Here is a 57,671-nt window from a genome sequence, read left to right on the forward strand (position 1 = left end):
CTTCATAAACTTCGGATTCTGGATGAGCACCTGCGAGTACTGCTCGAATGAAAGCCAATCCGGAAGGATTTTTAAATTCACGAAGAGATCCTTCCCTCCCGCCGCCGCATCGATCATCTTGCCGATTAAATCATAATTCCGGCCGATCTCCTGCTCCGTCATGAGCGAATTTGTAAAGGTAAGAAGGATCGGCGCCACCGTTGCCACGGCTATGATCCCAAGCAGGAGAGTCAGCGCCAAACGGGGCAGCCACCGTGGTTTTATCATAGGCCCTCCCTCATCTACTCCATAAATTCCCGGAATCGGCGCTCTACCGAGAGCAGCACCGTCACCAGCAGGACGATGCATCCCACCATGAGCGCGGCGGCTGCGGTCAGGCGCTGGATATCCAGTGTAAAAAACATATTGTTCATATAATGCTGCAGCATATAAATGCGGTCGTAGGGATAATCGCCTGCAAGCAGGTAGGTCTCCCGGAACACCTTGAAGGAATTGATAATCGAGATTAATAATACGAAGAACAGGGTCGGCGTCAAATAAACGAGCGTAATATGAAACAGCTGCCGCAGCTTGCCTGCCCCTTCAATGCGGGCGGTCTCGTAGTAATCCTGCGGGATCGACTGCAGCCCGGCCAGAAACAGGATCATATCGTAGCCGATATTTTTCCAGATATACATAATCACCAGCACCACCATGGACCCGTCCGATTTCAGCCAATCGATCCTTCCCCAGTGGAGACCGTTCATCCAGGCATTCAGGCTTCCGTTCCAGTCGAACAGGATCTGCCAGATCATAACGACGGAAGCAACCGGCACAACCAGCGGCAGAATAAAGGCGGTCTGGAGCCAGTTGCGCAGCCAGACGCGCTGATTGAGCAGCACAGCCAGAATCAGGGACAGCGCGAGTAGAAGCGGGACGCTCACGCCGGTGAATAGAAGCGTATTGCCGGCCGCTTTGCGGAACGAGCCGCTGGCGAGCAGCTCTTTGTAGTTGTCGAAACCGACAAAAGAACCGCCGATCGTCTGGTCTGTGAACGAATAATAGATGCCAATGGCGAACGGGATCACGAAGAATACGGCAAACCCGGCCAGGCTGGGAGCCAGAAACAGAAGCGCGGCCATCCCGTCCCTGCGCAGCAAACGGGGAAGCCGGAGCCTATTCATCGGGCTCCCCATCCGACACCGCAGCCGCGCTGGCAGCAGTGATGAACTTCTTGATGCTCGCTTTCTTCATAATGTCGCTTCCTCCTTATCGTTGATTTGGCCGCCTGCAGCTTATTCATTCAGATACAGCACAACCTTGTTCTGAATCAGCTTGGCGACATCCTCCGCCGACTTCTGACCGCTGAAGAAAGCTTGGCATTCTTCTGTGACAATCTCATCGATTCTGGATGGTTTGCCAAGGGAGTGCACCGCCTCCGTCACACTGGCTTTCAACTCATCAAGCCGATCAACCATCGTGCTGTCGGGCTTGATCGCAGAACTTTCCGCCGGGCCATTCTTGTAGGCTTGAACCCCCTCGTCCCGAAGCTGCTTGATTTGTTTGTCGTATGCGCTTTTGTTGATGGGAAAACCGCTGCTGCCCGAGGCATTGCCGGGAATCGAATTGGCCTCCTCGGACAAGAAGAAATGGATGAAATCCCAGGCTTCCTTCTTGACGGACGAGCTTGCGCTGATGCCAAGAGTCTGGCGGGCCATAAAATAGCCTCCATCTCCCATTTCCTGCGCATGCGGCTTGGTATAAAACTTCGCCTGTGAGGCATAGGCCTCCAATACGTACAGATAATCCGCCGGTGACTGAATCTGAGCTTCTTCGAAGTATGTTTTTTTAATATTTTTACGGCCGCCGGCAAGCGCATCATAGACCACGCCTTCGTCGAACATGGCCTTAACCTGCTTCATCAATCCGGTAAACGATGCCGAATCGAAGCTCGCCTGGCCATTCGCTTCATCCACGAACAGACCGTAGTTCTCGGAAACCATCTCGGTCAGCATATAATCCGGGGAACTGCCGAATGCATGCTCATACCCGCCTTTTTGGGATAATTGCTTCGCCATTTCGGCAAATTCGCTCCATGACCAGTTCTGGTCGTTCACCTGCTCGCCGGCCTTCACCAGCGCGCCCTCATCCCCGATCAATCCGCTGAGATAGAAAGATAACGGCATGGCGTAAAGCCCTCCATTAATCTGCGAGTTATCGAGGATATTGGCGAAATAATCTTCCTTCCTGAATGTTGGATCCTGCTGCATCAAGCCGCTCAGATTCACCAGCAGGTTCCGGTTCACATATTTCTCCGTGGGCAGCAAATCCATTTCAATCAGGTCAGGTCCTTTGCCGGCAAGCATGGCCGTGTTCGCAGCGGCAACGAATTTCTCTTGATCTGCCAGCTGCTTATCGGGATCATTGACATCGGTTTGTGCGACCTGCAGATCAATCTCGATATTGGGATGGAGCGCTTCATATTTCTTCACGGCTGTTAGGATCTGCTCATTCCGGCTGTAGGTTGAGATCACAAGCTTCGCCTTTCCACTGTGCTCCGCCATTGACGGATCGTCCGCTTCCCGCTTCGTCTGTTCGCTCACAACCGTCAGTATCCCCGTTCCCTGAGGCGGAGTTGGCCCCTCTATACCGGAATTTCCGCTGCTGCAGGCAGCTGGAATGAATAGAACAAGGCAGCTTACGATCCATAGTCCTTTTATGTTCATAACGCCCCTCTCCTCCTTGTCCAGATCAAGGCTTTCTCTTGCGACCTGCTAAATGTAAAACATAGATGTTAAAATAACTTCTCCGATTTATGTACAAATTGTATCCAAACTCAAATGCTCAGGAATAAGGGAAGCCCGAGGCGGATTCTCCCCGGGCAGCAAAAAATCCGAAAGACGCCGCTTCACGAGCAAAGCGGCATTCTTCCGGATTCATGACGGATTTCGTTTGTAAATGAGTTTTGGAACAGCCAGGCATCAGGATATGCGAACGAGCACCCTTCCCCTTGTTTGCGATTTCAGAATATCCGTCAGCGCTTGAGGCAGCTCGTTCAGCGTTATTTCCCGGTCCACGAGCTGCTCGAGCATGGCGGGCTTCAAATCCGTCCCCATCCGCTCCCAGAGCTTCTCACGAATGTCCGTGGGGCACAATACCGAATCTATTCCAAGCAAATTCACGCCCCGCAGAATAAATGGGAGCACAGTGGTCGGAACAGCCGTCCCTCCCGTCAGTCCGCTAGCGGCGACCGAACCGCCGTAAGCAATATGGCTCAAAACAGCGGCCAGCGAGCTTCCCCCCACCGGGTCTACGGCAGCCTGCCACAGCTGCTTGTCCATCGGCTTGATGCTGCCTCCGCTGTACACCGCATCCCTGTGAATAACCTCGCTTGCGCCAATGGATTTCAAATAATCCGTCTCGGCAGTCTTGCCGGAGCTTGCGGCAACCTGATATCCCAATCCGCTCAGCATGGCAATAGCCGAGCCGCCGACTCCGCCGGTCGCGCCGGTTACAAGCACCTTGCCCTTCTCCGGGGACATGCCATTCTCCTCCAGCCGCTGAATGGATAGCGCCGCTGTGAAGCCGGCGGTCCCAAAAATCATGGCCTCCCGCAAAGAAAGGCCCTCCGGCAGCGGAACGGCCCATTCTGCCGGGATACGCGCGTATTCGCTGAATCCGCCATAATGGGAAACGCCGATCCCGTAACCGGTTGCCAGCACAGGCTGTCCCTCATGAAACCTCTCATCCGCAGAGGACACAACATGCCCGGCCAAATCAATGCCGGGAATAAAAGGATACGATTTTACGACTTTTCCATCCGGGGTACCGGCAAGGCCGTCTTTATAATTCACACTGGAATAGGATACCCTGATCAGAACATCCCCTGGAGGCAAATCCTCTATTGATACCTGCTTTACCGCAACTGTGAAGGCTGCCTCATGCTCCACAAGCAGTGCCTGAAACCGTTCCGACATCCTAAAGCCCTCCTAGCTTGATCATGCGACCATGCAATCGCAATCATCCGTTATGGACCACAGGACCAGTATAGTCGATAAATGACATCTTTCACATGCTGTATGGCGCTTTCTTTTACCTTCTGCTCGAATACCCGTTCCACCTCATGAAGCTTTTGCCTGACCTAATTGAACAGGCCACCGATCTTGCCGGCAGCCTGGTTCGTTCTGCGTTAGTTGGTTGGGAAGTCCGTACTGCGAGATATACTTTCCCATGCGCTGTACTCGGCCTTCATTGCATCGAGCTTCTGCACGAGCTGTTCATAGGCTGCATTGCCCAGGATAAGCCGATGAGGCTTGTCCTCCTGCTCGACCAGCTTGATTATCACCTGCGCTATTCGCTCTGGATCGCCAGTCAAAAATGATTCCCCTTGTTTTTCCAACAAATCCTTCACGGCGCCGGATGTTTTGTCATACGCCGGATTTCGGACGCTTTGACGATTTTTTTGCATGATTCCGGTTTTCATTCCACCCGGTTCTAAGAGTAAAACCTTAATACCAAGCGGCTCTACTTCTTGCCAGAGCGCTTCCGTCAATCCTACAAGAGCGTGCTTACTTGCGCTGTAATAGCCAAGCGACGGCATAGCGACTACTCCGTTGAGAGAAGAGACGTTCACGATCGTTCCTTGTTTTCTTTCGCGCATCCCCGGGAGGACGGCACGTATGATCGAAGCAACTCCGAAAAAGTTCGTTTCAAATACGGATCGAATAGCATCGTCTTCTCCCTCTTCGATAGCGGAGCTGTACCCGATCCCTGCATTGTTTACGAGAACATCGATCTTACCGTATTTTTTCTCTGCTTCCTCAACGACTTCCAGGATCTGTTTAGAGTTGGTAACATCAAGTGCAGCGACATGGGCTGTATTCGGAAAACGATCCGCAAGCTCCTTAAGAAATTCGGGATTCCGGGCCGTCATCACGACGCGATGGCCATGATTCAGAACGGCCTCCGCCAAAACCCTTCCAACGCCGCTCGAAGTACCCGTAATAAGCCAAACGGGATTGTTAGACTGTACCTGCATATTTGAACAACCTCTTTTCAATACGTTTTATTGAGGTTCGAATGGCCTCGGTGTCCACTATAGCAGGTATGATTCCCTCCCAGAAGAAGGATATTTTTTTAAATATGCTGTAGAAAAGTAAAGTCACGCCTATTAAGCCGACTCCGTATGATTATTATTCCCTACCAATGAAGGAACTACATGATCATGGGCACCTAATCATCAGTACGAAAAGAAAAACGCCATCCCTTTCGTGGAATAGGCGTTTTTTTGACGGCCGTTCTTCTGTTCCGGTTCAAGAACTTTATACGGTTTGAGGCCAGGAGCATGACTTTATTTTTATAAAGCAAATATAAAAAAATCGCGTCCTTATGAAAAAGTTTGATCCCTGATATAGTGGACTCCAAGGCAATCGAAGCTTCGGTCGCCATCATAAACGAGAAGAGGTCATTCAGATATGTAGGAACAGATTGCAAGCCGCTTCCCTATTATTGAACAGGAGAATCCCATTCCTTTTTCCAGCGATTTATTTCTAGAAAAACTTCTGAAAAAGCTTTTCCCTTTTCGGTAATCGAATATTCGACAGTCACTGGAACGGTGGGAAATACTTGACGATTAATAATTTGATGTTCTTCCAGATTTCGTAAAGTATCGGTTAAACCTTTTGTATTCAAGTTGCCTAAATTTCTTCGTAATTGATTAAAACGCTGAGGCTCCTTTAAAAGCTCTGTTATGACTAAAAAAGTCCATTTTCCCGAAAAAAATTGTAAGACTTCGGAAATCGATTCAACGCAATCAATATCGAATTTCGACATTTCCGATTTAATCGACTCGCATTCGTTTTTTTCCAATTTTATCAACTCGCATTCATTTTTATAATAATTGGACTGAAAAATAAAGTCAGTGATCGGAATTGCAGTATAGTAAATAATGTTCGAAATGTCACTGGGAGCACCAGGAAAATTTGGTCATTTCCGCAATCGAAGAACGAGGGAACTTGTCGTGTACTCATTTTATATTACAGATAGAGAAAGGAGAGGAAGTCAAGTGAGCGATCGCATCTCCAAAGCGAATATGTTCTTGCTTATTATTGTCTGTTTTGCCCAATTTATCGAGGTCATGAACAGTACGACGGTCGTAGTCGCGCTGCCATCCATTCAAACGGCGTTTCACATGCAGACTAACGATTTGCAATGGATTGTGACTTCTTATGTCCTCACGTTTGCTTGCTTCCTGATGATCGGGGGACGAGCAAGCGATTTGCTCGGAAGAAAACGCGTATTAATGCTCGGTTTAACCGTCTTCGCGCTCGCTTCGTTGGCAGGCGCCTTGGCGATGAATCCGGTCTGGCTGATATCCAGCAGAGCCGTGCAAGGGATCGGGGCGGCTCTCTCCATCCCGGCGGCGATGTCGCTCATCAGCAATAATTTCGCGGCCGGACCGCAGCGCAACAAAGCATTGGGAATATTCGGCGCCTTAGGGTCCGGCGGGGCGGCTGCCGGATCGATCGTCGGCGGTCTGCTGACGGATTCCGCGGGCTGGAGATCGTTGTTCTATCTGAACGTTCCGCTGGGATTATTGCTCATCATCGGATTGTTGTTCATTAAAGTTAGCCCGTCGGCCAAAGCGGTGAAACAATCCGTCGATTGGCTCGGATTGATTTTCGTATTGACGGGTATTTTCGTTTTGGTCTACGGCATTTCCATGCCGGATGTCGACGGTAGCTGGCCGGCTGCGAAAATCACCCTGTTGATAATCGGGATATTGGTATTAGCCGTGTTTATTTTAATTGAAAGCTATACTAAAAATCCGTTGCTGCCGCTTCGTCTGTTCAAGTTTCGTTCACTCGTTACTTCCAATATTATCGGGTTCTTGATGTTTTCCTATACGACCGGATTCATGTATTTCTCGACCTTATACTTCCACGAGCTTGGCTATTCGTCTTTAGCTGTCGGTTTGGCATTCCTGCCGCTGGGACTGACATCGATCGTCGTAACGCAAATCACGCCATTCTTCATGCGCAAATTCGGGGCAAAAAAGGTTCTGATCATGACGCAGGCCATCAACGCGCTTGGAATGTTCTGGTTAAGCAATATGGATATGGATAAAAGTTACGCATCGTTTATTCTCCCGGCTTTTATCATTCTCGGTTTGTCGATCGGCACATCGTTTACGGCTGTTATCGTCGGTTCCGTTCAGGATGTTAAACCCGAGGAACACGGAATCGCCGGCGGCATCGTGAATACGTTCCTGCAATTGGGAGGGAGCTTGGGCTTATCTATTCTGGCGACGATCGCGACTACGGTTACCGTCTCGGCGCACAATGAACAGGCAAGCGCGGCTTTATTATCGGGTTTCCACACGGCGCTGATCGTTAGCGGCTGTTTCGCGATCATTGCCTTGATCCTTGCTTTCATGAGCGGGGGAAAGAGTCAGAATGCCGGTTCCGTTCCTCTAGAAGTGCATGTATAAAGTCGGAGAAGCGGACTTCATCCCGATAAATGGCCTCCTGCTCGTTGTATCATCTTTTCAAGAAGCCTGACAACCAAAATCGACTCACGGGAGATGAACTTAACAGATGGATATCGAGGCGAAAAAAACGGAGTTATTGTCCACATATTATTTCAGGCATGCAACCAAAGAATTCGATCAGACGAAGAAAATATCCGATGTGGATTTCCGCTTCATTCTCGAGGCAGGACGTCTTTCTCCGAGCTCGGGAGGCAATGAACCTTGGAAATTCGTCGTCGTGCAAAGTCCGGAATTCAGACGGGAACTCGCACCGCTCGTATCCGGGGCAATGCGGTCGCTGCCTACGTCGAGCCACTTCGTTATCATTTTGGCCAGAAAAGGGCTTACTCATGATTCATCTTACGTCTTGGAACAGCAAACCCAAGTAAAGGGTATGCCTATAGAAGTTTATAAAAGCATGCAGCAAGCCTACGCGCAATTCTACGAAGACCTTCATCTGGATTCCGAGCGGGCACTGCTGGACTGGTCTTCGAAGCAAACATACTTGGCGATGGGCAATATGATGACGGCGGCGGCGCATATCGGCGTCGATTCATGTCCGATCGAGGGCTTCGATATGGATGCCGTCAACGAGCTGCTCGACAAAAAAGAGCTGCTCGGAAACGACGAATTCGGCCTGAGCGTGATGACGGCGTTCGGCTACCGGTCCAGAGAGCCGGGGCGTGCCAAATCGAGACGGCCGATGGAAGACCTCGTTCAGTTCGTGTAATACCGCGTACCCTTAGCGGGTTAAATAATAAATCAGAAAACCAAGAAACACCAACGCAGCGATGACCAGATTGGACCACCCCATCACGCGGGATATCAACTGTTCTCTGGTCATCCCATCCGATTGATAAATCTTCCGGTCCACACCAAGCATGAATATTCCCGAAATCAAAAACAAACTGACGAAATAGGCAGCATGATGGATGTTCAGCATGGCGCAGCCCCTATTCTGATTTATTTTGTGCAACTAATCCAAATCTCCGCAGATCGACGTGGACATGGACATCAGCCGTAAGCTTGGCATACAGGTTCTCCCAGTCCTTCTCGCTTTTGATATTCCGGTTCCAGAAAGAGCGTTCATGGGCGCGGATCTTCTCGCCGAAACCAAACACATCCGATTTTTTCAACTGGGTCTCCTTGATCAGCTGTATGGCGCTTTTTTTAACCTCCTGCTCAAAAACACGTTCCACCTCATGAAGTTTTGCCTGGCTGTCGAAGGAACCCGCTTCTCCGATTTTCTCCTTCATGGTTGCTTCAAGCTGTATATCGATTTCCGCATGAGGTATGCCGTCGATAATTTTCACTTTAACCCGAGAAGAGCGTTTCAGTGTGTTCACCATAACGACGCCGACACCAGGCACATCAAACAGCGCAGAGTAGCCTCCCGGATTTAAGCCCATGATGCCCATATAGACACCAATCTGGATCGGTGTTGTGTAACCGACCATCTTGTCCTCATTAAAATAAGCCATGCCTTTGAGCAAAATATTTTCCTTTTGCCGTATGGACACATAGGGAAGATAGCCGTCCTGCCCCAGCTTCGATTCGGCGCTCCAGAACTTTCCAATATAATCAGTCGGGAACTTGCCCATTTGATGCGATTTCTCGATCATGGCCAGCAAATATAAGGCCGGGACCCGCTCCAGAGGCGGCGCTACATCCATTAGACGGGCTGCCTCCACGTCCGATACGAGCAGCCAGGTCGTGCGGCGCACCTGTGTTTCCCGCCGGAAATAATCGTTTAGATCCCGGAGGCCTCTCCTGGCAATGGCCTCGCTTATCACGACGATGCGAAGATGAATCAAGGTTCGGGGATCGGCAATCTGCTGCTGCAGGTTGTCCAGCGCATCATCTATGGTATAGCCGACCACTTTGACGACCCAAACAGGAAGACTGAATGAACCTTCTCCTCCGCCGGAGTCTCCGCCAGGGCCGAGCGGCACTCTGCCGGGCACGGCAATCTGCGCCGTTATGCGGATCATTTTGTCTTTGAGCGACGGGGGAACTTTGGAGTGGGTTACCATCTCATCCTTCATGTCCTCCGGGGAAGCCTCGTCGATGGCCATGGCGAGAATCAAGGCCCGGTTCTCGATCTCGATCCTGTCCCAGCATCCGGATAAAAGCACGGACAGGGCAGGCAGCACAAGGCACAGGACCAGCCAGCCTTTAACCGCTTTACTCATTGGCTGCTCTCCTTTACCCCGCGGATTAATGACAGCAGCAGCAGCAGCAAGGGATATCCTGTGGTTAATATCATGCCGTATACAAATACCAGATTTCCATAAACAAAAAATTGTCTCGTATCATGCGGAATCATAGCGATCACAAACACAATAGGGATTAGATAAGAAACAAACAGCCGGTGATCGCGGATCCGGAACAAGTCTTTGGCTGCGATGACAGAGAAATAGTAATTGGAGTATATCGTGGTGTACACGGAAACAACCCAGCCGATAATGAATATATCATCCAATCTCTCGAATGCCCCGCCAGGAATAACGGCAGATCTTGCAGCATCCAATGACGGATATGCCAGAAGTTTAGTCTCCTCAGAACCGAATAGAGCGATTGTGGTAATAATGATCATCAGATACACGATTCCGGATATAATCACTCCCCATATCGTAGATGCAAGGATTTTCCGGGGTCTGATCATATAGGGAACAAGCAGGGTCAATACGAATGCGGACTGAAACAAGGAAGCGATCGACAAGGCAGCGTACAGAACGCCAGACGGATGATTGCCAATCACCGGCAGCAGATTGACCATATCGTAATCTCTCAGCGATGTCAGGAATATCACCAAAGCAACAATAATGATGAATGGCAAATAAAAGGAATGAATAAACGAGAATTTCACGATGCTCCGCCTTGAAGAAGCGACCACCACAATCAACATGATGATGATGGACAATTCGATCGGCGTTTTGGGCAGCAGAACGGCAATGACCACTTCTCCAAAGTCCCTCGCAGACAGACCGGAACAGATAACGAAAAAAATAATAAGCAGCAAATTGAAAAACCGTGCCGGCCATTTGCCAATCAGACGTTCGCTGAACTGAATAATATTTTCCCGGGGAAACTTCCGGACAAGCAGTGCGAGGATAACCAGACTGCACATTGCCACTCCTATTGCTTCCAGCGTTAACAGGGGAGCACCGCTATCCACGGCTTTGGCTGCAAAATTCGGAAATGTTAATACGCCTACTCCGAGAATGGTGCTTGTAATGACGGTGCAGGCCCGGATCACCGTGACCGGGTAGGCATTATTCATGCTCAGACTCCTCCTTGTCGATATAATGAAGGGCATGGCTGCCAGCTACCTTGGCATGATCGCTTGGCAGCCGGTCCCGATCACCTGGTTGAAGGTAGCTCGGACGTTTGTTCATCCACCACAAAGGACCCCTGATGAGCGTATCCTTCATTGCCTGCCAATTTCCGGGAACGATCGGATACATATAAGGCACGCCGAACGATTCCAGGAAAAGAAGATGGTTCATGATTAAGATCAGCCCTGCCATGACGCCGTACAATCCGAACGTTCCTGCCAGAATGAGTATAGGAAATCTCAGCATGCGCAGGGCAATCGCGGCATTGTAGGCAGGCGTGGCAAATGACCCTATCGTCGTCAGCGCAACGATAACAATCGTGATCGGACTTGAAAATCCAGCAGATACGGCTGCTTGTCCCACGACCAGCACGCCCACGATGGACAAGGCGCCGCCGATCAACTGGGGAAGACGTATGGTGGCTTCCCGCAGCACTTCCATGGAAAGCTCGATCAGCAGCACTTCAATGACCGCTGGAAAAGGCACTCCCGCCCGGCCGCCGGCGACAGCGACGGCAAAGTCGGTAGGCAGCAGCTCCGGATTATAAGAAATAACGGCGACATAGAGAGACGGAAAAACGAGCGAAAATATAAGGGCTATAAGCCGGATCATCCTGACCAGGGTGCCCATTAGAAAACGCTCTGTATAATCATCCAAAGTCTGATAAAATTGGCTGAATATGGCTGGTACGATAAGCGCAAAAGGAGATCCGTCAACGAGTATGGCTACACGCCCTTCCAGCAGAGCCGCGGCCGTTTTATCGGGCCGTTCCGTATTTTGAATTTGCGGAAACGGCGACAGCGGATAATCCTCGATAAACTGCTCGATATATCCGGCATCCAAAATAGCGTCCGTGCTGATCTTCGAGAGCCGGCTCATGGCTTCTTCGACCAATTTGGGATCTGCTACGCCTTCCAGATAACAGACAGCGACCTGGGATTTCGCCCTGTTGCCCGTAGCGGCAAGCTTGACCCGCATATCGACGGTCAGCAGCCGTCCTCTGAGCAGATTCAGGTTCGTATCCAGCACTTCAATATAGCCTTCCCGCGCCCCTCTGATCATCATCTCCGTTTGCGGCTGCTCGATGGCTCTCTTCTCAACCTTCCTGCTTTCCAGCAGAAGCGCGTCACTGCACCCGTCGATGCAAAGCAGCGTATTTCCCAGATTGACCCCTTCCAGCATGATGCCTATCGTGTCTTCCATGGAGCACTCTGCGACATACACATAATTTTTCCAGACGAACTTGATCAGATCACGGCCCTGCAAATCGATGTTTTGCCGGTCTGCTGCCGGATTCATCAACGGTTTCATAATGTCATCGTTGATGAGAGCGGTATCTACCATCGTTGAGAAAAAAACGATAGCTGCATCGATCTGACCGGAAATTCTGAATTCACGGATGACCAAATCGTCGCTCTCGCCGAAAACTTCCCGAAACATTTCCAGCTTTTTTTCCAGCTGCTTTGCGGGTTCCTGATCCTTATATTTTTCCTTGATGCGGTCAGGAGCTGCGGAAGATGAATCATTGTTTAACTTTTTCTTATAAGATCGGTAGTGCTGCTTCCAATTTCGCAAGCTCCTGCCTCCTTCCAGTAATCAGAAATTAACCTATATTTCTTCCTGCTTTGTTATTTTGTCCAACATTATGACGGTTATGTGCAAAATCTGTATGGCCGGACACTGCCTATGCCCAAATGGTCCGGTCCCGCAAAAAAACACCCCTCATTCCTTATGGAATGAAAGGTGCAGGCTGATGAGCGGTTTGAGGATTCCTTAATTCTCCTTTATAGTTAATGAAGCGATTTTTTCATCCATCAGGGTAAAATAAAATGTAAACTGAAACGGTCCGCCGGGGAAATTCCCTTCAACCTTGGAGGTTAATACGACTTCATGGCTGGTTTGCCTGACGTCAAGGATATCAAGTCGAACCCGCGCACCGATATAATGGGTATCGCTCCATCCTTTGATTTGCTCAGGCCCGCGGAATTCACGCCCCTCGTCGGCAATAACCGCGCTTTCCGTGAAGCAGTCAAGCAAAGCGTCGATATTTTCATCATGGGTTGCCTGGATGAATGCGTCAATAGGCTTCGGCTGCATAATACCTCGTCTCCTTTTCATTATAGAGTCAGAGCATTCTGAACGGTTAGACCGTGGGAATCGTTCCGCCGTCTATGACATGCTCGCTGCCGACAATGGACGCGGCCCGGTCGGAAACGAGAAAAGCGACCAGTTCAGCCACTTCCTCGGGTCTGCCCGGGCGCCCCAGCGGAATGCCTCCAAGCGAGTCCATCAGCGTTTGCCTGGCGCCGGCAATGTCAGTACCGGCTTCCTCGGCAATCCGTTCGATCAGCCTCTCAGCGGAAGTCGTCTCAATAAATCCGGGAGCGACGGTATTGACTCGTATCCCATGAGGCGCTACCTGGTTGGACAAGCCTTTGCTGTATGTGGTCAAGGCTGCCTTGGCCGCAGCATAAGCCAGAGTCGCATTATAGAGCGGCAGTCGGCGCTGGATGGACGTAATATGAACAATAGCGCCGTACCCCTGCTCCAGCATGGAGGGGAGCAGCCCTCTGTCCAGACGGACAGCAGCGAAGAGATTATTGTTGATAGCCCGCTGCCATTCCTCGTCGCTCAGGGCAAGCGCACCTCCTGCAGGCGCCGACGAACCTCCGATATTGTTGACCAGGATATCCACGCCGCCAAGACGGTTCATGACCTCCGCAACCACTTTCTCCACGCCTTCCGCCGTACTGAGATCGGCCTGAATGAACCTGTCCTTCAATCGCGGATCATCGGGGATGGACCGGGCAGTGGTGAGAACCGTCCCTCCAGCCCGTGAAAGGCGGTTCACAATCGCTTCGCCCATGCCTTTGGTGCCGCCTGTGACCAATATGCGTTTGCCCTTGAATTCGTTATTTTCCACGGTATATTCTGTTGATGCTGTCATCATGATAGAGTCTCCTTTTCGGTTTAATACGTATTTGCCGCACTTATATCCTCCGTTAAGTATGGGGTATTGTGCGGTTATTTATATCTTAGCTTTGAATATTAAACGCGTCTAATTTATAATAATAATAAAACGCATGAATAATAATAATGAATGAGGTGACAAGGTGGAACTCACCCAGCTGGACTATTTTCTGACCGTGGCGAAACTTCAGCATATGACCAAGGCATCAGAAGCATTGTCCATTACCCAGCCTGCGCTCAGCCATGCCATATCCAAGCTCGAAACAGAATTGGGCGTTCCCTTGTTTGAGCGGAAAGGCCGGAATGTTCAGGTCAACCGGTACGGGAGCATGTTCGCCAAACGGGTGGAGCGGGCGATACAGGAAATAACAAAGGGGAAGCAGGAAATCGACGAGTGGTCCAACCCGGAGACAGGTGTGATCGGGATTGCTTATTTGAACATTCTCGGAGCAGATCTGCTGCCCAAGCTTGTCAGGGACTACCAGCTTAAACACCCGCTGGTTCGGTTTGAGTTGACGCAGGGCAACTACGAATTAATATACAATCAGCTGGACAACGGTTATTCCGATTTGATGATCACGTCCGAGCGTCCAGCCACTGATATTTATGAATGGCGGCTCATTAAGAGTCTCCCGCTCTATGCGGTTGTCTCCAACTCCCACCGGTTCGCTGACCGCGCTTCACTCAGTCTGACTGAACTGACCGGTGAGCCTTTCGTCGGGCTCGATAAAAACTGTGGACTTAAAAGCTCATTATTAACCCGGTTTCAGCATATGGGTTTCACTCTGACTGCGACCTATGACGCGGAAGATTTGACCACCGTCGCCGGGTTTGTCGCCGCAGGACTTGGAGTATCCGTTCTGCCGCGGTCTGAAGGGCTTGCGGTTAAGGGCATGGCATGGCTGCCTATCGAGGAGGAGGGGTGGATTTGGGAGGTTGGCTTATACTGGAGGAAAGACCGTTATCAATCCCCTGCGTCCAAACGTTTTATCGACTATATAGAAAGTTCTTCTTTTCAAGCTTGATCCGCGCTTGTGTGCAGCAGGATAAAACCAACAGCCCGCAACTACAGAGCAGTCGCGGGCTGTTTTTTCGTTTTCCAGGCATAGATGGCAAAAGAGAGAAATCCCATCCAGCCAAATACTGAGGCGCCATAGAGCAGGTCGGCCACAGGCAGAGAATCGGACAGATAGGTGCTCAGAAGAGGACCGATGGTGCCCCGTATGCCAAACAGCATCAGGTGAAGGCCGAACACAACGGCTTCCCTGCCCGGTGCCAGCCGGAAGACATAGGCCAGAAAGCCGATATCCCAGATTGCATCCCCCACACCTTGAATACCGCTGCCGACAAGAACGGCCGGATAATTCCCGAACAGACCATATAACAGCGGCACTATTGAAAAAGCGGCAAACCCGAACGCCACCGTATGCTTCGCCGATAACCGGTCAATAACGACGCCGACCACGAAGTAAGTAATGAGCAGGCAGCTGAAATAGGATACGCGGGCAAGTCCGATTTCCGTATTGGTCAGTTCAAGCTGCTTGACTTGAATGATCTGATAGAGCGGCATGGCCAGTATATTGCCAAACCCTGTGAAGGTGCAGGCCAGAAAGAACATGGCAAGCTCGCGGTTATGCCTGATCAGCTGCAGCTGATCCCTGAGCGAGGAGCGTTTGACGGACAACGCCTTGACAGGCGCCGTTTTCTTGGCCCGGACGCGGGTGAATACCAGAATGGAGACTACTCCGGCTGCGGCGGCAAATAACAAAGGCCCGCGCGGCCCGGATGCATCTGTCCAGCTCCCGACCACGAAAGCAAGCGGAATCATCAGAACCCCCATCGCTACCCGGACATTGCCCATCAGCTTCCCGCGATGCCGGGGAGGATACATCCGGACAATCAGCGAAGCGTAAGCCGGGGACTGTATGCCCATCATCAGCTGAAACAGCAGTGCTACCGCCACATACACGACCGGAACCCCAAAAAAAGCAGGCAGTACGATCAGTGCTCTTCCGATTAAATTGGGAATGACCATAAAAGGCTTGGGATTTGACCGTTCAATCCATCCTGCCCATATCGGCGAGAACAGCAGACCGATCGCAGGCGAGGCTGACAGAAGCCCGACCTGAATATTGCTTGCGCCTTCCTGAATCGCCATAGGCACATAAAATTGGTTAAACACCACATTAAAAAAGCTGAACAGAACGGAAGCGCCGGCATCGTAACAGAAATTATGCCATGCACGGGGTCCTAATTGAAGCCTGAGGTTGTTGAAGTATGATTTGAAACCCATGCCCATTGGTGGTCAACTTACCTTTCGTCTATCATAATCAATAGTCAGCATAGCGGCGGTCATAAAGCAGCCAATACGGCTATTATACCACCTTGCAGATACGGGGATAGCGAACATTTTATACACTTGCAGCCCGGCAAAAAAATAAATCCTACCCTTGCAAGGGATAGGATTTATGTTCCTCCGGCAGATTGCGGACATCATACTGCGTCTGCCGCTTGGCTGCTCCGGCTTAACTGCGTCTCAAACGGGATTTCGCGCGTCATGGCGGTCGTGCCGGTACGCGATATTTCCATAACTCCATAGGGCTCAAGGAGCTTCAGGATCGCATTGATTTTGTCGGTTTCGCCTACGGCCTGAATGATCATGCTGTGATGACCAATATCCACGAGAGATGCCCGAAAAGCCGAGACAACACCCATAATCTCCGGACGCAGCGGCGGTTCCGCCCTGATCTGGATCAAGGCAAGCTCCCTGGCAACCATAGGACTTGCACTCAGAGGAACAACCCGAATGACATCAATCAGCTTGTTCAGTTGTTTTTCCACCTGCTCGACCGTTCTTTCGTCGCCTGTTGTCCTAATAATCATCCGCGATAAGCCGCTCTCTTCGCTGCTCCCCACAGTGATGCTGTCGATGTTGAAGCCGCGTCGGCCGAACAACCCACAAACGCGCTGCAGTACACCCGGCTGGTCATGAACCAGTATGGAAATTGTGTGCTGTTCATTCATTGGAATTCCCCCATTACCATTTGATCTAACGCCGTTCCGCTGAAAACCATGGGATAAACCTTCTCTTCCTTCGGAACCACAAATTCGACAAGTACCGGACCGGGCGTTTCCAGCGCCTCCTGCCAGACGCGGGCGGAATCAGCCTTGGTCTCTGCCCTCAGCCCCTTGATTCCATAGGCTTCTGCCAGCTTGACAAAGTCCGGACTTCCCGCAAGCTCGATGTGGCTGAAGCGCTGTTCGTAAATCAGTTCCTGCCACTGCTTGACCATCCCGAGTACCTGGTTGTTGATAACCACGATTTTCACAGGGATCTGGTGGATTGCGCATACGGCCATCTCCTGCGCGCACATCTGCATTCCGCCATCCCCGTTAATGGAAATGACCAGTCTGTCCGGATTGCCGATCTGCGCGCCCATTGCAGACGGAAAACCGAATCCCATGGTGCCGAGTCCCCCTGAAGTAAGCAGTGAACGCGGCTGCTCGAATTTGTAGAACTGTGCAGTCCACATCTGGTGCTGCCCGACATCCGTCGTAATGATGGCTTCGCCGTCCGTTGTGCCGCTGATCATTTCAATGACATATTGCGGCTTCAATTCCGTTCCGGAATCGTCGTAGCGCAGCGGATAAGCCGCTTTGTTATGCAGCATTTCCCTGATCCAGCTGTCTGACCGGGCAGGCTTGGCTTCCGGTATGGCATAAGCCAATACAGCTTTAATATCGCCTACACATGAAAGCTCCGTGTGTACGTTCTTGCCAATTTCGGCGGGATCGATATCGATATGGGCAATTTTTTTGGCCTGCGGAGCGAAGCCTTCTATCTTCATCGTGATCCGGTCGTCGAACCGTGAACCGATAGAGATAATCAGGTCGGCCTGCTGGATCGCCATATTCGCCGTGTAGGTGCCATGCATGCCCGGCATGCCCATACACAGCTCATGGGAGCTTGGAAATCCGCCCAATCCAAGCAGCGTGGTGGCTACCGGAATCCGCGTTTTCTCCACGAATTCCAGCAGTTCCCTGGATGCATCGGAATAAATAACCCCGCCGCCTGCGATAATGACCGGCTTCTCGGATTCGGCAATAGCCTGGATAATCGAATGGATTTCCGCCGGATTAAGGGCTGGTTCCGGATGGTAACCGCGCAGATGTATGCGCTCAACCGGCTGTGCGGTTATTTGCTGATTGGATACGTCCTTCGGAATATCGATCAGCACCGGTCCCTTTCTTCCGGTGCCCGCCAGATAAAAGGCTTCCTTGATGATGCGCGGCAGGTCGTTGGCGTCCCGGACCAGGTAACTGTGCTTGGTAACCGGCATTGTGATGCTTACGATATCCGCTTCCTGAAAAGCATCCGTACCCATCACGGTTGTGGGAACATTGCCTGTAAGGATAACGAGAGGAACCGAATCCATATAGGCGGTGGCGATTCCCGTCACCAGATTTGTCGCTCCCGGACCCGATGTGGCGATGCACACCCCTACCTTCCCGGTTGACCGGGCATAACCGTCCGCAGCATGGATCGCCCCCTGCTCATGGCGGGTCAGCAGATGCTTAAAGTCCGGATTGCCAACCATCGCGTCATAGATGTAGAGGACGTTGCCACCCGGATAGCCGAATACGCATTCGACACCTTCGCTCAGCAGGCCGCGCAAGAGAGCCTCCGATCCGGTTATCGGGTTCTCTGTCTGCTTCTCCGTGTGACTCGCGGACATTGTCGCCGCTAACAATTTTCCCATAGTGATCTCCTCCTCCGAATATAAAAACCCCTTTCATCCCAAGCCAGGCAGATCTGCTGCCGGTTTGAAGGGACGAAAGGGGTTGATTTTCGCGGTACCACCCTGATTTGCCGAAGATCTTGCGATTCTTCAGCCTCATGAGGCAAGGAGTGCTTGCCTCCAGCACGGTAACGTGTGCCATTCCGTTCGAGCCTACTCACCGGTCCTATTGTGCGGGCCTTCGGTTTTCGGTCAAAAGCTCCAAGAGGACATCATACCAAGGATTATGGCAAAGGTCTCAGCTTTCCCTCTGCTCTCTGGACATAAGCGCCTTCGTACTTTTTTCTCTTCATCGCCTGCCTGAATATATAAAAACCCCTCTCATCCCACCCTGGCAGACCTGCTGCCGGGTTAAAGGGACGAAAGGGGTTGATTTTCGCGGTACCACCCTGATTTGCCGAAGATCTTGCGATTCTTCAGCCTCATGAGGCAAGGAATCCTTGCCTTCAGCACGATATCGTGTGCCATTCCGTTCGAGTCTACACGCCTGAACCAACAAGGCTCCGGTTTTCGGTCAAAAGCTCCGAGAGGACATCGTACCAAGGATTATGGCAAAGGTTTCAGCTTTCCCTCTGCTCTCTGGACATAAGCGCCTTCGTACTTTTTTCTCTTCAACGCCTGAAATATTTGATGTTTTTTATAATAACACAGAGACAAGAAGAATTTCAAACCAAATTTTTTCATGTTATAGTGATCCTATATGAGCATAATCGGAGGAATGCGACGGTGAGAATCACCATGGGAAGACTAACGCTTACTGCTGCCGTCTTTTTGTTTTCCTTTACCCTGTTTACGGTCAAGGATATGTTCTGGTTCACCGGGGGCCATGCCTTTGCATCCGGCCCGCTGGCCGATGAATTTACCATTCCGGTTCTGACTTATCATTCCATTGCGGATCATCCCCATAATGCCTATGTCACCACGCCTGCGAAATTTCAGGAGGAAATGAAATATCTGCATGATCATCATTACCAAACCATCAATCTGGCCCAGTTCTCCGTGTTGATGGAACAGAAGAAAGCCGTGAAGGCGAACCTTGTGCTGATCACATTTGACGACGGATATGCCAATGCGTACCAGACAGCCTTTCCGATTTTGCAGAAATACGGCTTCACGGCTGTGGCATTCGTCATAACCGATTGGCTCGGCGGCCATGATTTCATGAGCTGGCAGCAGGCCGGGGATCTTCAGTTGGCGGGTTGGGACATCATGCCCCATTCCCGTACTCACCCGCAGCTGCCTCTGCTGTCACCGCAGCGGCAGCTCGATGAGATCTCAGGCTCCCGGGCGACCATCGAAGAAAAGCTCGGGAGCACGGCGAGCGCTTTCGCATACCCTTACGGGCACCGCAGCAAAACTACGATGGAGCTGCTGCAAAAAGCGGGATATTCCTATGCTTTTTCGTTCGATAACGGCCTGACGACATCGAATCAGAACCCGTTGTCCCTGAAACGGCTGGTCATCTCCAGAAGCGAAAGCATGCGGCAGTTCATCGATCAGCTTCATACCCGCCAAGCAGATTGAATGGATCAAAAGTCTGGTGAAAAATGGGCTGCACATGTGAAACCGTCTTCACAAAAACAAGGGAAGCTCCCGCAATGCTGGCAGCTTCCCTTGTTTTCGCTGCTATGCCACGGCGACTCACTGATGGGTCAGGTTCCCGATGGCAGCAGCATATTTCTCATACCATGTCTTCCAGTAGTCGTGTCTGTTCTCTACAGTGCGGCCTTCCAGAAGCGCTTCGATCACATCCAGACAGACATGCCAGCCGGCAAGATCCCTTGGCGTATGATCGGTCAGCTTGTTAATCTTCTCAATCATGACGAGCCGGCAGCCATCCGCTTCGGGATACAGCTCGAAGCGGACTCGGTCCTCTCCCCAGGTATACTCCAGCACGGAATGCATTTTCAGTTCAAGAATGCTCATTTCCTCGAACGTGCCGTCCTGCATGTCGAATTTAATGATCCCGCCCTCCCGCAAATCTTCAACACTCAGCTCGGAAAACCATTTGGCCAGCTTCTCATTCTCCGTTAAATAGGACCATACCTTCTGTGCGGAATGCTTGAGCCGGCGCTCATATCGGGCTGTATAGCCATATTCGGTTTGCTGTATGACAGCTAACATTTACAACTCCTCCTCCTCGTCCAAATGCCTTACCAGGTCGTCCAGTTTAGTGGACCAAAACTGACGGTACGGCTCCAGCCAATTGTCGATTTCCGCAAGAGGCTGCGCGCTCAGGATGTACAGATGCTTCCGCGCGTCTTTGCGTACGGACACGAGACCGGCGTCCCGCAAAATCCGCAAATGCTTGGATACGCCGGGTTGACTAAGGGATGACAAAGCGACCAGCTCTCCGACCGAACGCTCCTTGACCCGCAGGTAGTCGAGAATCGTTCTCCGGTTCGGTTCGGCCAATATTTCAAACAGATTATCCGTTTTCATGTCTATATATTACTATACGGTTATATTTCCGTAAAGTTATATTTCTTACGGGTTATATTTCGACGCAGATATACCAGGTTTATTTGTCGCAGATATCAGGACTCGTTCGTAGTAAATAACTTTACATAACGGCCGTACCCCTCCTGCTCCAACATCTCTTTGGGAACGAAACGCAGAGAAGCGGAACTCAGCCGGTAATGCAATCTCGTGGGCCCCGGGCCGTCGTTGAACAGGTGGCCCAGATGGGAATTGGACAAGCGGCTTCGTACTGCCGTTCGTACCTGCCCGCTGCTTAAATCCCCCTCCCTGCGGATAAAGCCTTCTTCAATTGGCTTGAAGAAGCTGGGATATCCGGTAGCAGAATCGAATTTATCCAGTGAGCTGAACAGCGGGTCGCCGTTAATGATATCCACATACAGCCCTTCCCGGTCATTGTCCCAGTATTCATTCCGGTAGGCGGGCTCGGCTGCCCCGTTCTGGGTGACATCGTATTGCAGCGCAGTCAGCTGCTTGCGCAGCTGCTTCTTATCCTTCGCGGTATTCCAGTTATGCAGGGCAAAATCATCCCGGCCCGAATATTTCCGGTACATATTATAATCCACATGATGGTATTTGTAATAATCCTGATGGTACTCCTCAGCTGGGTAAAACGGTCCTGCGGTCACAATTTCCGTCACGATTGGACCTTTGAACCGGCCGCTTGCCTTCAGTGCCCGCTTGGAGGCTTCCGCCTTCTCCCGCTGCTCCTCGTCATGGACAAATATCGCCGTCCGGTATGAATAACCGCGGTCATGAAATTGTCCGCCCTTGTCAGTAGGATCGATTTGCTGCCAGAACAGCTCCAATAGCCGTTCGTAGGGGAAAATATCCGGCTGAAACGTAATTTGCACCGCTTCGGCATGTCCTGTCGTTTCGGTGCATACCTCTTCGTAGGTCGGATTCACGGTATGACCGCCCGTATAGCCGGAAATAATCGAGACAATGCCCGGCAGCTCATCAAACGGCTTCACCATGTACCAGAAGCAGCCGCCTGCGAATGTGGCGAGCCGCTCCTTCTTGTCTGTTACTTTCAATAGATTCACACCTTCAATCTTACCGGGTTGTTTTGCGGCAATAGCCCACAGTTTACTTTAGTATACCTTAAGAACAGATAACGAATCATCACAAGCACAGAGAAGAATCGTTGACGTGCCCCGCCGCCGCCGTTTTTCGCACTCCTGTGGGACAGTCCATTGCGCGGCACGATGCATCCGATGATATCGAAAACAATAAAAAGGCCTCCGATAAACGGAAGCCTCTTTGTTGTTTGTTGCTGTTTGCATCTTTAGTCCTTCAGCCGGTAGCTTACAAATGCAAGCTGCTGGCTGTCGGGCGACCAGGAGTTGACATTGAGCGTGCCTTGTCCACCGAACAGGCTGACCAGCGTGCTGAATTCGCCGCCATCGCTTGACATCAGCCGGATCTCGACGTCCTTGTTCGCGGGGTGATCGCCTGGAGCGACGTCGCCCTTGCGGTAGGCTATAAAAGCAACCGATTTGCCATCGGGCGATACATGCGGGAACCAGTTGTTGCTTTCATCAAAGGTCATTTGCGTCTGCTCGCTGCCATCGGCCTTCATGCGCCATACCTGCATAAGTCCGGAACGCACCGAGTTGAACCAGATATGCTGGCCGTCCGGTGAATATTCCGGTCCGTCATCAAGTCCGGGAAGATCGGTCAGCTGCGTCTCAACGCCGCCAATCCGCGGAATGGTGAAGATGTCGTATTGACCGTTGCGTTCCGCGCAATAGGCCAATGTTTCGCCATCCGGCGACCAGCCGTGCAGGTAACTCGGTGCCATTGGAGTAATCAGCTCCGGAGCGCCGCCCGCAAGCGGGAACACATAAATGCGGGATTGACCATCCTCGCGCGTATGGTGGCTGACCGCGATTTGGGAATCATCGGGAGAAAGCACATGATCATTATTGCAGTGCGAGGCGTAGCCCGATTCGATCTCCGTGCTTTCGCCAGAGGCGATGTCGTAAGAATGGATGCGTCCAAAACTGTTGTAAATAAGCCGCTTGTTGTCGCGTGTCCAGTTGGGGGCTTCGATGAGATAATCAAACTGAGCCAGGACCGTACGCTCGCCTGTCTGCACATCTATTGTCTCCAGGAGGCTGATGACATCACGGGAATAAAATTCGTTGGGCTTCTTTAATGTGTTAATGATAGTTCTCCCCTTCCGGTATTAGAAACAATACCAGTATAATACGAAATGCTGCGGAATTGAAATAGCAGCCAGGGGATGTGAACACTTATCAAGTCTGACGCCCTGCAAATAAGGCCCCATTCAGTTTACCGCAGGCTTTCTTGAAGTTTTGGTAAAAAAGCAAGCGAAGGAAAGTGTAAAACGGAAAGCAAGCGTGTCGATGGGGTTCGCGAATGGCAAAGCCAATTTCGTAAACAAGAAGGAAAATCCGATGATGAACGCGTATAAGAATGCGAGCAGATAGGGTGTTTTTGTTCCGTGCATGTTATAATCTCTTCCTTCCCGATTGTCTGATTGCGTCTCATCAAGGCCGGCCGGCTTATGATTTCTTTCAAGCAAAAGGCTTACTCATATGGCTCATCAATCCAAACAAGGTCAAGCTGTACCGGTACAGCTATCGCTCAGGAAGGAGTTCCTATGAAAAAATATATTCAAATCATGAACGACATCGAGCGGCGGATTGAAGAAGGAGCAATTCGCGGAGGCGGGAAAATCCCCTCGATCCGCGAGCTGTCCGAACATTATTCATGCAGCAAAAGCACGGTGATTCGGGCCTACACGGAGCTTGAGAAACGCCATATCGTGTATTCCATACCGCAGAGCGGCTATTATGCGGTTCAGAAGAAAACCGGACTGGAGCAGGCGCCGGGGCAGCCAGTCATCGATTTCTCCTCGGCGGCGCCCGATCCCGAGCTGTTCCCCTATCTGGATTTTCAGCATTGCCTCAACACGGCAATCGACAGATACCGGACCGATTTGTTCACCTACGGAACCGCTCAAGGCCTCCCTTCGCTGCTTCATGTGCTGATCCGGCATCTGGCGGACTATCAGGTCTTTACCCGGCCGGAGCATCTCATGATCACATCGGGCGTTCAGCAGGCGCTGGCCATTCTGACCACGATGCCCTTCCCGAGCGGTCGGGATACCGTGCTGCTGGAGCAGCCCAGCTACCATCTGTTCGTCCGGCTGCTGAATTGCTACGGCATCCCAGCCCGGGGGATTACAAGAACGGAGAAGGGCATTGATCTGAATGAACTGGAGCAATTGTTCCAAACCGGCAGCATCAAGCTGTTTTATACGATTCCCCGGTTTCATAACCCGCTGGGCACCTCGTATACGGAGGATACCAAAAAAGCGATTGCCGGGCTGGCCAAACGCTATGATGTCTATATTGTCGAAGACGATTATTTGGCGGATCTGGAGACGAACAGCAAATCCGATCCTATCTTTGCTTATGGCCCGTCCCATGTCATCTATTTGAAAAGCTATTCGAAAATACTGTTTCCCGGGCTCAGGGTTGGCGTGGCTGTCCTTCCTCCCTCGCTTCAGCCCATCTTCAGCTCGTATAAGCAGCTGTCCGATATCGACAGCGCGATGCTCTCGCAGGCCGCTCTGGAAATCTATATCCAAAGCGGCATGTTCGAGCGGCGCAAGCAGCGGATCGTCGCTACCTACCACAACCGGATGCTGCAGTTGAACCGCGCGCTTGCCCTTTACAATGATATGGACGATATCCGCCCTGTCCCGGTTCAAACTGGCGTTCATACTCATATTCTCCTGCCGGATGAGCTGCAGATTCCAACTCTGCTGAACCGGCTTGGCAAGCAGCAAATAATACTGAAGGCATTGGATGAGTCTTATTTGGACAACTATGCGATACGGCCAATGCTGAAGCTGAGTATAACGCAGGTCCGGGAGGAGCAGATCGAGGAAGGCGTGAGCCTGATTTTCGACGAAATCAAAAGAATGAGAGGCATGCGGACGTGGCGCTGATCCGCTCTCTGCCTGCTTGCCTCTCCAGTTGTGAAAGCTGGTCCATCTTGAATCAGGACAATATCGCCAGAGCCTGGCGGACCGTCTCAGCCACGATGTCCGCCGCTTTCTGTCCCGAGGTCAGCATTCTGGTGCCCTGACCGGCCCACAAGGACATATACTGCGCATTGCTCCCCCGCTGAGCGGCATTTCTGATATCCCGCGTCGCCGTATTTTGCGTTGGGAATGGAAGAGGCTCCAACCCGCCCGTATCCCATTGTGCGATAAAGTCATTGCGAATGCCCCTTGCCGGACGCCCTGAGAACACCTTCGTGATGACGGTGCTCTCCTCCGTGCTTGCCAGCAGAGCCTGTTGGTAGGAGGCATGTGCTCCCGATTCAACCGCCGTCAGAAACCGCGTACCCATCTGCACGCCCTGCGCGCCAAGCACAAGGGCGGCGGCCACTCCCCGGCCATCCATGATGCCGCCGGCGGCAATGACCGGAACCCCCACGCGATCCACAATCTGCGGAACCAGAGCGAATGTTCCAATATTCGCTCCTGAAGGGTGCTGCGAGACGTCAAATGTCCCCCGATGCCCGCCCGCTTCGCTCCCTTGGGCAACAACGGCATCGCAGCCTGACTGTTCTGCCAGGACAGCTTCTTCTACAGTCGTCACCATTGTGATCACCCGGAGACCAGCCGACTTGGCCTGCCGCATGTATTCAGGAGGAAGAACGCCAAACGCCGTGCTGATGACAGGCACTTTCTCCTCCAGCAGTACCGCCAGCTGTTCCCGGAACAAATTCGGTGTGAGCACCGGCCCATCCTCTGCAAGGGGAATGCCAAGCTTGTCCCGCAGCAAATTGAGCTGCTGCTGGGCTTCTCGAATTCTCGTATTATCATCACGGGCCTCAATGGCAAACAAATTGACAGCAAACGGCAAATCCGTCAGCTCACGAATTTCCTGAATCGCCTTGCGGATTGCTGCAGGCTCCATATAAGCGGCTCCAAGCGTACCCAGTCCCCCTGCGGCAGAAACGGCGGCCGTTAATTTCACAGTTGACGGTCCCCCTGCCATGCCCGCCAGAAAAATCGGGTAACGGATTTGAAACAGCCCGCAAACAGATGTCTCCAGTTGAATGCCCATCCTCTTTCACCTCATGCTCTCTTGGCTCGTTGCAGAACCTGATATTGACAGAATTATTATAGCATCAGACATGTCCTGCGATCCAAAAGCCGGCCGGCGAAGTCAGCCTGCCGCTTGAGAATTCCGGTGATTAGCAGGCGGAGCATGGGAACCGGTTATTCACAGGCCTGCCGTGAAAAAGAAAACAGCCGCCTTCCGTAGCGGCTGTTCCTCTGTTTCCGTTATTCCGGCACTTCGCTGCTGCCGGTCTCCTTCAGAGCCGCATCGCCGCCCTTTGAACGGCGATATACGATTTTTCCGTCAATAATGGTCCACAGGACCTCGAATTGTTCATTCAGCAGGACGAGGTCCGCATCCATGCCTGGCGCAATCCTCCCTTTCCGGGACAAGCCAAGCACGTTCGCCGGCGTCTCTGTCGCCATGAGAACAGCGTCGTTCAAAGGAATCCCGGCACGCACGGTTTTGGCCAAAGCCATATTCATCGTCACTGTACTGGATGCAAGCGTCCCGTCCTCCAGCTTGGCGACGCCCTGCGTGACTGTCACCTTATGGCCGCCGAATAGGTATGTTCCGTCTCCCATTCCCATCGCCTGCAGGGCATCGGTAATCAGAACCATCTTATCCGCCCCCTTCTCACGGTAAAGCATGCGTACAATAGCCGGATGAAGATGCACATCATCGACTATGGCCTGGACGCTGACATGATTTTCTTCAAAAGCCGCGACGATCATCCCGGGATCCCGGTGATGAATCGGGCGCATGCCGTTGAAGCAATGCGTCACATGGCTGGCTCCGCTTTGAAACGCCTGTTTGGCCTCCTCATAGGTTGCGTCCGAATGCGCCACAGATACGATAATGCCGCGAGCTTTGAGAAAAGCGACCATTTCAAGTCCTCCTGGAAGCTCTGGAGCCAGGGTCACCATACGTATTAAGGATCCCGCGTTCTGCAGAATCGCCTTCATTTCATCCAGATCCGGATGGCGCAAAAACTGTTCATTTTGCATGCCTTTGCGCTTCACGTTCAGAAAGGGCCCTTCAATATGCATGCCTGCGATTCTCGCTCCGCTCTCGCGTCCCTTGACCCTGGAAACACTGGAGATCATGCCAAAGAGGCTCTCCAGAGACGAGGATACGGAGGTAGCAAGGAAGGAGGTGCAGCCCGTTCTGGCGCAAGCCTCGGACACCGCCTCGACGCTTCGGATTGTGCCGTCCATCATATCGAAGCCATCGGCTCCGTGGATATGCACATCAATCATTCCCGGGATAAGCAGCTGGCCATTACCGTCAATTTCCACATCCGCTTTGTAACCGCCAGGTACCATATCTCTATCAACAGCTGTTATTTGCCCATCGCGAATAAGAACATTTCCGGGCGTCGGCTCATCACTGCCTGCCAAACGCACGTTCCGAATCAAAGTAACCGTCATCATCTCTTGGCTCCTTAGAACATTATTTTATAATCGCATCACGGCGCATCTTATCCCGGGATACTTTCCATCTTATCAAATAATGCCAATGGGCACACTTCACCTTCCATGCATAATTTCTACCGTGACTTTCCCCGTAGCCTCTCCGGCAATGACTTCATACAAGAAATCGCCGACCTTCGCGAATGGCTGCGGGCTTCCTTGAACGTAAACCTCCACCGGAGGCTTCCCGGCGGCAAAAACAAAGACACCGCCCTCCCGCAGCGCAATTCCCGTTGACTTCCCGTCCGAGAATACATCCGTAACGGCATGAGACGATATATACTTCCCGGCTAACCCGATCGGGATGATTCCGCCGCCCGTTTCTGCATCGTCATCACCATGCCGGACTGAAATAATCGTATAAAGGGCGTACTCTTCTGACTTCAGCACGAAAGAATGCCGTTCACCGCGCGTAAGGAACAAGCATTCACGGGAAAAATGCTCATACAGGGCAAAACGCTCCCCTTCAAGCCCCGGAACATCCTGCGGTCCGACCGTTCCTTCGACCGGGCTGCCGTATTTGCCGATATGAAAGGCTGCGACTATCCCTGCCCCGCCTGCTGTGTTCCACAGCTTGAGCGGTACGTGTTGAACGGTCGGATCAAGAAACAAACAATCCCCCGTCGGGCTGGGCGTCCGGTCGCAGCGAATGATTTGACCATCCTGGTAGATCAGCGGCCACAGTCTGGAAGGATCGGTATTGCCCGGGGCATCGCTGAAATACACGGGACCCCCGCTGATGGAACGAAGAACCGCATTCTGGATATCATCATGATTTTTCGTCCAGTACATGTCCCAGTCGCCCCAGTAGAACTCCCCGTGATAATATGAGTTATAAGCGTTTTGCAGCGCATGCTCGGCGTAGCCGTAACGCTCCTGGGGAACAAAATCATCGCTGTTCCGCGATACGGCGGATTTGGTTCTATGCCATACATTCTCGGCCGCCATACCCATGCAGTTAATCATCGTATGGTCAAAATGCAGCGCAACGGATGCCTCAAGCGCCGTATGGGCAGCTGATGCCGCTTCGCCGATAGAATGCTGGCCTCTCCAAAAATTCGTAACTGCGCTCTGGCTGTCCACTTTCACGAAATCAACGCCTTGACGCTCCAGAAAAGAATGCCAGCCATGCCAGAAACCAAAGCCTTGTCCGCCGTCCGGCGACGGCAGAAGATCACCCCGGACATTCGCCCGCAAATATTCGGCATATTGTCCGGCCAGTTCGCTTGCAGGATCGATTCCTCCCCAATAGCCGGCAATCGTGTGCCAGACGCCTACCCATCGGATGCCGAAACGATCCTTTAAGTCATCTACCGCAGCGCCCAGACCCCGGGGAAATTTCACGGGATCAGCTTCAAAAGCTGATAATTTGCCATCGTGAACGGAGGACCAGCCATCATCAATCATCACCCAATTGACCGGCAGCCCGAACCTGCGGAACTCCTCCGCTTTGGTCAATAATCCTTCTACATTCACTTGATGGTAAAAGGCGTCCCAGCTGCACCACCCGAGATAATCGAGAATTTCGGGGTATTTTTTTTGCTCCCGCGGCAGAACCTGGCCGTCCAATTGCTTGGCTGCTGCCTTGACATGGTCCTCGATGATCCGGTAAGGGTCCGTTCCGCTCCCCATGACAAAACAGAGCGTATCATTTCTCGTCCTGCCGGATTGATGAGAGGAGAGGCGAAAAAGCAGGCTGTCTCCCTCACCGCCGCACAGCTCTGTTCGGATGACCGGTCCGCAAACCGGGAGAATATGAATATAATCCGGGAGTGACGAACGCCAGAGCAGAGATTGCGTCCGGGCGGGAAGAGTGGACATGCGGGTATCGAAGTGGGGCCTTGTCCACCAATCCTTATGCTGATAATTGGCCATCAACCCGTCAGCCTGCCGGATCGGCCCTGTCTGAATGACGATCCCGTAATCGGCGGCAAAACAGCTCTGCTTGCCGAAGGCATTCGCGTTTCTGATCTCCCCGTTTACCCAGCATAGCGCAAAGCGCCCGTAACTGCGGAATTTAAGCTCCACTCCGATTGTTTGCTCCTCATCCTGAAACAGATGGAGAAATTCCTGGTAAGCACCATGCTGGTCTTTCCCTTCGCTTCTTGTCACTCCGGCTTTCGCAAGCTCCTGCGGCTGTGGGTCTGAATCCAGTCTAACCTGTATACGAAAATCTCCAATAACCACTCTCTCTTCGCTGACTTCAACCAGACCTGCTTCTTTGAAATGGAACATGCCGAGCCCTCCTTCAAAAATGGCTTAATCTTTTTTGGGAACGTTCCCAAATTGTAAGAAATAAAAAATCGCCACCCCTTCCCAAATGCCCGCCCCTATTGCTTTTCGGATTTCCGATCATTTCGTAATCGCCGAGCCGACAACCCGCGCTGTCCCTGCCTTCCGCGAATCGCATTCGTGGAGAATTGGGCTTAAGCGTTCGCTCCATTGTGGTCTTATTCCAGCGGGCAACCCTGGTGTGCGGCCAGGATCAGGACTTTCTTCAGTGGTCTTGTCCCACCGGAACAGCGATAACCTTGACGCCATGGGATTCAATCGCTTTAAGTATGGCCGGTTCCACCAGGTCGCTGGTTATGAGAATATCGACTTGGCTGAAGCTGCTGAAGGAAAGAAGGGCCTGACGGTTGAATTTGCTGTGATCGGCAACAATTACGACTTTCTGGGCGGTTTCGATCATTGCCCGCTTGATTTCCGCTTCATACAGGTCGGAGCTTGTAAATCCCTTCTTGAGTGAGATGCCGGATGTGCCAAGGAAGACATAATGGGCATTATATTTTTGCATTTCCGCTTCCGCCTGGGGACCGACAAGGCTCATCGATTTCTTAATGAGTTTGCCGCCAAGCAGGAAAATATCCGCTTCTTCCGAATTAGCGCATTCCTCCGCAATATTCACCCCATTGGTCACGATCGTCAATTGTTTCAGTTGCTTCATGTGGCGGGCAACGCACCATGTTGTGGAGCCGGAATCGAGAATAACGATCTGCTCATCCTCAACAAACGATGCGGCGGCGGCGCCAATCGCGTCCTTCTCCTCGAACAGTTCGAATTTCCGCTGCTGCACCGGAGGAATTTGATTGAAGGCCACCTGCAAATCGTCCGAGAGTATCGCGCCGCCGTAATTCTTGACGATGAGGCCTTCCTGCTCCAGTTGATTCAAATCACGCCGGATCGTTTCCTCGGATACATTGAATTCACGCACAAGATCGGCCACCTTGACGCTTCTTTCTTTTATGAGCAGCTCTTTGATTCGGTTGCGCCTCTCGACGACGATCATTGTCATTCCCCCTTGCGATTGAATCGGACCTGCCGGTTTAGTGACAGACAGTATCCTTGTCCGGCTGGTAATTTACCCCATTATAACCGATCCTGTCGGCTCTTCATATGTTCAATTGCCTTTTCAAAAAAATCAGGTCCGCCGAAGCTGCCGGATTTGAGCACGAGCATGAGCGGGCGTTTCCGTGACAATGACAGGCTTGATGGGAGGCCCGGCTCGATTTCCCGGTATATCCGCATTCCGCTTATACCCAGGCGCGAGCATATGGCTGCCGATGTATCACCTCCGGCAGCAATGATGCGGTTCTGCCCCGTGCCTCGCAGCACCCGGTCGGCGATTTCGGCTATCGTCCCGGATACAAGCCTGGATACCTGCGTATTGGACATTCCGAAGTCCGCGGCAAGCCGCTTGGCTTGTGCTACCTTGCCCGGCCGGTTCTCCGAATACAGCAGGACATCTTCTCCGGAAAGAATCGTCCGCTCAATTGCATCCGACAAGCGTCCGGTTTCTTCCGGGCGTCCGCCTTCCTCAAGCAGCTGCTCCGGGTCCAGGCGGAATGCCGGCCTTCCTGAGCTCAGGTAGGCTTCAACCTGTGCCGCTGTTTGCGGTGTCAGGCTGCCTGCAGCAATCAGAATGCCAAGGTCCGGCCGGTAAGGAACCTGCAGCGAATCCGCTCCGCCGCTCTCGCGTTCTTTCATCAACAAGGCCAGTTCCTCCGCTATTGCGGAAGCGCCGCAAATAATGCGTTCATCCCTGATAGCTTCCGCAATTACAGCAAGCATGGATTGACTTGCAACATCGAGAATAACATAGCCTCCTGCAGCCCGGCGCCTGCCGATTTCTTCCCGAAGCGCTTCTGCTCCTTGCCCGATTACCTCAAAATCAATCAGGCTCACCCTTCGCTTCGTCTGACTCTGCAGGATGCTGACCAGATCCGATTCCAGCATTGGGTGAACGGGATCATGCCGAAAATGGGATTCTTCCAGCTTCATACCGTTGACATAATGGATGCCTCCCAATGTGGTGCGTCCATTCTTGGGGAAGCCAAGCACGACCACCGCAAAATCCGCTTCCAGCTCATCGAGCATCGCATCGAATTCCGCGCCGATATTGCCCCGGAACACGGAGCATGTTTTATTGAAATAGGCGGTGCAGCCAAGTTCCCGAAGCTGAGCTGTGGCAAGCTTCACTTTAGCATAAGCGGCATCAAGGTCATCAAAACGGGAATCCGTATCGAGAATGTACACGTCCGCTTCGGCTTCGGGCTGCAGCCCGGCTGCGTCATAGGCGTAGACATCTGCCCGGAAACCTGACTTGGCGAACATGATGCCGACGTCGCCGGCACCTGTTATATCGTCTGCCACAATACCGATCATCAGGGCCACTCCCTTACCGGCTTGTAACCGGAGTTTGCAATAAAATCCTGTACCGTTTCCGCGGCAAGCGGTTGTAACTGGATTCCCGCACTGCGGGCCGTGATAGCCATACGGCATGCCATCTCCAAAGTATGAAGCGACATCCTCGCTTCCCTGACACTTGTATCGTATACAAGAACGCCGTGGTTTTCCAGCAGCAGAACATTCGCTTTGGAGGCCTGCTCCCGCACCGCCTCACCAAGCTCTCTGGAGCCGGGATGACAATAGCGCACACGTGCGGTCCGCTCCAAATAATACATCGTCTCGACGAACAGATCACCGGGAGGATCAACATACGCGCATGCTATCAATGTGCTGTTGAAGGGCGATGCATGCAGGACGGCATTGATCTCCGGCCTCGTCTGGTAGACAGCCTCATGCATCGGCATTTCTTTGGACGGTTTTTTGCCCATGGGATCGACGGGCTTGCCTCCCAGATCGACCTCTACCAGATCGTCATCCGCAAGCTCGCCCAGGTACGTTCCGCTGGCGGAGATCAGGTAACGGTCGGGAGCGGTTCTGACGCTGATATTGCCGGCATTGCCCCAGGCCAGCTCATAATTCATCAGATAGCGTCCGACTTCCTGCAGCTCCTTTACTCCGTCTGCTTTCGCAATCATATACATTCCTCCCAATCAATCGCATCTAAGTCCGGACAGCTGCTCCTGTTATGTCTTCGACCCTTACCATTCGATCAGGTTGGTCTCCGTGACCGGCTGGCCCGCATCCTTCGGAATACGGAATGTCTTGATTTCGCATGGGCCGAAATCCGCTTCAATGGTCCGATTCCATTTCGGCAGCGAAATGACAGCCCTTGTGCCCGTTCTGGTCGTTTCATACGCGCGGACAATGAGATCGTCGTTATCCTCGGACTTCTTCACAACGCTGACCAGCACATTATCCTTGTCGACCGACAGGAACGAATCCTTTTGCGGCAGATCGCCTTGATGATACGTTTCGATCACCGTGACCGGACGCTGGTTCAGCTCCGCGGCGCGCTTGACGGTTCCTGCCGTTTCCCAATTGCCTTCATGCGGGAGAATCGAATAATGCACGGTCTGAATGCCCTGGTCGATAAACGAATAATGTCCCGTCGCCGATGGAACAAGCGGATCGTGATGGGCATATATCGGGCTGCGCAGCATCGTAATCGCCATCTCTTTGTTATGAATGCTGTAGCTGTATTTGGAATCATTCATGAGGCTGACGCCGTACAGCTTGTTGTTCTCTCTCGCAATGCCCGAGTAGTCAATCCACGTTTGACCCGGCTCCTCCTCGCCATTGTGCTCCCGCTCGATAAAGCTGTACGGCTGCTCATACGTCTGGCGGGTAAAGATGAGGTTGACCGGGAATACAAGCTTGAGCATCTTGAACTGCTCGCGCCAATCAATCGTCGCCTTCACGTCAATCTGGTCAAGCTCCCTGTACATCGTGAAGTCCTGCACCAGATGGGAGCTGCCGTACCTGCTCTTGACGCGGATCACGGATTTGACCGGTCCATGCTCTACGAGCTGAACGCTGGCGGCGCCAAACGCACCGACTGCATTGTTGAAATGGAACACGTTATGACTCCATGTATCCGTCTTGTCCTCGATGACGACGGGCCTGGCCGCTGCTCCCCGGAACACTTCAACCCCGCTGCGCTTGTCGCGGAGAGAGACGATGTACCCGGTTGCCGGGTCGAATTCGAGCCGGAAACGGTCATTCTCCATCGAATAATCATTCGCCTTAATCGGCGCTGCCGCTGCCCTCGAAGCTGACGGATTTGTTGTGAATTTATAGACCCGGTAACCAAGCGGCGGAAGCTGCGCGATAAAGCTCAGGCGGAAGCGCCCGTTGCTGGTGGCTGCCGGTTGAACCTTCTGGAACGCAACCGGATGTCCCTCGTCATCCACGAGCACATGCTCGTCCTTGAAGCTGCCGACTTCAACTTCAACATTAACGCGGCTCTCCCAGGCATGAGGATTAAAGACGACGACCGGCTTCATGTTCTCCTCGTCCTCGATATTGATATTCCAGGACAGCGATTGAACGGCATAATTCAAGCCTCGTGCAGCAATAGCAAGAGATTCGCCATATTCGTTGCGCGCATCGTCGTATGCCGATTCGATGCTCGTCCCTGCCAGAATATCGTGGAACTGGTTGAACAGGATGTTTTTCCAGGCGCGGTCAAAATTTTTCGGATAAGGCTGGCCAGTCGTCCAGGCGGCGATCGAGGACAGCTTCTCCGCTGTCACCATCAGATTCTCCGCTCTCCGGTTCCATTGCTTCACCCCGGAATGGGCGGCATAACAGCCGCTTGCATGATGCTGCAGGTCGTCGTGGACGACAGGAAAGGGCAGATTCAGCTTCTCCATATCTTCGAAGAAATCATTAGGCGAGCTGAATACAAGCTCCAGACCGTCGTCTTCCTTCTGCAGCCGCTTGATGCTGTCGATGTTTTCCCTTGTCGGGCCGCCGCCGTGGTTGCCGACTCCGTAGAAGCTCATCAGCTGGTCGAACGGGGCCTTGAGCTCGCTCTCGCAGCGCCGGAGGTGGTTCTCCAGATCCTTCCCCCAGGAGCAGTATTCGAACAGGATGCGGAAGGCCAGCACAGACGAACCGTCATCCGCTTCCCATTTGAACAACCGGCCGGGCAGCCCCTTCTCATTGGGCATAGGGCGCATCATCACATAATAATCCATGCCGCTCTTCTTGAGGATTTGCGGCATCATGCCGAAATGGCCGAAGCTGTCCACATTGTATCCGACTTTGGCGGTAACGCCGAACTTCTCCTTGAAATACCGCTGGCCGTACAAGCCCTGCCGGACGAATGATTCGCCGCCGGGAATATTGCAATCCGGCTGAACCCACCAGCCGCCGACAATAACCCAGCGCCCTTCGGCGACACGGCCTTGAATCTCCCGGAACATGGCCGGATCGTTCTCTTCCACCCATTCGTAATTTTGTGCGGAGCTGGATGTGAAGATGAAATCGTCATACTCCTTCATCCGGTCAAGCGCCGAACGGAACGTCGCTTTCGTTTCCTGGAACCCCTCCTGCCATGGCCAGAGCCAGACAGGGTCCAAGTGGGCGTTGCCGATCATATACAGCTTCTTCTCATTCTGTTTCATGCGGTTCATTCACACTCCTGGAAGGAAATATAGGGATAAAGCCTGCACATAACTGCCGGATCATTTATTGCTGGTTTGTCTGATAGTCGAACGATTCCGCTTTTCCGGCGCAGCCAAGAAAATTCATCATTTTATCCGTAACGGCTGCTTCGACCGCTGCGCGACCTTTTTCCAGATCCTCAGGCGAGAGGCTCCTGCACGCCTCATTCGTCATGCGCTCTTCGCGCCCCAGCGCGCCTAGGAACGCAAGCTCCAGGTCCGTCGCAATATTCACCTTGCTGACGCCGCCGCCGGGAAGGGTAATCGCCTTATTCATCATCTCTGCCGGCACTCCCGATCCGCCGTGCAGCACAAGATGAACCGGGGTCAGCTTGCGGATCGCCTGCAGCCGATTGTAGTCGATGCTCGGCTGCTTCACCATATAGACGCCATGAGCAGTGCCGCATGAGACCGCAAGAGCGTCAACCTTGGTCTCATTGACGAACCGCAGCGCTTCCTGGGGGTCCGTGTACAGTTCCTCGTCATGATCCGTCTCGACAAAATCGGTCGTTCCGATCATCCCGAGCTCCGCCTCGACGGAAACTCCGTTTCGGTGAGCGTACTCTGCCGCTTCCCTGGAGTCGGAGATATTGCCCTCCAGCGATTTCTCCGATGCATCGATCATGACCGATGTGAAGCCTGCGGCAATCGCGTCTTGTATGACTGCCATATCCTTCGTATGATCAAGATGAAGCACAACGGGAACGGTAATCTGCTCGGATTCGATACAGGCATAAAATTCATCTGCGAACTCTTTGGGCGTGATGCTGTAGCGCACCAGCTCCTTGCTCGAAATTTGAACAATAAGCGGCGACTGTGTTTTTTGGCCTGCCCGCAGGACGGCTGCAATCATCGGGGTATACCGGGGCGAGAATGAACCCAGTGCGTAGCCCCCCTTCTCTGCCTGTTCCATCCCTTGTTTCAGCACAATAACATTAATTGGTTTCTCTCTCTTCATCTTTCTCCAGCTCCTTCGTCAATTGTCTATATATATCCCTCAGCGGCTGCTGAATGGCTAGATATCCATGTTCAAAAATCCGGCAGTACGCCTCGCGGCGCCTATTGTCCGGCTTATATACCCGTGCCGGCCGGCCGTTCACTGCGCAGCAGACGGCATCCGCAGCGTCCCGGTAGATACCGGCGCCGATGGCGGCCGTCAAAGCCGCGCCCAGCAGCGTCGCTTCATCCAGATCGGGCACATCGATGCGGCACCCGGATATATCCGCTTTAATGCGCATCCATGCCTCGTTGCGGGTGCCCCCGCCAACAGCGACAATACGTCCGCCGGCTGTGCCCGAAGCACCCGCCGCCGCTCTGCGGATCGCTTCCATCTGGAATGCCGCGCCTTCCAGCACAGCCTTCAGCAGATGAGGCTGACCGTGGTCTGCGGTTAATCCGATGAAAGCGCCGCGGGCATTCGCGTCCGGCATCGGCGCACCGCAGCCGGACAAGTATGGGAAATACATAATATTCGTCGGTCCATCCGGCGCCTTATCCACCAGACGGATAACGTCCTTATAAGAAAGCGGGGCTTGTTCTCCCAGAATGCCTCTCATCCATTCAATGGACCCGCCCGAAGCGGAAATGCCGCCCATCCAAAAGGACAAGCCGGGCACGATGTGAAGTCCGTAGGAAAGACCCGAAGCAAAATCCTCCTTCGTCAGAGGCCGGTCCGTCACCATGCCGACAAGCGTCTCCGCTGTCCCGATGGAATCGTAGGTATCGCCTTCGTTCACAGCGCCGACAGCGATCGACGCCGCAGCATGATCATGGCCGGCGACCGCCACCGGTACGCCGCCCGGAAGGCCAGCTTGTGTAGCGCCCGGCCCGTTTGTGCGCCCTATCGCGGTTCCAGCCGGAAGCGGCTGCGGAAAAAGCGACGGGCTCATGCCAAAGTGTCTGATCCAGTCCTCATCCCAGCATTTGCTCCGAATATCGAAGGCAAATGTGCGTCCGGCAAGCGAATAATCCGTCGCCATTACGCCTGTCAGCCGGTACGCGATATAATCTGCGGCTGACAGCCATACCGAATGTTGAAGAACTGCCGATTGGTTCCGGCGCAGCCACAGCAGCTTGGCCAGACCATACTTGAAGCTGGACGTCAGACCGGTTGACTGGAACCGGGCGAAGGCATCGTCCTCTGAGGCGATATCCTCCGCTTCCTTCGCAGAGCGGCGGTCGAACCAGGGGATGAACATGGTTTTCGGCTCACCCGTGCCGGCTTCCACCAGTATGCCGCTTTCCGCCATGCTGGCGATGCCGATCGCTGCAATCGACAGTTCGTTATTGAGCCCTCGCCCCCCGTTGCCGCTTCGCCCTCCATCAAAAGCTCCGGCGACCTCGCGTATGCAAGCGGCAATCGTCTGCCACAGCTCCTGTGGATCAAAGAACGGCATGCCATTCCGGTCGCGGCCGGTAATCGTTGGCCTGCCTGCGATCCGAATAACGGATCCGTCCTCGCGGAACAGGCCCGCCTTGCAGTTGGTGGTGCCTATATCGATGCCGAGCAGGCTCATTTCCCGTCTCCGGCCAGCAGCTTCTTCACGCTCTCCATGCCGGACCGGGGGCTTGACAGAAACTTGCTCCGCGCAGCATCCGGCAGCTTAGCCACAACCCGCGCCATTGAAGCCTGGGCCAGCACAACGACATCGGTCCGGCCAGCGAGATCCATGAGCGTCTTCGCCAGCTCTTCGTCATGCCCCTCGTGGTCTCCCTGCATGAGCTTCCCGTATGCCCGATCGGCGAGCCCCGGAACCAGCTCCACCTCTTTGCCAGCCTGCGCCGCTTTCTCTCTGATCAGCTGCATCGTCGGACCGAGCGTGGTCTGCAGCGTGGCCGCCACTCCGATCCGGTCTCGCCGTACAGCCTCACTGGCCATCGCCTCATCGATCCGGAGGACCGGCACACTCATTCGGGAGTCAGCCCGATCGGCCAGCTGACCTACAGACGAGCAGGCACTCAGAATGACGTCGGCCCCGGCCTGCTCAGCGAACTGCGCGTAATGCATCCAGCGGTATTCAACCGCCGAGAGATCCCCGCCATTGCCGGCAAGCTGCGGCAGAATCGAATCATCCACGAAATTGAAGATTTCAATTTCACCGATCACCTGACGGGCCAGCTCCTTGAGCGGCTCCACTGTCACGGGCGTCGTATGAATAATGGCAAGCTTTTTCACATCAACAGCTCCTATCCTGTATCCCGCCAGATTGCTATGCGATGTCCGGCAGAAATTTCTTTTTTGCAAGAAGCTTTGCTAGCCCTTGGTACCGGACGATATATTCATCCCTTCAATGAAATAACGCTGGAAGAAAAAGAATAACGCGATCACCGGCAGCATGACCATGAGCGAGCCCGCCATCAGATAATGCCACTGCGTCGTTTCTTGCCCTTTGAACGATTGCAGGCCGATTTGCAGATTGAACATCGATTCCTGGTTAATGTAAATGAGCGGTCCGAGGAAATCGTTCCACGCGCCCTGGAAAGTCATAATTGCAATAACGACAACCGCCGGTTTGGCGAGCGGTATCATAATTTTCCACCAGATATAATAATGGTTTGCACCGTCGATCTTGGCAGCCTCGATCAATTCATTCGGTATCGACATAAAGAATTGGCGGATCAGGAATATCTGATAAGCCGCCCCGAAAAAACCGGGAACCGTCAGCGGCAGATAGGTCCCGACCCAATGAAACTTGGAAAACATGATATATTGCGGAATCAGGGTTACGAAGCTTGGAATCATCATGGTTCCCAGCATGACCGAGAACAACCAGCCCCGCCCGGGGAACTTGATCTTCGCAAAGCCATAGGCGATAAACGTGTTGGACAAAACATGCGATATAACGCCGACAGCGGCCAAAAACAGGGTATTGAGCGTATAACGGGCAAAATTGCCTTTGCTCCAAGCGAGCTCGTAATTCTCCCAATGAATCACCTTCGGAAGCCAGGTCGGCGGGAACGACATAATCTCGGTCAGCGATTTAAGCGAGGTCGAGATCATCCACCATAGAGGCAGGAGAATGATGATGGAGAAACCGATCAGTACGAGCAGCAGAATGGTCCTCCCTATTCTTTGCTTAGTCCTACGGCTTTGAAAGTAACGGGTATCGGGAGCAGCGGTTCTGACGCTCATCGGTTATCCCCCCCTTCGTAATGAACCCAATATTTCGACAGCAGCATATTGATAATCGTCATTACGATCACCACCACAAACAGGAACCAGGCCATTGCCATCGCATAGCCCATGTCATACACCTTGAAGGCCTTCAGGAACATATGCAGGTTGAAGAATAACAGCGAGTTCACGGGAGATCCCGGAGCGTTCATATCATTGGACATCACATAACCTTCCTGGAAAATCTGAAAAGCTCCGATCAGGTGGGTGATGAGCTCAAATAAAAGCACGGGCGTAATCATGGGAACTGTAATATGCCAGAAGCGCCGGATCGTACCCGCACCGTCGATCTCGGATGCTTCGTACAGCTGCTCGGGCACATTTTGGAGACTGGCCAGATAGAGCAGCATCCCGCCGCCGACGCTCCACAGCTTCATGAGAATAATCGCCGGCTTCGTCCAGACCGGATCCACCAGCCAGGCAGGGCCGTCCACGCCGAACCAGCCGATCATGACGTTAATCAGACCTGTCCCCGGGGTCAGAAGCATTTGCCACAGGATATATAAAGCGACGCCAGAGAGGATGGAAGGCAAATAAAAGACCGTCCGGAATACCTTCATGCCGGGAATCTTCTGATTCAGCATAACGGCCAGCAAAAGCGAGCCAAGCGTGGTAAGCGGCACACTGATGACGACATAATATAAGGTGTTGTACAGCGACTTCCAGAACAAGGGATCATGGAAGAACATATTGGTGTAATTTTGAGTTCCGATCCATTCCTGCCGCGAGGTGATATCATAATTGGTAAAGCTCGCATAAAGCGAGAAAATCAGCGGACCGGCCGTGAACACCAGAAAACCGATGATCCACGGAGATACAAATATAAAGCCCTGTCTTGCTTCCTTGCGCTGCTGCAAGCCCATTCTATTCTTATTGGCGGCTGAGGCCATGGTCATTCCCCTTTCTGCCTGAGTCGGGAGGCAATGAATGAGGAGAGCGATTGTTTGGCAACCACTCCCCTCAAGAGTATGGCTATTGATTTTGTTCCAACAGATTTTCAACGTCCTTCTGAGCTTTGTCCAGCGCTTCCTGCGGAGGCACCTGGCCCAGAATGGCCGCATCCCGATTCGGATTGATAAGGTTCAGGAAGTCTGGCGCATTGACCGGCGTCGGAAATATTTTGGTGACTTCCATATTGTCGACAGCCGCTTTATAGACCGGATTCTTCATCAGCTCCGGATCGTTAGCCGCTTCCTTGTTCGCTACACTGTCAAAGTTCTTTTCCGCCCAATAGGTTTGAGCCGATTTATCAGTGAGATACTTCATGAACTCCCATGCTTCGTCCGGGTGCTTCGCGCCCTTCGGAATTTCCACGACGAAGCCCCCGCCGACGCTGTAATGCCCGGAGCCGTCCTCCACCTCAGGGATCGGAGCAACCCCATAGTTCAGGTTCTGGCCGTAATCGCGGATCTGCGTATAGAACGTCGTGGCCTCTGGCCAAATCGATACCTGACCGGCGATAAAAGGATTCGCCTGCTTGCTGCCGAATGACGCTTTGAAATTATCCAGGTTCTTCTGTCCGATCCGCTTGGCGTTATCCAGCACATAATTCATCGCATCCAGATGCGCCTTGTCATTGATGACCGGCTTGCCGTCCTGATCAAACCAGTTGATGCCTTTGTCAAAATTCATCGCGATACTGCCCCAATCGAAGCCTCCATACTGCGGCGAGAAACCTATCCGGGTGTATTTGTCGCCATCCTTCTTATCGAGCTTCTTCGCTGCTTCTTCAAGCTCGGCCCATGTATTCGGGAACTTCTCCGGATCAAGGCCCGCTTCCTTGAATTGGTCCTTATTGTAGAACATCATTCTCGTGTCAGTCGTAAAAGGAAGTGCGTAAGCTTCGTCTTTATAAATAACGGTATCCCATAATTGCGGGAAGAAGCGGTCTTTAATATCGTCTTTCTTCAAATATTCGCTCAAATTCGTATTCTGGTTCTTATCCGCGCGCTGGCTTGTGGCGTTGATGTCATTCACAATCACATCCGGCGGATTCCCCGCGGCCACGGCTGCCAGCTCTTTGGTCCAAATGTCGCCAAACGGATAATAAGTATGTTTGACTGTGATGCGGTCCTGCGATTTGTTGAAATCGTCAATAATTTTCTCGATGATTGGCTTGCGCGTCTCTGATCCCCAAAATGTCCAGAAGTCGATTGTGACCTTGTCCTTCGAAGATCCGGTTGAATCCGCAGAGGTGTTGGTGTTGCCTGTGCCGGTATTGCTTGTGTTGCTGCCGCACGCCGACAAGAATATACTGGCGCCGAGCATGGTCGCGAGAAGAACAAACATTGATTTTTTCAGCTTCATTTACAGCTTCCTCCCCTTTTTCCAAGCCATCCGGCAACAATATTGACGGATTATGACGCTTTAATTCGCTCATATTGTTGTTTTACGTGGCTTTAGAATTAAGATAACCAATTAATACCCTATTGTCAACGCTTTCTTTTCTATAAAACCATATAATCCACCACTTTAGAGAAGGATCATGACGCCTTTGATCTGCCTGCCTGTTTTTCAACTGCAAAAGAACCATCCGCAGTGAACAGCATTTTTGCGGATGGCTCTTTTTGCAGTTATTTCCTGTATTTCAAGCATCGTCAATCCTTGAACGGTAAGCCCAACATTAAAAAGCGGAGCAAAAAAATCCCGCCAGTTACGAGATCGGCAGGATTTTTCATATGCAGCGAATATAAACCTTCGTTACAAGGCCACATCAACCTTTAGCCTGGCTGTGGCCGCTCCCCAAGTCATTACGTTCTCTGCCGATGACATCAATCCGCCGATTACACCACAGTTGACGTATACGGCCTTTGTTGCTTCCAACTTGCTGGGCACGATCAGAGTTGGACCTGAGAACTTTGATGGTATTTTGCCAGCGGGGTTTAGTTATATCAGAATGCTTTGCATCATTTTTGACACGGATGGGATTGTCGTTATCATGATCAGAAATTTTTCCCTTAATTCGTTCTTATTAACGTACTCTTTTTGGCTTTTTCACGTTGGGTTTGATTGATATGCGGTTTTGACGGAGGTTTGGGATACATCAGATTTTTTTTATCCGAGTCATGTGACGTTTCTTTGGGGTCCATTGTTCGGCTAGGATTAATAGATCTGCCTGTAACGGGATTTACAAACAAAGCATGACCTAATTCATGCGCCAGCATCTGCGCCCGTTCTCTGGAATTCGAAGCAAGCAGGATTGTTGCAACTCTTGGACCTGCTTTTTTGCCAAAAAAATAAATTGCTCCGGTTGTTGTTCTCTTCGCCTCAACATCCTTAAATGATTTGGCATTCATATAAATGACTACCACATCATTTCGAGTGCTGCCTTTTGGGCTATACCTTATTAAATTTTGTACTTTTTTGGGCTGCTTATTCAAGAGAACGCCACCTGAAAATTCACCGTTTTTAAATTTATAGGATTCATCTGTATGTCTGGTTATGGATTTTAAACGGAAGGTGATTCTGCTTGATTCCCATATCTTACTCGCCCGGTTTAAATCCTTTTTGATTATTGAATCCTTGATTGGATTGCCGGTGCTTGTCACGACGTGTACATTTACTATTAAAGGGATGTTTTTGGTAGATGAAGCTTTATTCTTCACCATTTTCAGCTTCACCATCTCACTTGTTGATAAGTTTAATATTCTTCTTATATGCATAAATTTATTTTTCCAGAATCCGTTAAGGTAGCCTCTCTCTCTGCAGCCTCCTCTTGATTGAAGGCCGATAAAATAACCGGGTTTTGTAACAATTCCGACATGGGATACAGCTTTTCTGTACGTATTTTTAAAAAAAATGATATCGCCGGTACGTGCTTCGTTTTTCGGAATTTTTTTACCTTGCTTTATCTGGAGCGAAGTTTTGTCACCAATATCGATTCCAGTGGTCTTACTAAACACATAATTGCAAAAGCCTGAGCAATCGCCATAACCGATATTAATTTCCTTTTCTCCAAAGATATAAATCAGTTTACCTTTATAAGATCGTGCGAAATTGATTACTTTCCTTCGAACTTTTTTGTTATTCTTATCTCCATTCTTATATTCAGGCATATGAGACCTCCGAGGCTTGTTCACAGAACAAAAATATAATAGCCGTTTAATCATTTCACAGTTTATTATGGGTGGAGCCGAACTGCTGAAAATCACTTATAATCCTGCTCCATAGGTTCTTTTATTAAGCTATATGCCCTACTTCCAAGTATATGGAAATACTAAATTAAGTGTCTGGACCAATGTACCCTGTCAATTCGTACAACTTTGGGGGACAGCCTATAATTTATTGGCTATGATACGCTGAAAATCTATTTGCCCATCACTGAGACGATGCAAAAGAACGCATCAGGAAAGAAGAATGTTCATTTCTCAGGTCTTCTAAAAGGCGCTTTTTTGCAAGGAATGTGACCTTTTCGTGATCTTTATACAAAAACGGGACCCAAAAAGGTCCCGTTTCCTTGATTAATCAGGTTTCTTTCCTTTTCAGAACATCATGGATCTCATATAGCCTATCGTAAATTTCACGCCCTTGTCGCCAAGCTCGCCGTGCCACACCTTGGAATGCGGCTCGATGCTAAGGCCGCCCTCATAGCCGCTTGCATACAAAACAGCCATGAACGTGCCCCAGTCCGTCTGATCCAGCCCGGCAGGAGGATCGTCAAAGCGCATGCCGTCAATGATGACGGAGCCTTTGATATGAACATGGCGGAACCGGCTGCCCCATTTGCCCGCCTCCACCAGATAATCGCGGCCCGCGTAGCGGGAATGCGACGGATCGAATTTGATGCCGAGCTCAGGCAGATGGCCGTGGATGATCGTCCATGCCATATCATTATCGACAAAATTATTCCATTTGCAGTTGTATGAGGATATGACGACGCCTTTTGGCGTCCCGTATTCAATCAGTTTCCGGAAATAGTCGATGGCAAGCGTCACGTTCTCGTAATAGGACAATTCTTCCACATAGTTGACGCCGCATACGAAATTCCGGCAGCCAAGCTCTGCCGCCGCATCGATCAGCGCATAGGATGCCTGAAGCTCCTCTTCCACAATGCCTTCTTTGGCAATCCTGTCGGTACCCCATCGCCCGACAGAGCCCACCTGCACCCCCGTCTGCCCGCTTGCCTCTTTTAATACAGGTACGCTGGCGATGAATGCGTCCAGGTCAGACCCGATATTGATGCAGAATTCCAGAAATTCAAGGCCGGTTTCCTTCGCCTGATGAAAGCTGGCTGCCTCAGGAGAGGCAATGATGCCCAATTTCATGGTTAATCCTCCCATATTTGGATGATCGGCGGAGCATGTCCGCCGTTATCATCCACTTTACCTCTGACGGACCCGCAAAGATATGCTGAATATAGCCATATTTTTATCCCTTGTTAACTTTTTCTCTCCAGCTGCGAAGAATTTCACCCTCATCCGCAGCAACGTAATGCCGCTGGATTACTTCTCGTTTGCATCAATCGGACGCTCAATGTATTCAGCATACTCCAAAGCGAACTGTTCCAGCTGGCTATCGCTGACGCCCCTTATGCCGCTGACAATGTGAGGAGTCCTGTAGAGCATACCCACCAGATTGGCCGTTGCCTGAAAAGGCCGCAGCAGCTCACTATAGGAATAATGGTGGAACCCTCCCGCCTGATAAGAGGCACTCCCCCCTCCCGAGGAAATGGCAATAACAAGCTCCTTCCCATGCAGCTTATCCCCGCCTGTTCCGTAAGCCCATCCTCGCTGCAGCACAGCATCCATCCATTTCTTCAGCAAGGAAGGCGAGCTGTACCAGTAGAAGGGAAACTGGAGCACGATTCGCTCATGAGTCTCCAGAAGCTCCTGTTCCTGTTCAACATCAATAATCTCATCCGGGTATGCCTCATACAACCGGTGCACAGTGACATTTCCCCTTTTCTCCAGTTCTTCCGCCAGTCGTTTGTTAATTCTGGACTGGCCCAGATTGGGATGAGCAATGATTGCGAGAACTTTTCCTATGGTCGTCATTTTTAAAAAAACTCCTTTAATTAAGTTTATTTTGTTATTTACAAAAAACTGGAATCATACTCTGGTTTCTTCATATGATGTATGTACATACATCATATAAATAAAAAAATTAATGTTCTTCCAGCTGCACACTCATGGCCTCAATTTCTTTGGTCATTTGCCTGGAGTTCTCCAGACCGATTAAAGCCTCATAACGCATATGCATGTTTTTCGATGCCTGGCGGATTGTACCCTCGAGCTCTTTGGCTTTTACCGTTGGATACAGAAATACATTCTTCCCCTGCACATTCCGTTCTACCAGCTGCTTGCTCTCTAATTTGTCTATGAAGCGGGTAAGCGTGGAAGATGTGATGGACAGCTTCTCTGACAATTCCTTATGAGAGATGCCGGGTGTGCCAATTACAAGGCGGATGAGATACCCGTACATCGGCGTCAGGCCCGTCATCGCGAATTCGTCCTCCGCCAGTTTTGTTATGGCGCGGCTAAGGCGGTTAGCCGTGAAAAACAAGCAATCGTGAAGGAAACTATCGTCTGCCATGTTTCGGTGCCCTCCTGTCGCTCTAAATATCATTGTATGTACAACGAATATAAATGAATCCCTTCATCTTGTCAATAGGATCTGCCGACCCTCCGGTTTGGCATGAAAAAGGAAGAAACCTGCCTCGCCGACATTGACGGCTGAGCAGATTTCTTCCTGAATTTCAGCAAAATCCACCTGTTAGGATGCATCTAACATGATATGTTTTCTTATCTGACGCGAGGTATACCCTTTCTGGACCGGCAACCGTCTTGCTCTCCTGGGCTGCAAGCGGGTCATGATTTCTTGTCAGGACTTCCCGCTTGCCTGCAATTCCTCGCTCCGGTCAGTCGCCGGAGGCGGGGCAATGGACAAAGCGGAGATCTCCGCCCGGCGTTCGGGAGTCATGACGATATCGGCGGCGCCAAGCAGCGGACTCAACTGCTCCATATTGCGGGCGCCGATGATCGGAGCGGTAATGCCGGGATGCGCCATGACCCAGGCAATAGCCAAAGCTGCGGCATGCTCTCCGTGCTCCGCAGCGTACTTGTTGAAATCGGCGGCTGTATCAAAATAAGTCTGCCCTTCATATCTTTTTTGTGTGCCGACCTGCTCGATGAACCTTCCCTGCACCGGCTTTTGGCCGCTGTTATATTTTCCTGTCAGCAGTCCCGCGGCCAGCGGGCTATAGCTGATAACGCCCAGCTGCTCGGACTGCGCCAGAGGCAGAATTTCCACCTCGGCCTGACGCTTCACCAGATTGTACATCGGCTGGATGCATTCAAAATGGGCCAGTTCCTTCTGGGCCGAGATGCCAAGCGCCTTGGCTATTTGCCAGGCGGCCCAGTTGCTCACAGCCGGATAGAGGATTTTGCCCTGCCTCTGCAAATCGTCCAAAGCGCGCAGCGTCTCTTCCATAGCTGTACGCGAATCAAAATGATGCACGAAGTATATATCGAGCCAGTCGGTCCCCAGCCGCTTGAGGCTTCCTTCTATCGACAGCATCATATGACGCCGCGACATCCCCCCGGCGTTCACATCCTTTCCCGTCGGGAAATAGAATTTCGAGGTAAGGACAAGATCGTTCCGGCTCCCAGCTATGCATTTGCCCAATATCTCCTCCGAGCGGCCACCGGCGTAAGCATCCGCGCAGTCGAAGAAATTGATTCCCGCCTCCCGGCAGCTCTTGAACATATCCATCGACGTTGCTTCATCCGCAATGCTGCCGAAGGACATCGTTTCAAAACAAAGGCTCGACACCTGAATGCCTGTTCTGCCTAAAGTGCGGTAATCCATGAGTTCATCTTCCAGAAATTATATTTGTTTGTTCCGCGAGGTTTGCACAGACCATTCGAACAGTACCGCCGTTCCCTATTTCTCAAAATTCGGATCATTCTCGCTCAGCCAGACGCGAAGCGGGGCATCCTCATCTGTTGGCGTAAAATAGCCGTTGCAGTTCACTCCATCCCCGAGTATCTGACGGCGAATAGGATCGCTTTGGGCAAGGAGACTTGCGACCGTCATATTGTCTTTCGTGCGAATCCATCTGTAAGCGTAGCCATAGAAAAGCACCTTGCGGGTAATCTCCGACCAGTTCGGACTTGCCGAATGCCACAGACGCCGGTCAAAGAACACCGCCGTTCCCGGCTTCACCCGCACCGGTATTGCACCTTCGGGCTGTCCGTCGCCATTCTGCGGGAGAGGCATCTCGTCCTTCAGATGACTGTTCGGGATGATCCAGAAGTTCCCCCGATCCGGCTCCGACATATCCGACAGGAAGTAAGCGACCTTGAGCGAGAGCCGCGGACGCGGGTGAGTCTCGATATCCTTGTTCACCCTGCCGCTGTCCTGGTGCCAGCCGAAGGTTTTATTGTTTTTCGGTAGACCGGTCGGCGGGGTGACGATCAGGTGGCAGTGGTACAAATAAATATTCCAGCCCAGCAATCCCCACACCTTGGGCAAAATTTTCTCATAATCAACGAGATCCAGAAATAATGGATGATCAGGAATAAAATCAGGATGGAACATGGCCTTGTTCGGTTCCAGCCCCTTCTCCAGACTATCTGCGTGAATGCGGTCAACTTGTTCGGTCAAAGCTGCGATTTGATCTTCCGAGAGAGCGTTTTCAATTATCAGGTAACCGGTTTCATTAAATGTCTGGCGTTCTTCTTCCGTCAGCGAATACTGGAGTGAGCTTGAATCCATTGGCATTTTAAACAACCTCCTAATAAATTTGTAATCCATCCATACTCTGCCTATTATTTCACAGAACGATGTGTATTGCCATGAATAATATTCTTTTCCTTCGGATTCGTAAGAGGCAAACCATCATAAACTCATGCTAAAAAACCACCGTACTCATGCAATGAGCGGTGGCTGCTGTTCGTGTATAAACATCCAGTATTGATCAATATTTATAGATTCTTGCTATCATCAGGAGCAGAACCGCCGGCATCAGGCTTCTTCCTCGGGACGACCCTGGCAGGCCGTTCCACCCAGTTCTCGCGGTTCATCCGCATGACGCGGTTTCCCCGTGTATCCGGAACTTCGCTGGCCCCTTCGGCTGCGCCCGTCTGGATGCCCGAAACGGCATTTGCCTCCGTGGAGGCTGCCGGGGCTATGCTGCCGCTCCTGTCTGACTTCCCGCCTCCGCCATTATGTTTGCCTTTATTCCATACTCGTCCTTTACTCATAGAGACACTCCATTCAACACGGATTAATTCCTTCATCCTAACATACCGGTCATGCCGGAGGAAAGACATTGGACAGGGAAAGATTCCAATACAGCAAAGTATTCCTGGAAATATCAGTATTCCTTTGCTGTTTACAGCAAAGTATTCCTGGAAACTTATCAGTATCCCTTTGCTGCTTACAGCAAAGTATTCCTGGAATCCAATCAGGTCTCCTTTACTGTCTACAGCAAAGTATTCCTGGTAACAAATAGGATCCCTCTGCCGTCTATAGGCTTAAGGGGTGATGATATTGTTCAAGAAACGGGTGGTTATTGTCCTGGGCTTGGTTATCATGCTAAGCGCTGCTATTACTGCAAGACCGGAAGCCGTCTTTGCCTGCTCCTGCGCCTTTTCACCCGCTGATCAGCAGGTAGAGGATGAGCTGGAACGCAAATCAGCAATTTTTTCAGGCAAAGTGACGAAGGTTACTCCGCCAAAGCAAAAACGAATGATGTCTTCAGCAGATCTGGTCGAGATCGTGTTCGAGGTAACCAAAGCGTGGAAGGGCAAGGTTGGCAGCCGCACAGCCGTCTATACGGCAATGAGCTCGGCGAGCTGCGGATATGAGGGTTTTCAGGTCGGCAGCGAGTACCTCATTTCCGGCTACGAGAAATCGGGGCATCTGGAAACCACAATATGCGACATGACTCTCCCCTTATCATCGGCAACCAAGCAACTGGCGGTTCTGGGAACCGGATATCCACCGTCCCCTGTAAGCGCGCCAGAATCCGCAATACTTGGGCAAGAGGGCGATCAAAAGGAGATACCTGCTAACCTCTCCTCCACCTTGATAATCCTGACAGCGGCTGTGATATTGATTGGCGGCACAATACTAATATTATTGAGAAAGAGACGCCGCTAGATCACTTTCAGATGTTCACGCGAAGATGCAAAAAGGCACCAATCCCTTCGGATCGGTGCTTTTTGTCTTCGTCAATGCCATTTTAAATAAAGGATAATTTATCCAGCATTCTGTACAGCATCAAAGCTGTCTCCGCTCTGGTGGATAAGGCATCCGGCTTGAAGGCCCCATCCTCATCTCCTTGAATAATACCAAGACCTGTGGCTTCATTGACAGCTTCCTGTGCCCAGGCGGAGATTTTGCCGGAATCGTTGTAGGTTCCCGGCTGTGCCGGATTGACCGCCGGAGTTCCGGCGTAATCAACGGCGCGCATCAGAATAGCCGCCAGTTCTTCCCGCGTGATCGGGGCATCCGGTTTGAACGATCCGTCCGCGTAGCCCTGTATAAGCCCTGCCTGATATGCGGCAAGCACGCTGGAGTCGTACCACTGGCCCGAAACATCCGGGAATACGGAGTCACCCTGCTGATTTTCAAGGCCTAATGCTCTGACCAGCAGCGTGGAAACCTCCGCACGGGTGATGGCTCCCCTGGGATCGAAGCCCCCTGCATCCCGGCCTTGGACGATCATCTTGGATGCCAGGAGATTCACAGCCTGCTCTGCCCAATGCTGATCCATATCCGGGAAGCTGACCGGATGCTGGATCAGAGCAAACGTCCCCGTTCCCTTGCTCTTGATCGTGACGGTTGTTTGTCCGTTAGCGGCCTCAAAGGTCGCTGGCGCAAAGCGGTATTCTCCCTGTTCATCGAACCAAACCGCCGATGCCGAATCGGGGATATCCGTTTTGTCCACAGTGATTGTTCTTTCCACATAGCTATCAAAGGCAGTCACAGGAATTGACTTGCCTTCTCCATCAGCAAGGAATAATTGGAAACGAACGGGCTGCGACAGTTTATCCTTCTGGAATCCGCTGTTCAATCCGGCTTCGTCCGAAGAGTCCAGCTGCTGGGCAACGACCTCCAAATGCCACTGCGATCCTTCCAGACCGGCTGCGGCAAGCCGCTTCTGCAAATCAAGCTCGCCAAGCGGAAGCTTGAATGCGGCGGCTGGAAGCTGGAATTCCACGATGCTGTCCGGATTTGCCGTTCGGATCGCGTTCAGAAGCTCTGCGGTCAGCTGGAATCTTCCCCCGCCCTCTCCTGCCGTCAGGGTCACGATGCCTTCCTTGACCCGTTCCATGTTGACTTTGACGGTTTGTTTATTACCCTGCGGATCAATCAGATCCAGCGTGTAATCGGATGCAGAATCATCCGTGCCCGGGTCCGGCAAAACAGAACCGTTCCCTCCGGAGCCCGGATTACCGGACTGGATTACGACAATACTGGCCTCGGCAGCAAGTCCGCCATAGGTGGCGGTCACAACGGTTTTGCCGCCGGCCGTTCCTGTCAGCTTGCCGCCCGTCTCTGCGCGCGCAACCGACGGATCCGCTATTTGATACTGCGCATATTCAGAAATATTGAACTCGGTCCCATCATCGTAGACAGCCGCCACCTGCGCATTCAGCGATTCACCGTTAATGATGGTATACTCCGGCTTCGAGAAGCTCAAGCCTGACAGCTGCGGGGTTTCCGGAGTGTCTCCTGCCGTTACATGAATCGCCGCCTGAGCAGCGAATCCATTGTACACGGCGGAAATGACCGTTTCCCCTTGCGAAACGCCGCTTATGCTGCCGTCTGCGCTCACTTGTGCAACCGCTGGATCAGCCATCGTATACACGATGCCGTCCGCAATCACAACCTGACTGCCGCCCTCATAGGTCGCCGTAACAACAGTCGGCTTCGTTTGTCCGACCTGCAGCGAATAATCATTCTCGGTGAACGCGATCCCCAGCTGTGCGGAATCGGAGCGGGGAACGGTCAGCTCAAAGGTCCTGCTTGCTGCCGCTGCTCCTTTCTTGATCAACGCCTCCAGAGTGACAACAGCATCCTCTTCCGTTCTGGACGGCCGGGTAATATTCCCCGTCCGCGGGTTGATAATATCCGGCCGGGTTGAAGTCCAGGTGATCCCGGAGCCGGCGGCTCCCAGAGCAGGAAGCGTGACCGGCCGGGTGACGCGATCGGCCTGATCACCTTCTGCCAGCCCAACCGCAAGCTCCGTCTTATCCTGCTCCACTGCCGCAAAATCCTCATCTTCGACCGAGGTTACGCTGAACCTCAAGCCGTCCACCAGCATGTAGGCTCCTGATTTCTTCACGCCCTTGATCGTATGCGGACCCTTGGTTAATCCGGAAATACTGAACAATGCTTGCTGGGTCTGTCGGCTGTCGCTGTGCGCGCTCACCGTTTGCTTGAATTCATTGTCCACATATATATCGATGTCCCCGAGTAAAGAGTCTTTGGCCGAGATAAAATCAATCCCCGTACCGGTGAAGGGATATTCAAAATAGTCGCCATTCGCTTCGGCGGCATGCACATCATTCTGGTAATCTCCGCGCAGGGAGAAGCTCAGATAAGTGGTACCCACCGGCTGTGAAGCCAGGTATTCTTTCTTGATCGTGACCTGATTGCCGGATGCCGTGTAGTCCTCTCCCGGTACCAGCGCTTCATTGCCATTGGATATGCCAAGCAGGCCGCTTCCGTCGATGGCAAGCGCCACCGTCACATCGGCTTGTGCCGGTCCCGACTTGTCGAAGCTTGCCGTATCCGGACTAATCAGGTCTGAGACATGTACCCGCAGCTGATCCAGCAGCATATAGTAGCCGTTTTTCTTCACGGCCTTGATGGTGTGGGGACCATCGGCAAGGCCCGCAATGCTGAACACGGGCTGCTGAACCTGCCTGCTCGGGCTGTAGGCGCTGACGGTTTGCTGCAGCTGGCCATCTACATAAATATCCATATCGCCCTGTGAAGAATCCTTCTCGGTAATGATTTCAATACCGGTTCCCTTGAAGGCATATTCGAAGGAATCGCCGGTAACCTCGGTGTACTGCACATCATCCTTGTAATCGCCGAGACCTCTGTTGCGGCCAAGCTGCCACGCGCCGTCGTAGAATATGTCCGGATCATCATTGTTAACCGGAATATAACGGCCGCGCGCCGTATCTCTAACCGTTACCGCCAGGGTCTGAGGCTGGCCCGCACTGAAGGAGAAGGTCAAATTCGCCATTCCGATCGGCTGGGCGGCCAGATATTCCTTCTTGATCGTAACCACGCTGCCGGAGACCGTGTAATCAGTGCCATCTATCAACGGTGTTCCCGCATTGTCTATTCCGCTAAAGCTGTTCGCTCCCAGTGTCAGCGTCGTCGTGATATCGGACTGTGTCGGCTGCTTCTGATCGAAGCTCGCGGCTGCCGGGCTGATCGTGCTGTTCTGGGCTGTCGTATCGCTGATGGAGATGGACAGCGTTTGCGATGCGCCTCTGCTGAAGGAGAAGATCAGCTTGGCTGCTCCCGCCGGTCTTGCTGCAAGATATTCCTTCTTGATCGTGACCAGATTGCCCTCTGTCGTGTAGTCGGTTCCCGCTACCAGCGGAGTACCGCCGCTCGTAATGCCAGCCAGCGTATTGCCAGCCAGTGTCAGCGTTGTCGTGACATCAGCCTGTTCCGCCGTGTTCTTGTCAAAGCTCGCTTCAGCCGGGTTGATCATGCTGTTCTGAGCTTCAGAATCCGCTACTTCGATGGCAAGAACCTGCTCGGCTCCGCCACTGAAGGAGAAGATAAGATTGACGGTTCCGACCGGCCTGGCAGCCAGATACTCTTTCTTGATCATGACCTGATTGTCCGTCACAGCATAGTCAGTGCCAGCTGCTAATGGAGCTCCGTTACCGGAGATCCCGCTTAATGTTCTGCCCGCCGCGATGGCAGCCGTAACATCAGCCTGTTCCGAAGCGGCCTTGTCAAAATTAGCGGATTGCGGGGCAATCAGATCAGGCAGTGTGACCTTCAGCTGATCCACAAGCATAAAGACACCCGATTTCTTCACCGCCTTGAGCGTATGCGGCCCGTCGGAGAGCCCCGCAATATGATAGACGCTTTGATTGGCCAACCGGCCCGCGTTTGAAGTGCTGACGGTTTGCTTGAAGTCCCCGTCCACGTAGATATCGATATCGCTCTGGGATGGATCCAATTCCGAATATAATTCGATTCCGGTTCCCGTAAACGGATATTCCATATATTCACCGTTGTTTTCCAGGAAATGCACATCGTCCTTGTAATCCCCGAGTCCCCTGTTGTAGCTGCGGTTCCAGGCTCCTTCATAACGGATTCCCGCATCGTCATCGTTGACGGATATGGAGCCGCCTGCGGAAGAATCTTTTATAACGAGGGTTACGTTCTTGTCAGCTCCCTTGTCGAAGCTGAAGGCCAGGCTGGTCGTTCCTTCCGGCAAGCTTGCCAGGAATGCTTTCTTGAAGGTGACCACGCTGCCGGCAGCCGTATAGTCGGTGCCCTCCTCCAGCGCAGATTCGTTCATGGCGATACTGTCCAGTTGATTTCCCCTGAGCTCCATCGTCGTTGACACATCAGCCTGAGCCGATTGTTTCTTGTCAAAGCTGATTGTCGGCGGATTGACGGCGCTGTTCCGGGTCGTCGTATCCTTGATTGTGACAGCAAGCGTTCTTGCTGCTCCGCCGCTGAAGGCGAAGGTCAGATTGGTTGTTCCAAGCGGCTGCGCTGCCAGATACTCCTTCTTGATCGCAACCTCATCATCCGCAATCGTATAGTCGGTGCCGGCCGTTAATACCGCAGCGCCATTCGTAATACGGATCAATTCATTTCCGTTCAAGGCGACCGTTGCCGTTACATCGGCTTGCTCCGATTCCTTCTTGTCGAAGTCAGCCGCAGACGGATTAATAGTGCTGTTCGGAGCAGCGGGGTCGCCTACCTCAACCGCCAGATTCTGCGAGGCTGCCGCCAGTTCGCTCCCGCCGTTGCGCTGCCAGGAGCCTGTATACGAAAGTCCGGTATCATCGTCATTGACCAGTGATGTACCGCCTCCGGCAGTCACTTTAAACAAACGTGAGCCGTGTGATGGCAAATCGACGGAGCTGTAGCCGGTATCAAACGATCCCAGCTCGGTATGGCTCCATAAATCGCGTACGGAGGCCGGTCCTGTAAGGCCGATGTCGTTCCAGTTCACAGTTACCGTTGCACTGGAGCTTCCGAGATTATACAGCCCCACCGTGTAGGTTCCATCACCGTTATTGGCATACCATACCTGCTGGTCGGCAGCCGTCGAAACAGGATGCGCCGGATTGCCGGCCTGATTAACCGCGATGACCTCCTCATTGGTCAGCAGCTCGATGCCGTAGCTGTCCAGATTCGTCATGTCATTGCCGATATAAAGCGGCGCTGAAGACATCGCCCATAATGACATGGCTGTCCTCCGCTCATCCGGGGTGATGCCGTCCATCGCTCCATTCCCGACATTCAGGGAGTCAAAGTCATTCCACCCTCCCGCTCCTGCATGCCGCCACCACTGCTCCGCCTTCGGGAACAGACGGGCAATGCTAGGCCAAGCGGTCAATCCGCCGGTTCCGCAGTAGCATTCAATATCCCAGTCCACGCGCCATCCGTTCGCGTATTTTTTCCAGGTATCCGCATATTTGATATCGAGCGCCCATGACAGCTCAAGCCAAATATGATGCGGAGCCAGCGCCTCTGACCACGCCTTGACGTCATCGCGGGCATCAAGGGAAAGATCGGAGATGCCCGATCCCGGCGTAACGCTGTCGAATTTCAGGAAATCAACGCCTCAGGAGCCGAGCAAATCGGCAATGGAAGTGATATAGCTCTGCGCACAGGGCTGCGAGAAATCGATTTTATAGCCCAGGCCCCAATAATCCGCCTTTTCGAGCGGCATTTTCACAATGTCCTGCATATGGCAGGCAGTGCCGTAAATCGGCAGATTATCGTCCAGCGCTTGGGGAGACAAGCCCGGAATCATATAAAGACCGAATTTTTGACCGTTATTATGAACATGATCAATTACATCCTGAAGCCCGTCCGGATATAAGGTCGTACTGGGAACAGGCCGGCCATACCCGTCCATGCCCCCATTCCAGCCTGCATCGACATTTATGTAGTTGTAGCCATAGGCTTGAAGCTTCTCGTGCATGGCATCGGATTGCGCTTTGATATTGGCAGCGGTAATCCATGAGCCCGTCGTATAGACCTGCATGCTGTAGCTGCTCCAGCCCATATAAGGCTTCGCGCCAAGTCCGTTGTCAGCGGCCTCGACGGGGCGGGGCTGCGGCGTCAAGACGCCAATCTGGACAATAACAATGATCAGGGCGAGTAGCACCAAACGGGTTCTTTTCTTCCAATTCTGCATTATTCTACTCCTTTAGCTTGTGGAATTGGTGGCGCTCTCCATGTATTGGATGCTCTGATGCTCTACGTTTCAAAGCAGCTTCTTTTTCGCCGCACCTCGGACCCCCCTCTCCTGTCACGCGGCATCAAGCCATCCATTTGACAGCGCTTTCTTCAGGTCCAATCATAATGGGTTTCTCTTCCATGAGGTAGGTACAATTACGTCATTTAGGTACAACTTTCCCCATTTCACAGGGTTCAATCTCTCGCGCAGCGACCAATTTTCCTGATTGTGCCAGACTGGACGAGAAAGAAACAAGCTCCCGCCGCTCATCGCGGCAAAGTTAGCTGCTGCACCCTCTAAAAGTCCGGTGAAAAAGACAGGCTGCTCGAACACGTCCTTTCGATGGTTTCAGAAAGTTCAACCGCCGCTGCGGCCATGTTCTGGTTGAATGCCCTGACAAAAAAACTCCACCGGCTTAAAGTCAGCCAGTGGAGTTTAGAATGCGGCAGCCCGCATCGCCTTTTTATTGGGATTTTCTCTCGATGACGCGGAAGGATGCCGTCGCCATGGAACAAAGCACATCCGCCGCGCTTCGGATGGTACCCTGCGCTGTGATCATTTTACCCGACATATGCACGATTTCCGCCTCAGCCGTCACAATTCCCGGCCGGGCCGGCGAGGTGAAATGAATATTCAGATTTGAAGTGACCATATCCTCCTCCGGTCTTGCGGCCATAGCCACAAGTCCCATCGCCGAATCGAGCAGCGCGGTATGCACACCGCCATGAAGGATGCCGATTAAATTCAAATGATGCTCCTTGACATCCAGGGTGACAATCACCTTGTTCTCGTCCATATATGCCAGCTCGCAGCCCAGATAGCCCCAGAAGGTATGCCGGGCCTGCTCCGACAACTTTTCCAACCGATCATTCATCATGCTCATCGAATTCCTCCCCGGCCACGCTTACTCCATATGCAGCGCTCTATCACCCGGATTGTCAGTCTCTCTTTTCCTGCCGCTCCTCATCTTCCTCGATCAATTTGCGGCGCAGCACCTTGCCAGCCAATGTTTTGGGCAGACTTGCGGGGAATTCAACCAGATGAGGAACCTTATAGGCCGCAAGCCGCTGCCTGCACCATTCCTTCAAGTCCTTTTCATCCAACCGGGCCCCCGGCTTCAACACAACGAAAGCCTTGACCGTTTCTCCCCGGTAGTTGTCCGGGATGCCCAGTACCGCCGCTTCTTCAATATCAGGATGCTCGAACAGGACCTCTTCGATCTCCCGGGGGTATATATTATAGCCGCTGGCGATAATGATGTCTTTGATGCGGTCCATCATATAGAAGAACCCGTCTTCATCCATACGCGCCATATCTCCGGTGTGAAGCCAACCGCCCTTGAGTACTTTCGCAGTCTCGTCCGGCGCATTCCAATAGCCCTTCATCACCTGCGGACCGCTGACTGCAAGCTCGCCGATTTCACCGGCAGGGAGCTCATCCCCAGTTTTGGGATCAATGATTTTGGCCAGCGTGTCGGGAAACGGAATACCGACCGAGCCTGTCTTGCGCTTCTCCCACACATTGTTGGCATGCGTCACCGGGGAAGCTTCCG

Annotated in this window: 49 protein-coding genes and 1 pseudogene (2 of these 50 only partly in view); 6 read left to right on the plus strand and 44 right to left on the minus strand. The window is 52.2% G+C overall.

The annotated features are described in order from the left end of the window. The 6 genes from AC0YOA_RS02860 to AC0YOA_RS02885 all read right to left on the minus strand — a co-directional run. Positions 1–267, minus strand: partial view of a carbohydrate ABC transporter permease gene (locus tag AC0YOA_RS02860; protein WP_475785314.1) — the 5' end (the start) only. It extends 612 nt beyond the left edge of the window; only the first 267 of its 879 coding nucleotides appear in the window; it begins with the start codon at positions 265–267; its stop codon lies beyond the left edge, outside the window. 14 nt (positions 268–281) lie between these two features. After that, positions 282–1,163, minus strand: coding sequence for a carbohydrate ABC transporter permease (locus AC0YOA_RS02865; protein WP_475785315.1), 882 nt, complete (start codon positions 1,161–1,163; stop codon positions 282–284). Between the two features lie 111 nt (positions 1,164–1,274). Continuing rightward, positions 1,275–2,705 carry an ABC transporter substrate-binding protein gene (locus AC0YOA_RS02870; RefSeq protein ID WP_475785316.1) on the minus strand — a complete coding sequence of 477 codons (1,431 nt, stop codon included), beginning with the start codon at positions 2,703–2,705 and terminating at the stop codon, positions 1,275–1,277. Positions 2,706–2,960: 255 nt separating this feature from the next. Next, positions 2,961–3,956, minus strand: coding sequence for an acrylyl-CoA reductase family protein (locus AC0YOA_RS02875; RefSeq protein ID WP_475785317.1), 996 nt, complete (start codon positions 3,954–3,956; stop codon positions 2,961–2,963). 212 nt (positions 3,957–4,168) lie between these two features. Continuing rightward, positions 4,169–5,017, minus strand: a complete 849-nt coding sequence (locus AC0YOA_RS02880; protein WP_475785318.1) for an oxidoreductase — start codon at positions 5,015–5,017, stop codon at positions 4,169–4,171. A 467-nt stretch (positions 5,018–5,484) separates the two neighbouring features. After that, complete coding sequence (locus tag AC0YOA_RS02885) at positions 5,485–5,847, minus strand: winged helix-turn-helix transcriptional regulator (RefSeq protein WP_475785319.1); 363 nt, start codon at positions 5,845–5,847, stop codon at positions 5,485–5,487. A 196-nt stretch (positions 5,848–6,043) separates the two neighbouring features. On the opposite strand from AC0YOA_RS02885, the gene AC0YOA_RS02890 reads away from it, so the two are divergent. Together AC0YOA_RS02890 and AC0YOA_RS02895 are read left to right on the plus strand one after the other, a co-directional pair. Then, positions 6,044–7,468, plus strand: a complete 1,425-nt coding sequence (locus AC0YOA_RS02890) for an MFS transporter (protein ID WP_475785320.1) — start codon at positions 6,044–6,046, stop codon at positions 7,466–7,468. Positions 7,469–7,574: 106 nt separating this feature from the next. After that, complete coding sequence (locus AC0YOA_RS02895; protein WP_475785321.1) at positions 7,575–8,237, plus strand: NAD(P)H-dependent oxidoreductase; 663 nt, start codon at positions 7,575–7,577, stop codon at positions 8,235–8,237. Positions 8,238–8,249: 12 nt separating this feature from the next. Here the strand turns inward: AC0YOA_RS02895 and AC0YOA_RS02900 are convergent, their stop codons facing one another. From AC0YOA_RS02900 to AC0YOA_RS02925, 6 genes are all read right to left on the minus strand, one after another. Continuing rightward, the gene (locus AC0YOA_RS02900; protein ID WP_475785322.1) at positions 8,250–8,450 is read right to left on the minus strand and encodes a CLC_0170 family protein; all 201 of its coding nucleotides are present in this window, start codon (positions 8,448–8,450) and stop codon (positions 8,250–8,252) included. A gap of 10 nt (positions 8,451–8,460) precedes the next feature. Continuing rightward, on the minus strand, positions 8,461–9,699 hold the full coding sequence (locus AC0YOA_RS02905) for a Ger(x)C family spore germination protein (protein WP_475785323.1): 1,239 nt from the start codon (positions 9,697–9,699) through the stop codon (positions 8,461–8,463). After that, on the minus strand, positions 9,696–10,790 hold the full coding sequence (locus AC0YOA_RS02910) for a GerAB/ArcD/ProY family transporter (RefSeq protein WP_475785324.1): 1,095 nt from the start codon (positions 10,788–10,790) through the stop codon (positions 9,696–9,698). Before AC0YOA_RS02910 ends, AC0YOA_RS02905 begins: the two co-directional genes overlap by 4 nt. Further along, a complete protein-coding gene (locus AC0YOA_RS02915) occupies positions 10,783–12,420 on the minus strand; it encodes a spore germination protein (protein ID WP_475785325.1) in 1,638 nt (545 codons plus the stop codon). Before AC0YOA_RS02915 ends, AC0YOA_RS02910 begins: the two co-directional genes overlap by 8 nt. 198 nt (positions 12,421–12,618) lie before the next feature. Further along, positions 12,619–12,942, minus strand: a complete 324-nt coding sequence (locus AC0YOA_RS02920; protein WP_475785326.1) for a nuclear transport factor 2 family protein — start codon at positions 12,940–12,942, stop codon at positions 12,619–12,621. Between the two features lie 46 nt (positions 12,943–12,988). Beyond that, a complete protein-coding gene (locus tag AC0YOA_RS02925) occupies positions 12,989–13,792 on the minus strand; it encodes an SDR family oxidoreductase (protein WP_475785788.1) in 804 nt (267 codons plus the stop codon). Positions 13,793–13,958: 166 nt separating this feature from the next. Here AC0YOA_RS02925 and AC0YOA_RS02930 point away from each other — a divergent pair, with 166 nt between their 5' ends. Continuing rightward, complete coding sequence (locus tag AC0YOA_RS02930; RefSeq protein ID WP_475785327.1) at positions 13,959–14,840, plus strand: LysR family transcriptional regulator; 882 nt, start codon at positions 13,959–13,961, stop codon at positions 14,838–14,840. Between the two features lie 41 nt (positions 14,841–14,881). On the opposite strand, the gene AC0YOA_RS02935 is transcribed toward AC0YOA_RS02930, so the two are convergent. The 3 genes from AC0YOA_RS02935 to ilvB all read right to left on the minus strand — a co-directional run bounded on the left by AC0YOA_RS02935 (position 14,882) and on the right by ilvB (position 18,551). Further along, entirely contained in the window at positions 14,882–16,114 is a 1,233-nt protein-coding gene (locus AC0YOA_RS02935; protein WP_475785328.1) for an MFS transporter, read from the minus strand. A 194-nt stretch (positions 16,115–16,308) separates the two neighbouring features. After that, positions 16,309–16,839, minus strand: a complete 531-nt coding sequence (ilvN, locus tag AC0YOA_RS02940) for an acetolactate synthase small subunit (protein WP_475785329.1) — start codon at positions 16,837–16,839, stop codon at positions 16,309–16,311. After that, a complete protein-coding gene (ilvB, locus tag AC0YOA_RS02945) occupies positions 16,836–18,551 on the minus strand; it encodes a biosynthetic-type acetolactate synthase large subunit (RefSeq protein ID WP_475785789.1) in 1,716 nt (571 codons plus the stop codon). Before ilvB ends, ilvN begins: the two co-directional genes overlap by 4 nt. Before the next feature lie 789 nt (positions 18,552–19,340). On the opposite strand from ilvB, the gene AC0YOA_RS02950 reads away from it, so the two are divergent. Beyond that, on the plus strand, positions 19,341–20,138 hold the full coding sequence (locus tag AC0YOA_RS02950; protein WP_475785330.1) for a polysaccharide deacetylase family protein: 798 nt from the start codon (positions 19,341–19,343) through the stop codon (positions 20,136–20,138). Positions 20,139–20,255: 117 nt separating this feature from the next. On the opposite strand, the gene AC0YOA_RS02955 is transcribed toward AC0YOA_RS02950, so the two are convergent. From AC0YOA_RS02955 to AC0YOA_RS02975, 5 genes and pseudogenes are all read right to left on the minus strand, one after another. Further along, on the minus strand, positions 20,256–20,738 hold the full coding sequence (locus AC0YOA_RS02955; protein ID WP_475785331.1) for an SRPBCC family protein: 483 nt from the start codon (positions 20,736–20,738) through the stop codon (positions 20,256–20,258). Next, complete coding sequence (locus tag AC0YOA_RS02960; RefSeq protein WP_475785332.1) at positions 20,739–21,056, minus strand: ArsR/SmtB family transcription factor; 318 nt, start codon at positions 21,054–21,056, stop codon at positions 20,739–20,741. Between the two features lie 95 nt (positions 21,057–21,151). Then, complete coding sequence (gene msrA, locus AC0YOA_RS02965; protein WP_475785333.1) at positions 21,152–22,129, minus strand: peptide-methionine (S)-S-oxide reductase MsrA; 978 nt, start codon at positions 22,127–22,129, stop codon at positions 21,152–21,154. Positions 22,130–22,380: 251 nt separating this feature from the next. Next, positions 22,381–23,193 (minus strand): TolB family protein, encoded by an 813-nt coding sequence (locus tag AC0YOA_RS02970; RefSeq protein WP_379112623.1) that lies wholly within the window; start codon positions 23,191–23,193, stop codon positions 22,381–22,383. A 237-nt stretch (positions 23,194–23,430) separates the two neighbouring features. After that, positions 23,431–23,568, minus strand: a pseudogene (locus AC0YOA_RS02975) (EamA family transporter); the annotation flags it as partial. Between the two features lie 153 nt (positions 23,569–23,721). On the opposite strand from AC0YOA_RS02975, the gene AC0YOA_RS02980 reads away from it, so the two are divergent. Further along, positions 23,722–25,077, plus strand: a complete 1,356-nt coding sequence (locus tag AC0YOA_RS02980) for an aminotransferase-like domain-containing protein (RefSeq protein WP_475785334.1) — start codon at positions 23,722–23,724, stop codon at positions 25,075–25,077. Between the two features lie 52 nt (positions 25,078–25,129). On the opposite strand, the gene AC0YOA_RS02985 is transcribed toward AC0YOA_RS02980, so the two are convergent. The 20 genes from AC0YOA_RS02985 to AC0YOA_RS03080 all read right to left on the minus strand — a co-directional run bounded on the left by AC0YOA_RS02985 (position 25,130) and on the right by AC0YOA_RS03080 (position 48,908). Then, positions 25,130–26,206, minus strand: coding sequence for an NAD(P)H-dependent flavin oxidoreductase (locus tag AC0YOA_RS02985; RefSeq protein WP_475785335.1), 1,077 nt, complete (start codon positions 26,204–26,206; stop codon positions 25,130–25,132). Positions 26,207–26,427: 221 nt separating this feature from the next. Next, positions 26,428–27,633 (minus strand): N-acetylglucosamine-6-phosphate deacetylase, encoded by a 1,206-nt coding sequence (gene nagA / locus AC0YOA_RS02990; RefSeq protein ID WP_475785790.1) that lies wholly within the window; start codon positions 27,631–27,633, stop codon positions 26,428–26,430. Between the two features lie 99 nt (positions 27,634–27,732). After that, positions 27,733–29,910 carry a Sip1-related alpha-galactosidase gene (locus tag AC0YOA_RS02995; RefSeq protein ID WP_475785336.1) on the minus strand — a complete coding sequence of 726 codons (2,178 nt, stop codon included), beginning with the start codon at positions 29,908–29,910 and terminating at the stop codon, positions 27,733–27,735. 262 nt (positions 29,911–30,172) lie between these two features. Beyond that, positions 30,173–30,964, minus strand: a complete 792-nt coding sequence (locus AC0YOA_RS03000; protein ID WP_475785337.1) for a DeoR/GlpR family DNA-binding transcription regulator — start codon at positions 30,962–30,964, stop codon at positions 30,173–30,175. Positions 30,965–31,044: 80 nt separating this feature from the next. Continuing rightward, positions 31,045–32,340: a four-carbon acid sugar kinase family protein gene (locus AC0YOA_RS03005; RefSeq protein WP_475785338.1), complete on the minus strand. Its 1,296-nt coding sequence runs from the start codon at positions 32,338–32,340 to the stop codon at positions 31,045–31,047. Then, on the minus strand, positions 32,340–32,999 hold the full coding sequence (locus AC0YOA_RS03010; RefSeq protein WP_475785339.1) for a class II aldolase/adducin family protein: 660 nt from the start codon (positions 32,997–32,999) through the stop codon (positions 32,340–32,342). Before AC0YOA_RS03010 ends, AC0YOA_RS03005 begins: the two co-directional genes overlap by 1 nt. Before the next feature lie 63 nt (positions 33,000–33,062). After that, the gene (locus tag AC0YOA_RS03015; protein WP_475785340.1) at positions 33,063–35,501 is read right to left on the minus strand and encodes an alpha-mannosidase; all 2,439 of its coding nucleotides are present in this window, start codon (positions 35,499–35,501) and stop codon (positions 33,063–33,065) included. Positions 35,502–35,556: 55 nt separating this feature from the next. Then, a complete protein-coding gene (locus tag AC0YOA_RS03020) occupies positions 35,557–36,489 on the minus strand; it encodes a class II fructose-bisphosphate aldolase (RefSeq protein WP_475785341.1) in 933 nt (310 codons plus the stop codon). Further along, positions 36,467–38,047 (minus strand): FGGY-family carbohydrate kinase, encoded by a 1,581-nt coding sequence (locus AC0YOA_RS03025; protein WP_475785342.1) that lies wholly within the window; start codon positions 38,045–38,047, stop codon positions 36,467–36,469. The genes AC0YOA_RS03020 and AC0YOA_RS03025 overlap by 23 nt, the downstream gene beginning before the upstream one ends. Next, the gene (locus tag AC0YOA_RS03030; protein WP_475785343.1) at positions 38,044–38,706 is read right to left on the minus strand and encodes an aspartate/glutamate racemase family protein; all 663 of its coding nucleotides are present in this window, start codon (positions 38,704–38,706) and stop codon (positions 38,044–38,046) included. Before AC0YOA_RS03030 ends, AC0YOA_RS03025 begins: the two co-directional genes overlap by 4 nt. 78 nt (positions 38,707–38,784) lie before the next feature. Beyond that, entirely contained in the window at positions 38,785–39,663 is an 879-nt protein-coding gene (locus tag AC0YOA_RS03035) for a carbohydrate ABC transporter permease (protein WP_210043953.1), read from the minus strand. Further along, a complete protein-coding gene (locus AC0YOA_RS03040) occupies positions 39,660–40,601 on the minus strand; it encodes a carbohydrate ABC transporter permease (protein ID WP_475785344.1) in 942 nt (313 codons plus the stop codon). Before AC0YOA_RS03040 ends, AC0YOA_RS03035 begins: the two co-directional genes overlap by 4 nt. Positions 40,602–40,677: 76 nt before the next feature. After that, complete coding sequence (locus tag AC0YOA_RS03045) at positions 40,678–42,012, minus strand: ABC transporter substrate-binding protein (protein WP_475785345.1); 1,335 nt, start codon at positions 42,010–42,012, stop codon at positions 40,678–40,680. 650 nt (positions 42,013–42,662) lie between these two features. Beyond that, on the minus strand, positions 42,663–43,760 hold the full coding sequence (locus tag AC0YOA_RS03050) for an NlpC/P60 family protein (protein ID WP_475785346.1): 1,098 nt from the start codon (positions 43,758–43,760) through the stop codon (positions 42,663–42,665). 426 nt (positions 43,761–44,186) lie between these two features. After that, entirely contained in the window at positions 44,187–44,969 is a 783-nt protein-coding gene (locus tag AC0YOA_RS03055) for a sugar phosphate isomerase/epimerase family protein (RefSeq protein ID WP_475785347.1), read from the minus strand. Between the two features lie 177 nt (positions 44,970–45,146). After that, on the minus strand, positions 45,147–45,698 hold the full coding sequence (locus tag AC0YOA_RS03060) for an NAD(P)H-dependent oxidoreductase (RefSeq protein ID WP_475785348.1): 552 nt from the start codon (positions 45,696–45,698) through the stop codon (positions 45,147–45,149). A 109-nt stretch (positions 45,699–45,807) separates the two neighbouring features. Next, on the minus strand, positions 45,808–46,236 hold the full coding sequence (locus tag AC0YOA_RS03065) for a MarR family winged helix-turn-helix transcriptional regulator (protein WP_475785349.1): 429 nt from the start codon (positions 46,234–46,236) through the stop codon (positions 45,808–45,810). Positions 46,237–46,524: 288 nt separating this feature from the next. Further along, positions 46,525–47,511 (minus strand): aldo/keto reductase, encoded by a 987-nt coding sequence (locus tag AC0YOA_RS03070; RefSeq protein ID WP_475785350.1) that lies wholly within the window; start codon positions 47,509–47,511, stop codon positions 46,525–46,527. Positions 47,512–47,586: 75 nt separating this feature from the next. Beyond that, the gene (locus AC0YOA_RS03075; RefSeq protein ID WP_475785351.1) at positions 47,587–48,426 is read right to left on the minus strand and encodes a phytanoyl-CoA dioxygenase family protein; all 840 of its coding nucleotides are present in this window, start codon (positions 48,424–48,426) and stop codon (positions 47,587–47,589) included. A gap of 203 nt (positions 48,427–48,629) precedes the next feature. After that, the gene (locus tag AC0YOA_RS03080; RefSeq protein ID WP_210043961.1) at positions 48,630–48,908 is read right to left on the minus strand and encodes a hypothetical protein; all 279 of its coding nucleotides are present in this window, start codon (positions 48,906–48,908) and stop codon (positions 48,630–48,632) included. 289 nt (positions 48,909–49,197) lie between these two features. Here AC0YOA_RS03080 and AC0YOA_RS03085 point away from each other — a divergent pair, with 289 nt between their 5' ends. Next, positions 49,198–49,809 (plus strand): hypothetical protein, encoded by a 612-nt coding sequence (locus AC0YOA_RS03085; RefSeq protein WP_475785352.1) that lies wholly within the window; start codon positions 49,198–49,200, stop codon positions 49,807–49,809. 82 nt (positions 49,810–49,891) lie between these two features. Here AC0YOA_RS03085 and AC0YOA_RS03090 read toward each other — a convergent pair whose 3' ends face one another. The 4 genes from AC0YOA_RS03090 to AC0YOA_RS03105 all read right to left on the minus strand — a co-directional run. Continuing rightward, positions 49,892–55,486, minus strand: coding sequence for a X2-like carbohydrate binding domain-containing protein (locus AC0YOA_RS03090; RefSeq protein ID WP_475785791.1), 5,595 nt, complete (start codon positions 55,484–55,486; stop codon positions 49,892–49,894). A 12-nt stretch (positions 55,487–55,498) separates the two neighbouring features. After that, a complete protein-coding gene (locus AC0YOA_RS03095; RefSeq protein WP_475785353.1) occupies positions 55,499–56,077 on the minus strand; it encodes a hypothetical protein in 579 nt (192 codons plus the stop codon). Between the two features lie 505 nt (positions 56,078–56,582). After that, the gene (locus AC0YOA_RS03100; protein WP_475785354.1) at positions 56,583–57,002 is read right to left on the minus strand and encodes a PaaI family thioesterase; all 420 of its coding nucleotides are present in this window, start codon (positions 57,000–57,002) and stop codon (positions 56,583–56,585) included. 55 nt (positions 57,003–57,057) lie between these two features. Further along, on the minus strand, positions 57,058–57,671 hold the end of the coding sequence (locus AC0YOA_RS03105; protein WP_475785355.1) for an AMP-binding protein. 1,069 nt of this gene lie beyond the right edge of the window; 614 of the gene's 1,683 nt are visible here — the last part of the coding sequence; the start codon falls outside the window, past its right edge — the gene reads right to left on this strand; its stop codon occupies positions 57,058–57,060.

It is taken from the genome of Paenibacillus sp. JT22N12 (assembly GCF_056269365.1).

Coding starts and splice junctions, on each gene's coding strand:
- AC0YOA_RS02895 (WP_475785321.1), top strand. CDS start 7,575: ATGGATATCGAGGCGAAAAAAACGGAGTTATTGTCCACATATTATTTC.
- AC0YOA_RS03000 (WP_475785337.1), bottom strand. CDS start 30,964: ATGATCGTCGTCGAGAGGCGCAACCGAATCAAAGAGCTGCTCATAAAA.
- AC0YOA_RS03005 (WP_475785338.1), bottom strand. CDS start 32,340: ATGATCGGTATTGTGGCAGACGATATAACAGGTGCCGGCGACGTCGGC.
- AC0YOA_RS02985 (WP_475785335.1), bottom strand. CDS start 26,206: ATGGGCATTCAACTGGAGACATCTGTTTGCGGGCTGTTTCAAATCCGT.
- AC0YOA_RS02880 (WP_475785318.1), bottom strand. CDS start 5,017: ATGCAGGTACAGTCTAACAATCCCGTTTGGCTTATTACGGGTACTTCG.
- AC0YOA_RS02995 (WP_475785336.1), bottom strand. CDS start 29,910: ATGTTCCATTTCAAAGAAGCAGGTCTGGTTGAAGTCAGCGAAGAGAGA.
- AC0YOA_RS03015 (WP_475785340.1), bottom strand. CDS start 35,501: ATGAACCGCATGAAACAGAATGAGAAGAAGCTGTATATGATCGGCAAC.
- AC0YOA_RS02900 (WP_475785322.1), bottom strand. CDS start 8,450: ATGCTGAACATCCATCATGCTGCCTATTTCGTCAGTTTGTTTTTGATT.
- AC0YOA_RS02905 (WP_475785323.1), bottom strand. CDS start 9,699: ATGAGTAAAGCGGTTAAAGGCTGGCTGGTCCTGTGCCTTGTGCTGCCT.
- AC0YOA_RS03075 (WP_475785351.1), bottom strand. CDS start 48,426: ATGCCAATGGATTCAAGCTCACTCCAGTATTCGCTGACGGAAGAAGAA.
- nagA (WP_475785790.1), bottom strand. CDS start 27,633: ATGACGGTTACTTTGATTCGGAACGTGCGTTTGGCAGGCAGTGATGAG.
- AC0YOA_RS02920 (WP_475785326.1), bottom strand. CDS start 12,942: ATGCAGCCGAAGCCTATTGACGCATTCATCCAGGCAACCCATGATGAA.
- AC0YOA_RS03095 (WP_475785353.1), bottom strand. CDS start 56,077: ATGCAGAATTGGAAGAAAAGAACCCGTTTGGTGCTACTCGCCCTGATC.
- AC0YOA_RS03065 (WP_475785349.1), bottom strand. CDS start 46,236: ATGGCAGACGATAGTTTCCTTCACGATTGCTTGTTTTTCACGGCTAAC.
- AC0YOA_RS03100 (WP_475785354.1), bottom strand. CDS start 57,002: ATGAGCATGATGAATGATCGGTTGGAAAAGTTGTCGGAGCAGGCCCGG.
- AC0YOA_RS02875 (WP_475785317.1), bottom strand. CDS start 3,956: ATGTCGGAACGGTTTCAGGCACTGCTTGTGGAGCATGAGGCAGCCTTC.
- AC0YOA_RS02910 (WP_475785324.1), bottom strand. CDS start 10,790: ATGAATAATGCCTACCCGGTCACGGTGATCCGGGCCTGCACCGTCATT.
- AC0YOA_RS03025 (WP_475785342.1), bottom strand. CDS start 38,047: ATGAGCCTGCTCGGCATCGATATAGGCACCACCAACTGCAAGGCGGGC.
- AC0YOA_RS03055 (WP_475785347.1), bottom strand. CDS start 44,969: ATGAAATTGGGCATCATTGCCTCTCCTGAGGCAGCCAGCTTTCATCAG.
- AC0YOA_RS03080 (WP_210043961.1), bottom strand. CDS start 48,908: ATGAGTAAAGGACGAGTATGGAATAAAGGCAAACATAATGGCGGAGGC.
- AC0YOA_RS02980 (WP_475785334.1), top strand. CDS start 23,722: ATGAAAAAATATATTCAAATCATGAACGACATCGAGCGGCGGATTGAA.
- AC0YOA_RS03035 (WP_210043953.1), bottom strand. CDS start 39,663: ATGAGCGTCAGAACCGCTGCTCCCGATACCCGTTACTTTCAAAGCCGT.
- ilvN (WP_475785329.1), bottom strand. CDS start 16,839: ATGAATGAACAGCACACAATTTCCATACTGGTTCATGACCAGCCGGGT.
- AC0YOA_RS03070 (WP_475785350.1), bottom strand. CDS start 47,511: ATGGATTACCGCACTTTAGGCAGAACAGGCATTCAGGTGTCGAGCCTT.
- AC0YOA_RS03020 (WP_475785341.1), bottom strand. CDS start 36,489: ATGAAGAGAGAGAAACCAATTAATGTTATTGTGCTGAAACAAGGGATG.
- AC0YOA_RS02865 (WP_475785315.1), bottom strand. CDS start 1,163: ATGAATAGGCTCCGGCTTCCCCGTTTGCTGCGCAGGGACGGGATGGCC.
- AC0YOA_RS03045 (WP_475785345.1), bottom strand. CDS start 42,012: ATGAAGCTGAAAAAATCAATGTTTGTTCTTCTCGCGACCATGCTCGGC.
- AC0YOA_RS02925 (WP_475785788.1), bottom strand. CDS start 13,792: ATGACAGCATCAACAGAATATACCGTGGAAAATAACGAATTCAAGGGC.
- AC0YOA_RS02960 (WP_475785332.1), bottom strand. CDS start 21,056: ATGAAAACGGATAATCTGTTTGAAATATTGGCCGAACCGAACCGGAGA.
- AC0YOA_RS02935 (WP_475785328.1), bottom strand. CDS start 16,114: ATGGGCATGGGTTTCAAATCATACTTCAACAACCTCAGGCTTCAATTA.
- AC0YOA_RS02955 (WP_475785331.1), bottom strand. CDS start 20,738: ATGTTAGCTGTCATACAGCAAACCGAATATGGCTATACAGCCCGATAT.
- AC0YOA_RS03050 (WP_475785346.1), bottom strand. CDS start 43,760: ATGCCTGAATATAAGAATGGAGATAAGAATAACAAAAAAGTTCGAAGG.
- AC0YOA_RS03010 (WP_475785339.1), bottom strand. CDS start 32,999: ATGATTGCGAAAGCAGACGGAGTAAAGGAGCTGCAGGAAGTCGGACGC.
- ilvB (WP_475785789.1), bottom strand. CDS start 18,551: ATGTCCGCGAGTCACACGGAGAAGCAGACAGAGAACCCGATAACCGGA.
- AC0YOA_RS03040 (WP_475785344.1), bottom strand. CDS start 40,601: ATGACCATGGCCTCAGCCGCCAATAAGAATAGAATGGGCTTGCAGCAG.
- AC0YOA_RS02870 (WP_475785316.1), bottom strand. CDS start 2,705: ATGAACATAAAAGGACTATGGATCGTAAGCTGCCTTGTTCTATTCATT.
- AC0YOA_RS03060 (WP_475785348.1), bottom strand. CDS start 45,698: ATGACGACCATAGGAAAAGTTCTCGCAATCATTGCTCATCCCAATCTG.